At 32.3% G+C, this 57,671-nt stretch carries 47 protein-coding genes; 13 read left to right on the top strand and 34 right to left on the bottom strand.

Annotation, left to right across the window (positions count from 1 at the left end):
* Nucleotides 1-265 precede the first annotated feature (265 nt).
* The 3 genes from ACYSNW_RS12575 to ACYSNW_RS12565 are packed head-to-tail and all read left to right on the top strand — an operon-like array spanning nt 266 to nt 3,635.
* Nucleotides 266-901 carry a helix-turn-helix transcriptional regulator gene (locus ACYSNW_RS12575; protein WP_461744993.1) on the top strand — a complete coding sequence of 212 codons (636 nt, stop codon included), beginning with the start codon at nt 266-268 and terminating at the stop codon, nt 899-901.
* Between the two features lie 14 nt (nt 902-915).
* On the top strand, nt 916-1,725 hold the full coding sequence (locus ACYSNW_RS12570) for a pyruvate, water dikinase regulatory protein (RefSeq protein WP_461744991.1): 810 nt from the start codon (nt 916-918) through the stop codon (nt 1,723-1,725).
* A 17-nt stretch (nt 1,726-1,742) separates the two neighbouring features.
* Nucleotides 1,743-3,635 (top strand): fructose-1,6-bisphosphatase, encoded by a 1,893-nt coding sequence (locus ACYSNW_RS12565; protein ID WP_461744989.1) that lies wholly within the window; start codon nt 1,743-1,745, stop codon nt 3,633-3,635.
* A gap of 478 nt (nt 3,636-4,113) precedes the next feature.
* Here ACYSNW_RS12565 and ACYSNW_RS12560 read toward each other — a convergent pair whose 3' ends face one another.
* Nucleotides 4,114-5,463, bottom strand: coding sequence for a glucose-6-phosphate isomerase (locus tag ACYSNW_RS12560; protein ID WP_461744987.1), 1,350 nt, complete (start codon nt 5,461-5,463; stop codon nt 4,114-4,116).
* Nucleotides 5,464-5,739: 276 nt separating this feature from the next.
* On the bottom strand, nt 5,740-7,086 hold the full coding sequence (gene gdhA / locus ACYSNW_RS12555; RefSeq protein WP_461744985.1) for an NADP-specific glutamate dehydrogenase: 1,347 nt from the start codon (nt 7,084-7,086) through the stop codon (nt 5,740-5,742).
* A 133-nt stretch (nt 7,087-7,219) separates the two neighbouring features.
* Here gdhA and ACYSNW_RS12550 point away from each other — a divergent pair, with 133 nt between their 5' ends.
* Nucleotides 7,220-8,506, top strand: coding sequence for a BaiN/RdsA family NAD(P)/FAD-dependent oxidoreductase (locus ACYSNW_RS12550; RefSeq protein ID WP_461744983.1), 1,287 nt, complete (start codon nt 7,220-7,222; stop codon nt 8,504-8,506).
* A gap of 473 nt (nt 8,507-8,979) precedes the next feature.
* A complete protein-coding gene (locus ACYSNW_RS12545; RefSeq protein WP_461744981.1) occupies nt 8,980-9,915 on the top strand; it encodes a serine hydrolase domain-containing protein in 936 nt (311 codons plus the stop codon).
* A 211-nt stretch (nt 9,916-10,126) separates the two neighbouring features.
* Here ACYSNW_RS12545 and ACYSNW_RS12540 read toward each other — a convergent pair whose 3' ends face one another.
* The 14 genes from ACYSNW_RS12540 to ACYSNW_RS12475 form a co-directional block, all read right to left on the bottom strand.
* Nucleotides 10,127-12,253, bottom strand: a complete 2,127-nt coding sequence (locus tag ACYSNW_RS12540) for a hypothetical protein (protein ID WP_461744979.1) — start codon at nt 12,251-12,253, stop codon at nt 10,127-10,129.
* Between the two features lie 366 nt (nt 12,254-12,619).
* Nucleotides 12,620-13,195 (bottom strand): TetR/AcrR family transcriptional regulator, encoded by a 576-nt coding sequence (locus ACYSNW_RS12535; protein WP_461744977.1) that lies wholly within the window; start codon nt 13,193-13,195, stop codon nt 12,620-12,622.
* Nucleotides 13,196-13,298: 103 nt separating this feature from the next.
* Nucleotides 13,299-13,988, bottom strand: a complete 690-nt coding sequence (locus ACYSNW_RS12530; RefSeq protein WP_461744975.1) for an MgtC/SapB family protein — start codon at nt 13,986-13,988, stop codon at nt 13,299-13,301.
* Between the two features lie 253 nt (nt 13,989-14,241).
* The gene (locus tag ACYSNW_RS12525) at nt 14,242-14,892 is read right to left on the bottom strand and encodes a hypothetical protein (RefSeq protein WP_461744973.1); all 651 of its coding nucleotides are present in this window, start codon (nt 14,890-14,892) and stop codon (nt 14,242-14,244) included.
* 157 nt (nt 14,893-15,049) lie between these two features.
* Nucleotides 15,050-15,565, bottom strand: a complete 516-nt coding sequence (locus ACYSNW_RS12520) for a GNAT family N-acetyltransferase (protein WP_461744971.1) — start codon at nt 15,563-15,565, stop codon at nt 15,050-15,052.
* 52 nt (nt 15,566-15,617) lie between these two features.
* Nucleotides 15,618-16,898: an HdeD family acid-resistance protein gene (locus ACYSNW_RS12515; RefSeq protein WP_461744969.1), complete on the bottom strand. Its 1,281-nt coding sequence runs from the start codon at nt 16,896-16,898 to the stop codon at nt 15,618-15,620.
* A gap of 315 nt (nt 16,899-17,213) precedes the next feature.
* On the bottom strand, nt 17,214-17,969 hold the full coding sequence (locus ACYSNW_RS12510; RefSeq protein WP_461744967.1) for a DUF4396 domain-containing protein: 756 nt from the start codon (nt 17,967-17,969) through the stop codon (nt 17,214-17,216).
* Between the two features lie 277 nt (nt 17,970-18,246).
* A complete protein-coding gene (locus tag ACYSNW_RS12505) occupies nt 18,247-19,662 on the bottom strand; it encodes a hypothetical protein (protein ID WP_461744965.1) in 1,416 nt (471 codons plus the stop codon).
* Nucleotides 19,652-20,218: an RNA polymerase sigma factor gene (locus ACYSNW_RS12500; RefSeq protein ID WP_461744963.1), complete on the bottom strand. Its 567-nt coding sequence runs from the start codon at nt 20,216-20,218 to the stop codon at nt 19,652-19,654. Before ACYSNW_RS12500 ends, ACYSNW_RS12505 begins: the two co-directional genes overlap by 11 nt.
* Before the next feature lie 264 nt (nt 20,219-20,482).
* The gene (locus ACYSNW_RS12495) at nt 20,483-23,050 is read right to left on the bottom strand and encodes a cation-translocating P-type ATPase (RefSeq protein WP_461744961.1); all 2,568 of its coding nucleotides are present in this window, start codon (nt 23,048-23,050) and stop codon (nt 20,483-20,485) included.
* Nucleotides 23,051-24,185: 1,135 nt separating this feature from the next.
* Nucleotides 24,186-24,461 (bottom strand): hypothetical protein, encoded by a 276-nt coding sequence (locus tag ACYSNW_RS12490; protein ID WP_461744959.1) that lies wholly within the window; start codon nt 24,459-24,461, stop codon nt 24,186-24,188.
* A 238-nt stretch (nt 24,462-24,699) separates the two neighbouring features.
* Entirely contained in the window at nt 24,700-24,993 is a 294-nt protein-coding gene (locus ACYSNW_RS12485) for a hypothetical protein (protein ID WP_461744957.1), read from the bottom strand.
* 298 nt (nt 24,994-25,291) lie between these two features.
* Nucleotides 25,292-25,585, bottom strand: coding sequence for a hypothetical protein (locus tag ACYSNW_RS12480; RefSeq protein ID WP_461744955.1), 294 nt, complete (start codon nt 25,583-25,585; stop codon nt 25,292-25,294).
* 231 nt (nt 25,586-25,816) lie between these two features.
* Entirely contained in the window at nt 25,817-25,993 is a 177-nt protein-coding gene (locus tag ACYSNW_RS12475; protein WP_461744953.1) for a hypothetical protein, read from the bottom strand.
* A gap of 279 nt (nt 25,994-26,272) precedes the next feature.
* Here ACYSNW_RS12475 and ACYSNW_RS12470 point away from each other — a divergent pair, with 279 nt between their 5' ends.
* Both ACYSNW_RS12470 and ACYSNW_RS12465 read left to right on the top strand, forming a co-directional pair.
* The gene (locus ACYSNW_RS12470; protein ID WP_461744951.1) at nt 26,273-26,476 is read left to right on the top strand and encodes a DUF4177 domain-containing protein; all 204 of its coding nucleotides are present in this window, start codon (nt 26,273-26,275) and stop codon (nt 26,474-26,476) included.
* A 200-nt stretch (nt 26,477-26,676) separates the two neighbouring features.
* Nucleotides 26,677-27,123, top strand: coding sequence for a hypothetical protein (locus ACYSNW_RS12465; protein ID WP_461744949.1), 447 nt, complete (start codon nt 26,677-26,679; stop codon nt 27,121-27,123).
* Between the two features lie 28 nt (nt 27,124-27,151).
* Here the strand turns inward: ACYSNW_RS12465 and ACYSNW_RS12460 are convergent, their stop codons facing one another.
* A complete protein-coding gene (locus ACYSNW_RS12460; RefSeq protein WP_461744947.1) occupies nt 27,152-28,546 on the bottom strand; it encodes a 6-phospho-beta-glucosidase in 1,395 nt (464 codons plus the stop codon).
* 148 nt (nt 28,547-28,694) lie between these two features.
* On the opposite strand from ACYSNW_RS12460, the gene ACYSNW_RS12455 reads away from it, so the two are divergent.
* Nucleotides 28,695-29,687, top strand: coding sequence for a LacI family DNA-binding transcriptional regulator (locus tag ACYSNW_RS12455; RefSeq protein WP_461744945.1), 993 nt, complete (start codon nt 28,695-28,697; stop codon nt 29,685-29,687).
* A gap of 220 nt (nt 29,688-29,907) precedes the next feature.
* On the opposite strand, the gene ACYSNW_RS12450 is transcribed toward ACYSNW_RS12455, so the two are convergent.
* Both ACYSNW_RS12450 and ACYSNW_RS12445 read right to left on the bottom strand, forming a co-directional pair.
* Nucleotides 29,908-30,528 carry a response regulator gene (locus ACYSNW_RS12450; RefSeq protein WP_461744943.1) on the bottom strand — a complete coding sequence of 207 codons (621 nt, stop codon included), beginning with the start codon at nt 30,526-30,528 and terminating at the stop codon, nt 29,908-29,910.
* The gene (locus ACYSNW_RS12445; RefSeq protein ID WP_461744941.1) at nt 30,529-31,644 is read right to left on the bottom strand and encodes a sensor histidine kinase; all 1,116 of its coding nucleotides are present in this window, start codon (nt 31,642-31,644) and stop codon (nt 30,529-30,531) included.
* Nucleotides 31,645-31,789: 145 nt separating this feature from the next.
* Here ACYSNW_RS12445 and ACYSNW_RS12440 point away from each other — a divergent pair, with 145 nt between their 5' ends.
* From ACYSNW_RS12440 to ACYSNW_RS12430, 3 genes are read left to right on the top strand one after another with little or no spacing between them, the layout of a single operon-like run.
* Nucleotides 31,790-32,737: an ABC transporter ATP-binding protein gene (locus tag ACYSNW_RS12440; RefSeq protein ID WP_461744939.1), complete on the top strand. Its 948-nt coding sequence runs from the start codon at nt 31,790-31,792 to the stop codon at nt 32,735-32,737.
* A 21-nt stretch (nt 32,738-32,758) separates the two neighbouring features.
* A complete protein-coding gene (locus ACYSNW_RS12435) occupies nt 32,759-33,901 on the top strand; it encodes an ABC transporter permease (protein WP_461744937.1) in 1,143 nt (380 codons plus the stop codon).
* Nucleotides 33,888-35,078 (top strand): ABC transporter permease, encoded by a 1,191-nt coding sequence (locus ACYSNW_RS12430; protein ID WP_461744935.1) that lies wholly within the window; start codon nt 33,888-33,890, stop codon nt 35,076-35,078. The genes ACYSNW_RS12435 and ACYSNW_RS12430 overlap by 14 nt, the downstream gene beginning before the upstream one ends.
* A gap of 46 nt (nt 35,079-35,124) precedes the next feature.
* Here the strand turns inward: ACYSNW_RS12430 and ACYSNW_RS12425 are convergent, their stop codons facing one another.
* From ACYSNW_RS12425 to ACYSNW_RS12375, 11 genes are all read right to left on the bottom strand, one after another.
* Nucleotides 35,125-36,393: an ABC transporter permease gene (locus ACYSNW_RS12425; RefSeq protein WP_461744933.1), complete on the bottom strand. Its 1,269-nt coding sequence runs from the start codon at nt 36,391-36,393 to the stop codon at nt 35,125-35,127.
* Nucleotides 36,386-37,285, bottom strand: coding sequence for an ABC transporter ATP-binding protein (locus ACYSNW_RS12420; protein WP_461744931.1), 900 nt, complete (start codon nt 37,283-37,285; stop codon nt 36,386-36,388). Before ACYSNW_RS12420 ends, ACYSNW_RS12425 begins: the two co-directional genes overlap by 8 nt.
* A gap of 185 nt (nt 37,286-37,470) precedes the next feature.
* Nucleotides 37,471-39,258 carry an excinuclease ABC subunit UvrC gene (gene uvrC, locus ACYSNW_RS12415; RefSeq protein WP_461744929.1) on the bottom strand — a complete coding sequence of 596 codons (1,788 nt, stop codon included), beginning with the start codon at nt 39,256-39,258 and terminating at the stop codon, nt 37,471-37,473.
* Nucleotides 39,259-39,434: 176 nt separating this feature from the next.
* Nucleotides 39,435-40,205, bottom strand: coding sequence for a hypothetical protein (locus tag ACYSNW_RS12410; protein WP_461744927.1), 771 nt, complete (start codon nt 40,203-40,205; stop codon nt 39,435-39,437).
* Nucleotides 40,206-40,207: 2 nt separating this feature from the next.
* On the bottom strand, nt 40,208-40,522 hold the full coding sequence (locus tag ACYSNW_RS12405; protein WP_461744925.1) for a PadR family transcriptional regulator: 315 nt from the start codon (nt 40,520-40,522) through the stop codon (nt 40,208-40,210).
* Between the two features lie 351 nt (nt 40,523-40,873).
* The gene (locus tag ACYSNW_RS12400) at nt 40,874-42,460 is read right to left on the bottom strand and encodes a bifunctional aspartate transaminase/aspartate 4-decarboxylase (RefSeq protein ID WP_461744923.1); all 1,587 of its coding nucleotides are present in this window, start codon (nt 42,458-42,460) and stop codon (nt 40,874-40,876) included.
* 343 nt (nt 42,461-42,803) lie between these two features.
* Nucleotides 42,804-43,118, bottom strand: a complete 315-nt coding sequence (gene trxA / locus ACYSNW_RS12395; protein ID WP_461744921.1) for a thioredoxin — start codon at nt 43,116-43,118, stop codon at nt 42,804-42,806.
* A 90-nt stretch (nt 43,119-43,208) separates the two neighbouring features.
* On the bottom strand, nt 43,209-45,572 hold the full coding sequence (locus tag ACYSNW_RS12390) for an endonuclease MutS2 (RefSeq protein ID WP_461744919.1): 2,364 nt from the start codon (nt 45,570-45,572) through the stop codon (nt 43,209-43,211).
* Between the two features lie 212 nt (nt 45,573-45,784).
* Nucleotides 45,785-46,333, bottom strand: coding sequence for a CvpA family protein (locus ACYSNW_RS12385; protein ID WP_461744917.1), 549 nt, complete (start codon nt 46,331-46,333; stop codon nt 45,785-45,787).
* Between the two features lie 20 nt (nt 46,334-46,353).
* Entirely contained in the window at nt 46,354-46,794 is a 441-nt protein-coding gene (gene zapA / locus ACYSNW_RS12380) for a cell division protein ZapA (protein WP_461744915.1), read from the bottom strand.
* A gap of 481 nt (nt 46,795-47,275) precedes the next feature.
* Nucleotides 47,276-47,668 (bottom strand): DUF805 domain-containing protein, encoded by a 393-nt coding sequence (locus tag ACYSNW_RS12375; protein WP_461744913.1) that lies wholly within the window; start codon nt 47,666-47,668, stop codon nt 47,276-47,278.
* Nucleotides 47,669-47,974: 306 nt separating this feature from the next.
* Between ACYSNW_RS12375 and ACYSNW_RS12370 the strand changes: the two genes are divergently transcribed.
* Nucleotides 47,975-48,580: a LysE family translocator gene (locus tag ACYSNW_RS12370; RefSeq protein WP_461744911.1), complete on the top strand. Its 606-nt coding sequence runs from the start codon at nt 47,975-47,977 to the stop codon at nt 48,578-48,580.
* Between the two features lie 115 nt (nt 48,581-48,695).
* Nucleotides 48,696-48,965, top strand: coding sequence for a hypothetical protein (locus tag ACYSNW_RS12365; RefSeq protein WP_461744909.1), 270 nt, complete (start codon nt 48,696-48,698; stop codon nt 48,963-48,965).
* A gap of 245 nt (nt 48,966-49,210) precedes the next feature.
* On the opposite strand, the gene ACYSNW_RS12360 is transcribed toward ACYSNW_RS12365, so the two are convergent.
* The 4 genes from ACYSNW_RS12360 to ACYSNW_RS12345 form a co-directional block, all read right to left on the bottom strand.
* Nucleotides 49,211-50,002 (bottom strand): hypothetical protein, encoded by a 792-nt coding sequence (locus tag ACYSNW_RS12360; RefSeq protein WP_461744907.1) that lies wholly within the window; start codon nt 50,000-50,002, stop codon nt 49,211-49,213.
* 687 nt (nt 50,003-50,689) lie between these two features.
* Entirely contained in the window at nt 50,690-51,361 is a 672-nt protein-coding gene (locus ACYSNW_RS12355) for a hypothetical protein (protein ID WP_461744905.1), read from the bottom strand.
* Nucleotides 51,358-55,968: a SpaA isopeptide-forming pilin-related protein gene (locus tag ACYSNW_RS12350; protein WP_461744903.1), complete on the bottom strand. Its 4,611-nt coding sequence runs from the start codon at nt 55,966-55,968 to the stop codon at nt 51,358-51,360. The genes ACYSNW_RS12355 and ACYSNW_RS12350 overlap by 4 nt, the downstream gene beginning before the upstream one ends.
* A gap of 24 nt (nt 55,969-55,992) precedes the next feature.
* Nucleotides 55,993-57,671, bottom strand: a 1,679-nt coding sequence (locus ACYSNW_RS12345; protein ID WP_461744901.1) for a SpaA isopeptide-forming pilin-related protein, incomplete at its 5' end; no start/stop codon positions are given.

The raw sequence follows: 57,671 nt of genomic DNA, 5'->3' as shown, positions 1-57,671 counted from the left end.
ATTATAACATCAATAATTTGAGGATTAAAACAATTTACCTATCAAAAAAATTTCTTTTTCAAAAATAAAAACTACTTACCCAAACTATTTCTTTTAAAGAATTTCACGAACCAACTAGTGTAACTCATATTAGAGGAAAACTGTTTAAATAGTATGTCTCATTTTAAAATCCAAACAATCGATTAAATATTTTTTTGTTATTGCTTTATTTAGTGTATAACTATATAATCAATAGTATGTCACATTAAGAAAGTAGGTTGCATAATTGAAACTCACTTCAAGACAATTAGAAATAATTAAAATCGTAAAAGAAAATGAACCTATCAGCGGAGATAACATTGCAAAATTTCTTGGTTTAAGTAGAGCAACGCTTCGTAGTGATCTAGCCATTCTCACGATGACAGGATTATTAGATGCACGTCCTAAAGTTGGCTATTTTTATACAGGTCAAACGGTTGAACCTTTGCTCTATGAAAAACTGTATAAAAAACAAGTCAAAGAGTTAATGCTAACTCCGCTATTGATTCATCAAAGTGTAACTGTTTATGAAGCAGTCACTCATCTTTTTATGTACGATGTTGGTTCTTTATACGTGAAAGATGATCAAGATGAATTGATTGGTATTTTATCTCGTAAAGATTTGTTACGAGCTGCAATCAGTAACCAAAATACTGATAAGACACCCGTTGCAATGATTATGACTAGAATGCCTAATATTATTACAATCACTGAAGAACAAACGATTTTAGAGGCAGGCGCACTTTTGATGCAGCATAGCATCGATACCCTTCCTGTTGTCGAAAAAAACCAACCAAAAAAAGTGATTGGTAAATTAACAAAAACAAAATTAATGGAGTATTTCATTCGTTCAGGTAACGATATTGAAAAAGAAAATTATTAAGGAGTTTATTTCTGATGAAAAAAAATAAAATTAAAATTTACTTAGTGTCTGATTCTGTGGGAGAAACAGCACAAAAAATCATTTCGGCTGTTTCTGCTCAATATCCTGAGGTGGATATGACTGATATCCAACGTTTTCCTTTTATTACCGATGAGGAAGTATTGTTACCTATCTTGAAAGATGCCTTACATGATAAAGCCGTCGTAGTCACGACCCTTGTCAATAAATCTTTAGTTACTCTAGTAAAAGATTTTGCTAGAAGAACAGGTCTTCAATATGTTGATTACATGAGCCCTTTGAGTAATATTGTAGAGTCAACTTTTGGTGTTCAACCATTGCAAGAACCTGGAGCTTTACATAAATTAAATGAACAATACTTTAGTCGCGTTTCTGCTATCGAATTCGCTGTAAGATATGATGATGGAAAAGATCCTAAAGGCTTTTTGGAAGCTGACTACATTTTATTAGGTGTTTCAAGAACCTCTAAAACACCATTAAGTATGTACATGGCCAACCGCTCTCATAAAGTAGCTAATTTACCTTTAATTCCTGGCGTAGCATTACCAGAAGAATTAAAACAAGTTGATCCAAAAAAAATCATTGGTTTAACTACTGATATTGATAGCTTAATTGCGATTCGAAAATCACGTTTAAATTCGTTAGGACTAAAAGAAGATTCAGCTTATACAAATGAAGAACGAATCAAGGAAGAACTGACTTATGCTGAAGAAATATTTAAATCTTTTGATTCATTGGTCATTAATGTTAATACAAAATCAATTGAAGAAACGGCTTCGATTATCGAGGATTTAACGCCAAAATAAAAGCGAGGTAATAAACTATGGTAAATAAAATGCAGACAAATGAACTAATTGCTGAAATCATCAATTTAGAAGCAATCCTAAATTTACCAAAAGGTACTGAACATTTCGTTAGTGATCTGCATGGAGAATTTGATGCATTTGACCATATTTTGCGCACTGGATCTGGCAGTATTCGTACAAAAGTCCAGACTTTATTTGGTAAAGAACTTTCTAAAGCTCGAATTGACGAACTTTGTTTTCTGATTTATTATCCTGAGGACAAAATCAGTCTATTAAAGCAACAAAGTGACTTGACTGATAAATGGTGGTTTCAAACAATTGAACAGTTGATGAAAGTCGTTCGTTTTTCTTCTAGTAAATATACTCGTTCGAAAGTTCGTAAAGCATTACCTAAAACTTATGCTTATATCTTAGAAGAACTGATTTACCCTTATGATGAACAAACAGACAAAAAAAATTACTATCACCAGATCATCCGGAAAATCATAGAACTTGATGAAGCTGAACGATTTGTTAGTGACTTATCTTATTTGATTCGTAGATTCGTGATTGATCACTTACATGTAATTGGCGATATTTATGATCGTGGACCAAATCCAGATAAAATAATGGATGTTCTGATGGATTATCATTCTGTTGACATCCAATGGGGAAACCACGACATTATTTGGTTAGGTGCTGTTTCTGGCTCCAAAGTTTGTCTTGCAAATGTCCTACGTATTTGTTCCCGTTATGGAAATCTAGACCTTTTAGAAGAAGTTTATGACATTGATCTTACTGCACTCAAGGAGTTCAGCTTAAAAAATTATGCCTTTAACCCAGTATTCAAACCAAAAACTAATCCTTATCGCACTCTATCTGAAAAAGAAGTTATCGAATCTACCGTAATCCAACAATCGATGACTATCATACAAGAAAAATTAGCTGGGCAATTGATTCAGCGTAGACCTGAATTTAACTTATCTGACCGACTATTATTAGATAAAATCACTGATGATAAAATCACATTAGGTCAACAAAAGATAAGCTTGAGCAACCAATGTTTTCAGACAATCGATTTCACTGCCCCCTATCAATTAACGACCGATGAAGAAAGTCTGATAGAGGATTTATCTTATCAATTTCAACAATCTGAGCGATTGATGGAACATATGGATTTTTTATTTGAACAAGGTTCGCTTTACTTAGTTTATAATCAAAATTTACTCATACACGGATGCATCCCATTAACTGAGAGTGGTGAGTTCCAAGCAATTACCTTTGACAAAAACGTTTATTCAGGAAAAAAGTTAATTGATTTCTTTTACGAATCGATTAAACGTGCTTTTCAACATCCAGAATTAGTGGATGATTTCGATACAGATCTTTATTGGTATTTATGGTGTGGTGAGAATTCATCCCTTTTCGGTAAAAAAGCGATGAAAACTTTCGAGCGATATTTCATAGAGGATAAAACAACACACAAAGAAGTTAAAAATAGCTATTACAACATGCGCAATGATCCTATAATTTGCCAAAAAATTTTAATTGCTTTTGATTTATTAGATGAAACCAGTCATATTATTAATGGTCATACACCTGTTAAACAAATTAAAGGTGAATCTCCTATAAAAGCGGAAGGTAAAATGATTGTGATTGACGGAGGTTTTTCAAAAACTTATCAACCCATCACTGGTATCGGTGGCTATACATTACTGTATAATTCATTTGGTATGCAATTGGCAACACATAAACCATTTAAAAATAAGCTCATTGCTATCGAAAATAATGAAGATATTTTATCGACAAAACGCTTAGTCGATCGTCAAGCGATAAGATTAAGTGTCAAAAAAACGACAATTGGAAAACAGCTGATTTCAGAATCAAATAAATTAAGCCGCAAACTTGCTAGAAAGTCTCTCCTTCCTTAGATCATGATTAAAAACTATGAAAAAATCAAAATTTTTCTTTTTTGATTTTTATAAAATACTTGCTATTCCTTTCTAAAAGTGAAAAAGAAGGAATAAATCATGCCATCGCCAATTTATCTGTTTTATTTTTATTCATTTAAAATAAAACAAAAAGCCCGCTTCATCAGAAGCGGGTAAAAGGAGTTTTACTCCGGGGAGTAAAATGAAAAAATAAAAAGGGTTGTTGTTGGTATAAAAGTATAATACTATGCTTTTTTGTTTTTATCAATAAATATGCTCATTATAAAAAAGCTAATTCAAAAATTAAAATCTAAAAATAAACATATATAAATATTCTATATTTAATTACTTTTAGATATAAATAACTTTTTAATCAAAAAAAGTATAGATGACTTCAATGAAAATAGCGAAAAAGCATGGGAATTCAATTGAATTCCCATGCTTTTTCGCTATTTTTTAGATTTTATCGCGCTGAATTTTATAGACGTTCGTTTAATTCTTTTGCTAATTCTTCAAAGCCTGGTTTACCAAGTAAAGCAAACATATTGCGTTTATATGCTTCTACACCTTCTTGGTCAAATGGATTCACACCATTTAAGTACCCAGAAATACCGACAGCAATTTCGAAGAAGTACATTACATAACCTAGTGAATAAGCATCCATCGTTGGAACTTTAACGATCATATTTGGAACACCGCCATCTGTATGCGCAAGTAACGTTCCTTCGAATGCTTTTGTATTTACATAGTCAATTTCTTTTCCTTGTAAATAACCTAAGCCATCCAAATCTTCATTTTGCTCAGGAATAGCCACTGCATGACGAGGGTTTTCAACCTTAACAACCGTTTCGAAAAGATTACGCATACCATCTTGAACATACTGTCCCATAGAATGTAAGTCAGTTGAAAAATCGGCTGCTGCTGGGAAGATTCCTTTTTGGTCTTTCCCTTCAGATTCACCAAATAATTGTTTCCACCATTCAGAAAAATAATGCATACCTGGTTCGTAATTGATCAACATTTCTGTTGTCTTACCTTTACGGTATAAAATATTTCTTAACGCTGCATATTGGTATGCTTGGTTTTTAGTTAAATCTGTTGTAGAAGCGTATTCTTTACGTGCATCATTCGCACCTGTCATCAAGGAATCAATATCTGCACCACTAACAGCAATCGGTAAAAGACCAACTGGTGTTAAAACAGTAAAGCGGCCACCTACATCATCAGGAATAACAAATGTTTCCCAATTTTCAGCATCGGCTTCTACTTTAACAGCCCCTTTAGCACGGTCTGTCGTTGCATAAATGCGTTTATTCGCTTCTTCTTTACCATATTTTTTAATCAATAATTCTTTGAATACTCTGAATGCGATTGCAGGTTCAGTTGTTGTTCCTGATTTAGAAATAACGTTTACTGAGAAATCACGATCTCCAATCACATTAATCAAATCAGCTAAATAAGTAGAACTGATGCTATTTCCAGCAAAGAAGATTTGTGGCGCGTTACGTTCTTCTTTAGACAACATATTTGTAAATGAATGATTTAAAAATTCAATTGCAGCACGAGCACCTAAATAAGACCCACCAATTCCGATTACTACTAATACGTCTGAATCTGACTTGATTTTTTCAGCTGCTTTTTTGATGCGAGCAAATTCTTCTTTATCATAATTTTCTGGTAAATCAATCCAGCCAGTAAAATCACTACCTGCTCCTGTACCTTCTCTTAACGCTTTGTCTACTGCTGTCACTTGTGTTTGCATATATTCCAATTCATGTTGAGCAACAAATGGAGCTAATTTGGAATAATCAAATTTAATGTGAGACATCTTTTCTCCTCCTTGAAATAAACTTAATACAGTACTTACTTTACGTTTTTTTTCAACTTTTTTCAAGTATATTCTAATGTTTTATCATTTTTCACAAAGATTACCCTGTTTTTATTTTTATTAAATAACACTAATCAGTTTATCATGAAAAAGGCAAGAAAAAGTTATGCATCGAATTTTTTATTGTAATCCATCAGATAAATGCTACTTGATGGATTTTTCCATTAAAATTCAAATGCGATAACTTTTATCTTCCCTTACATAATAATTAGAATTCTATACTAAACCTTGGCTCAGCATTGCTTTGGCAACTTTCTCAAAACCAGCTACATTTGCACCTAAAACAAAATTGTTTTCTGAACCATATTTTTTAGATGTGTCTCGACATGTTTCATAAATATTTTTCATGATTTCATTCAATTGATTATCTACTTTTTCAAATGACCATGATAGTCTTTCTGAGTTTTGGCTCATTTCAAGCGCTGAAACAGCAACTCCACCCGCATTCGCTGCTTTTCCTGGACAATATAGAACGCCAGCTTTTTCAAAAACATGGACAGCTGGTAATGTACATGGCATATTCGCGCCTTCAGCAACAATTTTACCACCATTTTTAACTAAGATTTCCGCTTGCTTTTCGTTTATTTCATTTTGAGTCGCACATGGTAAGGCAATATCATAGGCAATTTCAAAATCCCAAACAGACTGTTGATCATAGTAAGTGGCATCTGCATGTGTTTCGATATATTTAGAAATACGTTCTCTATTTTGTTCTTTTAATTCCTTAACTAATTCTACATCAATTCCTTTTGGATCATAAATGAATCCACTAGAATCCGAACAAGTTAAAACAGTCGCACCTAATTCTTTCGCTTTTTCCATCGCATAAATTGCAACATTTCCGCTACCAGAAACAACTACGTTTTTCCCTTCAAATGAATCGTTTGAATCAGCTAACAGATGTTTTACAAAATAAACACAACCATAACCAGTGGCTTCTGTTCTAGCTTGACTTCCCCAATAACCTAATGGTTTACCAGTAAGAACGCCTGCATCATAATTTCTTAAACGCTTATAAGTTCCAAATAAATAACCAATTTCTCTAGCACCAACACCAATATCTCCTGCTGGCACATCAAGACTAGGACCAATATGTTTTTGTAATTCAGTCATGAAACTTTGACAAAAACGCATGACTTCAGCATCTGACTTTCCTTTAGGATCAAAATCGCTACCGCCTTTTCCTCCGCCAATCGGCAAGCCAGTTAAACTATTTTTAAAGATTTGCTCAAACGCTAAAAATTTTAATACACTTAAATTAACGCTCGGGTGGAAACGCAATCCACCTTTATATGGACCAAGAGCAGAATTATACTGGATACGGTATCCACGATTGATTTGCCATTTTCCTTGATCATCTTGCCACGGAACTCTAAACTGTAAAATACGTTCTGGCTCAATCAATAAACCTAAAATATTAGAGTCTACAAACGCTGAGTTCTCTTTTAAAAATACTTCTGCCGAAGGTAAAAACTCATCAACTGCTTGTAAGTATTCTGCCTGACCTTGATCTTTTTCGTGGATCTTCGCTTGAATTTCTTGTACATAATTCTTTGCTTCCATCTAATCATCCTCTCATAGTTGTAATCCTATTTTAACCTAATTCTGAAAAATTTCCACAAAAAAATTGAAATTATTCAGAAAATCGTAAATTTAATTCTTTTATGGTACACTACGAATGGATTGGAGGAGGATTATGAAACAATTTGATGTAATCGTAATAGGTGCTGGTACAAGTGGAATGATGGCAGCTATTGCGGCGGCCGAAACTGGTAGCCAGACCCTATTATTAGAAAAAAATAAAAAGGTTGGAAAAAAATTATTATTAACTGGTGGTGGACGTTGCAATGTAACAAATAACCGCCCTGCTGAAGATATTATTGCGCACATCCCTGGAAATGGGAAATTTCTATATAGTGCTTTTTCTCAATATGATAATTACGATATCATGAATTTTTTTGAATCTAACGGAACTCACTTAAAAGAAGAGGATCACGGCAGAATGTTCCCCATAAGTAATCGCTCAAAAACTATAGTCGAAACAATATATAACAAATTACTGGAATTAGGTGTTACGATTTATACCGAAGCAAAGGTTGAGAAAATTTTGTCCAAAGATAAACAAATCATTGGCGTTGAATTAGCTAGCGGAAAAATCTATGCGCCTTGTGTAATTGTAAGTACCGGTGGACGCACCTACCCTTCTACGGGAGCTACAGGTGATGGCTATAAATTAGCTAAAAAGCTGGGACATACAATCACGCCTTTGTATGCCACCGAATCGCCAATTATTTGTAATGACCAATTTATTTTGACTAAAGTTTTACAAGGCCTATCTTTACAAAACGTTTCATTAGCTGTTCTGAATACAAAAGGTAAAACAATTATTTCTCATCAAATGGATTTGCTCTTTACACATTTCGGATTATCTGGTCCCGCCGCATTACGTTGCTCTAGCTTTATAAATCAGGAATTAACTAAAAACGAAAACCAACCAGTCTCACTAGCGCTCGATGCATTTCCTGAAACTAGTCCGACAGAATTAAAACAACTATTACAAAATAAACTACAGGAACAACCTGAAAAATCATTGAAGAATGCATTGAAAAATATTTTACCAGAACGATTATTGCAGTTCTACTTAAATGAGTTAAATATCGCTGAGGTCCCAGCGAAAAATATCGATGAACAACAGTTGACTTCACTGGTTTCAATGCTAAAATCATTTAAGTTGCATGCAACCAAAACGTTACCACTTGAAAAATCATTTGTAACTGGTGGCGGGGTTTCTCTGAAAGAAATCAATCCCAAATCGATGGAAAGTAAACGAGTAAACGGGCTTTTTTTTACTGGAGAATTACTTGACATCAATGGATATACTGGTGGATATAACGTTACGGCAGCATTTGTGACGGGTCATGTAGCAGGCCATCATGCAGCTGAAATCGCTGAATATACGTACTTCCCCGAAGATATTTCGTAGCGATAATTTTTCATCTTACAAACGGATTCTAAACAATTGATAAGAGCATTTCGAAATTGAACACTCGTTTTTTCACATTACTCGATTCTGCTCTTTTCGATTAGACTCTTAATCCACTTCTTTTCATCAACCTCTTTTTGTCCAATATACCAAATAGGAATGTAACAACAAATTTTCAATAGAATTCATTTCCAATTTTTATTCCTAAAAATTTCCCAACCTATAAAAATAAACTAGTAGTTTGTGAGTATTATGATTGTCATTACCTTTTTATCACTCTTTTCGCTACCAATTTCAGTTCGCTTAACTTATTATAAAAACTAATTATTGAGAATTTTAGTTCATGCAAAATTTAATAGCGACTATCTAAAAACAATTGGCGTTTTCGAATTGGTTCATAATTTTAATTGAACCTATAGTAAAAAAACCAAACATTGCGAGTAAAAGCAACTTTTGCAGAAATGAGGAGAAAAATGACCTTAGAAAAAATACAAAAAGACTTTTCTGTACCAGATTATTTTGTTGGAACATTTGGAAACAACGAAGAAAATTATTATGGTAATGTAAATCATTCATTCAATTTATGCTCAATCAGTAAGTTAGTCACTACACTACTTTGCTTAAAATTAATTGCGCAAAAAAAAATCTTATTAACCGATAAGCTCAACCAAGAACTCGATTTATCAATTGATTCCATCACAGTTGAGGATATTTTACGACACTTAAGTGGCATTCAAGATAAAGAAACAGATTTTCTTCCAAACGTTTTTCCAGAATCACGAACTTTCTTAAAAGAGATTACGAAAACAGCGGTAGGTGAATTTGCGTATTCAGATCAAGGATTTATGTTATTACAATATTGGTTAGAAGAAAAAATGAATTTGCCTTTTCAAGAAATCATGCAACAAGAGATTTTTTTACCATTAAATTGTCACTCATTCAACTACTTTCAGCAATTAACCGAAATCAATTCTGCCGATCTATTATTGCCTGGATATAATCAAAATAATCAGATTATTTCCAATAACTATTCATGTTATCCTTATCCAGCCGCATGTGGTCTTTGGGGAAATGGCAAAGATGTATTAACCTTAATGAAAGAAATCACTAAAGGACTTAATAGTGATTCTCATTTGGGCATCCCTCAAGATATTTACCGTTTTTTGATTACTCCTAAAACAGAATCATGGATTGGCTTAGGGTGTTTTTTAGATGATACTAAACTAGGAATCGAACTTTCATCTCTCGGCTGGGGAGTAGGTTATCAAGCAATGGTCATTAGTTTACCCAATCAACAAGAAGCCCTAGTTACTCTAACTAATAAAGACTCTGGAAAAAATCAAATGGAAAGTTTTTGCGGAGCAACTTATCGAACATGGCACTCAGAGCCTATTTTTTCTCAAGCCTAATGTACTATTGTGAAATGAATATACAAGTTACTCCTGCTAAAGATAAAATGGCATAATATTGCAAATACTAATTATGAATAAAATAAAACACTTAGCTGCGAAAACAAGCTACTAACTAGAGATTCATAGCTAAGTACTTTTTATTAAACGCTCATTTACTTTATTACCTATTACCAAAGCTGCTCTCAAGTCTTCATTTAGTACTATTCAATTAAGTAAGCTCTTTTTTATTGAACGAAAGATTATACTGTACATCCTTTGGCCCAATTAATGGACCTGAATAATTCCCTTCGAAATAAAGAATGGCTTCGTTATTTCCCCAATAAGGCTCGATATTTAATGGCGTACTTTTAGGTGTAACAGATTTTTCTAGAGGTCCCCACCTTACTATTTGATTCGCTCCTTCATTTTTTCCTACTAATGTCAAAATCAATTCTTGATTTCTAGAAATAAATTCAGAAACAAGTTTCATTTCAGGTGAACTTGATGGCGTTTCTTTTAGTTCTGTTAAATCAATACTCATCGGAATATTTCCTGAGTTAATAATTCTTGAATTCTCTTCACTTTTAAAAATACCAGAGATTGGACTAGAAAAAGCCATCCCTTGCGCTGGAAATGAAAGTTCGATATACGGAGCTATTTCAGTTACTTCCTCAACCCAAGGACTGTACAACCGGTATCCAGGTATATGATGATCATCAATTTTAGCATAGGCATAGTATGTTGCAGGACTTAAATCCGTAAATTCAAATTTCCCGATTTCGCTATTAATCACTTGATTTTTCAATCCAGTTTGATTTTCAATACTTTGCTGAGCGGATTGTGAAGTGCTGTCATTCCCTTTGTAAAGAGCATCTTTTGAAAGCTTGAATTGTATTTCTTGTTTTTCATCTTGTTGCGGGGACCATTGACTTACCTGAGTGATTAAGCTACTGACATTTGAACCCACATTCGATAAAACAGAAAAAACTATAATGGTTGGACAACGTCCGTACATGATCGATGAACCATTTTTTATAGTCGATGTGCTTATTACTTCTGATTTATTAGGTAATAAATTATTTGCTACTTCCGTTTGACTCGTTCCCAATAAATAATTGGTTGAATAATTATATTGATCATTATCCTTTCTATTAATTGTTAACGTCATCGTACCAAGTACAGTTTTTGACTGATCACTATGATCAAACAACAAATAGTCAGGCGATGTAACATTAATCACTGGATTAATTCCTGAAAAAGCATTGACCGAGGTTCTAAAATGACCAATTGCATCTTGAGAAACGTTTATGATTACACTACCAGAGTTAGATAAAGCGGCTGTATTTTGAGAGGTAGTGTTGTAGATTCCTTTCGTACTCGTGTAAAGAAATTGCGCGTTTTCTTTCATATTGATTGTTCCGCCAGTCCAAAATAAATAAGCTTTGCTTGCTTCAATCGAGACACATGCTCCTTGCTCTACATTTATGACTTGATTAGTACTCCAAAATAACGCATAAACACCACTAGAATCATTATAAATAGTCGTATTACTTCCTGTTGCAAAATTAACGGTAGGAATCCCTTCAATAAATTCTCCTCCATAACTACTGCCCATTGAAGTAAAAGTATTATTGCCCTTAAAAGTAATACTATTTCCAGCGTTATTGTTTCCATAGAATGGTTGACTTCCATTTTGAATATTATAAGAAATATCTTCTACAGTAAACGCAATATTATTATAAGCATTGTATAAAATACCATAATAATTACTATTTGGATAACTAGCATTTCCAAATTGAAGATTTTTATATGTAATATTTAAATTGTTTGCTCCAGTTTGAAAATGAGCTGTACCATAGTTTGTACCATTATACAAAAGCGCATGTCCATCTCCATCCAAAACTGTATTTTTATTAATTGTGAAGCGAGTATCACTGTCTTTATAAATGATATCATTTAATAATTTTATGTAATGAAGCGTTTGACCATTTACGAAAGAAGTATTAATTGCTTGTTTTAATTCTTGAGCATTAGAAACTAAGAATGGACTTTCCAGCGTGCCATTTCCTAGCGCTCGTTCTGAAATAAAAGGTTCCTCTGCTTCAGAATTTTCTATTTCTAAGTTTCCAATTTTTTCTTCACTACTTGAAAAAGTGATTTCCTTCTGATTCGTTGTCATCTGCGTTGGACCACTACTTTCTGATAAGCTTTCCGTTGAAGAAGATACTTGGCACTCAAACTCAATACTGTAAACATCACTGACTTCAGCAGTTGTTTCTATTGCTTCACTAAAAAAACTACACAGGTTAAAAATAACAAAACTATCAATAAAACACTTAGGATTCGTTTCATTCAAACACTCCTTCATAATAATCTAGAGATGACAAGCAAAAATATAAAATAAAAACTATTTTAAAAATAAAAAAAACGATAGCATAATTCTATACTATCAATTTTTCTTAATATTTGTCTATAATTAACTGCTTTTCTCATCTTATACTAATTATTACAGCTGATATTTTATTATTTTAATAATTTCTATTTTTCTCTTTTTTAAAATGAAGTATGCTTAATCGAAAAACTGAAAATATATTTCATTACTTCTATCCTACTATAAGATTAATAATCTATTGGTTTCCCAAAGCTTTATCCATACTAATAAATAACAATTGAAATTAAATTCACTTTCATAAACATAACATTTTCCCTTAATCAATCCCCCTTAAAAACTACTTAATAAATATTCTATATCTGCCACAACTAACTCCATTAATTTATATTGACCACTAAATAGACACCAATGACGAACATGGCTAGAAAAAATACTTGAAATAATTCTTGTTACTATCTCTACATTCAGCTCATCAGAAAACTCACCAGATTCAATTCCCGTCTCAAGATATTTTTGAACCATTCCTTCTTCAAATAAGCGCGTTTTTGAAGAAAAAGAATTATGATCAATCAAGGATTCTCCTAAATACTGCGATGTCGCATCTGCGCCTAAATACAAGCATTGATTGACATGCTCGATTGCAATCAATAAAATACCTTCTCGACTTGTTTTTGGTGCTAACTCAATTACTTTTGTTCTAATGTCTCGATCAAATCTATTATACATATAGGCTAAAATATCTGCTTTTGATTTGAAATGGTGATAAAATGCACCTACTGAATAACCTGATTCTTCACATAGATCTTTAATCGTGGTTTCTTTGTAACCTCTTTTAGCAAATAAAACAATTGCTGCTGAAATGATTGCTCGCTTCGCTTCTTTAGATTTGTTCTCTTGTTTACTCATTTTCTTCCTTCTCTCTTTTTGAGGTTGAGATAAATGTGATTTTTACTTTTGTCTTATCCACATAAAATAAGGATGAACATGCAGTTTGTTATCTTCTCTTTCATTATACATCTAACATTTCAATCCCCATTACACAATCAATTTCAGCAATTTCCTGAACAATTAAATGTTCTTCGAATGGACTGTGTGGTTTTATGGTATAAATATTAATATATTGTCTGATGCCATTCGAAATTTTAAATTGAGCTTCTATATGTCTAATATCAATACTATGCTTCTTAAAATATTCTTTTATTGACTCGTCCGTATTTTTATCGGTAAAAATGATTGCTATTTTTTTTACTGTATTAAACGGGATAATTTTATTGAAAGTCGCTAAAATAATTACAACCAAAATCGAACTCAATGAAGCCAATAAAAAATAACCCATCCCGACTGCTATACCGATTGCTGAAGTTGCCCATAGAGAAGAAGCGGTTGACAATCCTTTAATTCTTTTTTGAGTGACAATGATTGTTCCTGCACCTAAAAAACCAATCCCACTGATTATTTGCGCAATAATTTTTGTAGAATCTGCTGTTAAAACCCCTTTAAGTTGCTCATTATTTAATACAGCCGCAACGTTTTCAGCTGCTAATTCTTGTGCAACCATCGTTAAAATCACCGATCCTAAACAAACGAGATTATAGGTTCTTAAACCAGCGGGGCTACTTTTAGTTTCACGATTATAACCAATTATTGATGAAACTAACACACCAAAAAGTAATTTTTGTATAATACTAATCCAAGTCATAAGTATCGAATCCAATCTATATTTTAATTAGAAATTATCGTTCCCAGAGCTAAATAAAGATTAGCTCGATTTCATTTAACCAGCTAATCCAATTATACAAAAAAATCGACTTAAAATCATCCCTCCTTCGCCACTTTTAAGAAGGTAGGAAATTCATTATAAGTCGATTTGTTTTATTGTAATCAAAATTCCCAAGTAATTTTAACTTAATTGATTATTAAACAGAATAAATAATGTTGGTAAATTTTTTCTATTAATCAAGTTTATCAAAATCAATTAATTTTTGATCTATTTTTTCCATATCTTCATCTGAAATTTCATATTCTTTATCTGTATTTTCTTTAAGAACAACTGTTATTGATTCTTTTTTTCCATATTCAGGTTTATCAGCTTTTTCATTTAAAATATCGTAAATTTTTGAGAATACTTGATTTAAGATGTCTTCTTCAGTTGGAATATCACCATCATTGAGAATACTTTCTTCAAGTTCCTTCATTAATTCCCCTTGATATTTTTCAAGATCTTCATCAAAAGTTTCAAAAATGAGCAATGGCTCTATATCGATAGTCACTTCATACTCTTTATCTTTATTAAGTTTTCCTTCATTGACTGTATATTTAGTTTTTTTATACATCTTCATGAATAAATCGCGGTATTTGTCTTGTAAGTCAGACGACATTCCTTCTTCATCAAAAAGTTCCATCGTTTCATCTAGATTCTTACTATATAATTCTTCACATTCTTCTTTTGTTGCATTAGTATATTTTACGTATTCTTTAAATTCCCCTTTTGTTGCTGCATCTAACACACCATTAACATACCCTTTTGCATTAAATGAATTCCCACAACTTGCTAATAACATTATAGTAATTACTGATAAAAAAATTGTCGTTATTTTTTTCATTTTATTCTCCTTTGCTACTTATTTTACCAACATTTCTGATTGTTACATAAGTAGCATTACTTTTCAATATTTATTTCAAGAATAGACTAAGAAACCCTGGAATAATAGGAACTTGCTCTTGTTTATTGTTCCTTCTCCCATTAAGCGCTATATTTAATTACCTAGTTTTTCTTGCTATAAATAAATAGTGAGGCATGTCTATCCCACGATAATGTTTAATAAATCTTTTTAATACAATCATCCCATTACGAATTGCAACATTCATTGATGCAATATTTGTATCTCTTATAATCGAAACTACTTCGTTTGTTTTGAGAACAGTAAATGCATATGCTTTCACTGCGTTAGCCGCTTCAATCATATAACCGTTTTTCCAAAATTCACTATTAAGATGATAACCTATTTCTACATAATCTTGTCCAGCTACATTTTGATCAATCAAGCCGCATTCTCCTATAATTGCACCATCAGATTTTCTTTCAATCGCCCAAAGACCATATCCTTTTTCTTCATATAGTTGTAAGTTCCATTTTAACCATGCTTTGATTTGTTTATCATCAAAAGCGCCTTCGTACGCGTACATAACCTTATCACTACCAAGAAACCGCTGTAACTGTTTTTCTTCTCCCAATCTCCATTCTCTTAAAATCAATCGTTCTGTTTCTAAAATCATTCTCTATCTCCTCTTTACAAACTTCATTTTTTCTGTCATAAAAACTACCCAATTACGCTTTATTATAAATATGCAGTGTTTCTACGATACTCGTTGGTTTTTGAAATTCATTTAATAGAAAATCTAAATACGTTCCTGGTGTCAAAATCCCATTAATCGTCAATAAATTGATTCCAGTTGGACCTAAAATTGTATCTGCCAATAAAACACAATTCGTTGTTAAAACAAAATACGTTTTAAACATCCCATGATGAAATTTATGTAATTGACAATCCGTTTTACGTGTCAAACAGCTTGCATAGTCGCTATATACCTCATCAGGATTTCTTTGCGCATGAGATTGCCAAACAAATGATGTCTCGCATAAACTAGCTATTTTTTTCCGAATCCCATCACGTTGTTCAACTGTCAATTTGATTCCAAAACAAAACAATGTCTTTTTGTCATGCGCAATACAAAATGGAATATACTGATCTCTTTTAGCTCCTGTTGTTAATACACCATCACCAACCATTTCAAACAAAAGAGATGAATCGGCATCATAGTTACCATAGGAAACAACTTTTCCTTCAAAAGATAAATCCATATGACCAATCGAACCGAAACTTTTTTCTGTCACATGAATCAAGATTTCTAATTCTGGAATTTCCTTTTCTTTTGTTTCTTCGATTCGTTTTTCAATTTTTAAAGTCAGCCCTTTTGTTTGACTACCATTGGAAGATAAATACTCATTCGTTTTTTTCAATACAAAACGAGGAAGCAATGCCTCCACTAAGACAGGAGGTGTAAGTCGGATTTTCCTTTTAACATTAGTAAAAATATCGTTTGCAGCAAAAAAACGAAACCCTGTTAAAATATTAGTCATTCCCGCTAATATCATATATGTACTTAAAAATAACAGTATTTGACGTTGAGACAAAAAAAACGAGAAAAGCAAACTGAGTCCAATTACACTCTGACAAATCCCATTTACAAGTAAACCCATTCGACCAGAAGTATGATTGCTACGAAAATCCCAATATTTTTCTAATAATGCAACACTTTTCACTAAAATATAAACACCGAAAAAAAACATTAAAAAAACAAATGAAACATCAGAGAAGAAACAAAGCAGAGCTAATGAAAACTCTACTAGACTTTTTAATAACCAATTTTTTTTATGTTTTGAAAATTGGAAGAAATGGGAAATACCATTCATAATTAAGATGATTGGTAAAATCAAATTAAAGACTGAAAAAATCAAGCTCGATTCATCAATAATTAAAAAACCACAAATAATTAAAATGATTCCTGTAAATAGCAAATAAAGTTGATTAAAACGAACAGCATTCATACTTCTTCCTCCAATCTATTGTTACAAGTTTATGATAGCAAATTCAAAAATAAATAGCTATTTCAAATCAACCAAAAAAGTAACAAATTTTTTAATATAAGATTATACCTATTTTGTATTAAAATTAAACAGAAAAAGTGGGTAAGACAAAAGCAGCTCCGAGAAACAAGAAGGAATTTCCGAAAATGACAAGAAACACGAATGGTTTCCTTTCGATGTCGAATGATTCCTACTTGGCTCTAGGAGCTAACCACGTTTGTCCTTACCTGCTTTTTACACTTATATTATTCCATTCAAGAGTGCTTATTTTAGCTCCTACATTCTTTCCTTGATTCCTATTTTTATCAAAAACCAATTCATCGGATAGGCTGTGCAAAAACCTACTAACATAGCCAATTGCATCATAAACCAAAAAACTGGAGAATTTGCTTCGATTCTTCCACCAAACCAATGAGGAAATAACCATAATTGGCTAAAAGCAACTGTCGCATACATTCCAACTTGCCAAGCAGTTAGTGACAGCGTATCTGCTTTAATTGCTGCTAAAATTCCAGCCTTTTCCCCTAGATGTTTCATTGGTACAATAGCAAAATATTGAAAACTGACACCAATTATATAGGCTATTATAAAGGCCAAAACAAATCCTGCATATAAATTATTCCCAAAAATCCAATGGTATCCACCAACTACATATAAACTTGGGAAAAAGAACAACAACCATTCAATAATCAAATCTGCTAATGTACAACCTGCTCCGCAATGACACGTCCCAATAAAAACTGAAACTGGCATAGGCTTCGTTGGCATTTGACTCATATCCATATTAGTCATATCCATTTTCATCGTTTTCTCTTTATCATCGGATTTTGATCGCCCCCACTTGTTATAAGCTAAGACCCAAATTAGGGAACCAAATAATGTCGTTAATGGCCAAACAAGATTCATGATTTTCATTTTTTGCGGATTTTTTTTGACAGTAAATGCAACATAAATAAACGATCCTATTGATAATACTAAACTAATCCAAGAAATGACTACAAGCCATTCTGGAATTACAAGTCCATTTTCCAATTATTCCACTTCTTTCTATTGTCATTCAAATTTCCTGCAGATAAAATAACACACGAAATTTAATTTTTCATCGCTAATCATCCCATAAGCAGTCTACATCTAGCGATAAAAAAATGCAATTAATAACTTATCGCCTTTTTTTAAAATTTTATTTAATCAATTCAATTATCATTCATTAAAAGTGGAGCATTTTACTTTTATAAAAAAATCATCCAAACCAAAACTAGTAATCAGTTTTAGCTTGAACGATTCAACATTTATTGTTCTTATTTCATTTCTAAACGAATGAAAAATTCACTCCATTAATTTCAAGTTCAGCAACTTTTTCGATATCTAAGTAGTCATTTGTAATTTGTACTTTATTCTCTGAAATACTTTCATTATTTTCAAGAGATAGATGCTGACCATAATCAATGGTTTCGCCATTTTTCATTTTTACTTTTATACTCAAAGCTTCCTTTGTCTGAGTCTTTCCTTTGTAAGTAAAACTTAAACTAAGTGGAGACAAACGAACATCGTTCAATTTCAGTGTTTCATCACCACTAACTATTTCTTGATCCTCAAACTTTAACGTTGGTAAAGGTTGTGGTTCTTTTAATTTAATTGCCCAAAAGCCATTTTGAATCGTTTCATATTCTCTACTGACAATCTTTAGCTTATAATCGCCCAATTTTTCTTTAGAAATATCAAAAATCATTTCATCGTAATCACTACGACCGGTTTCATTACTATGTGTTCCTTCGTCTACACTAAAACTTGCCATCGGCTGAATCTCTTCTTCTGTTTTAGTGTCAATTAATGTCACAAAGGTAAAAAAACGTTCAATCGTATTAGGCGATTTTATTTGTAGATGTAAAAAATCATCTTTATACGTACTATTACTTAAAATAACTTGTTGTTTCTCTGATAAAACGTGATTTATTTCTAGTGGTTTCAGGCCTGTTTGGTTCAATTCCTCCCATTTTAACCCGTATTTTTTTAATTGTTCTTCATCCGCTCCACCACCACTTGCTTCTTGTTTAGAAAGGTCTAGCCATGTTGCTTTTTCATTTAACGTAGAAACAAAATCAAATATTTTTACTTCTTCCTCGTCCTTTTTTCCAGTAAAAAATGATTTTAAAAGATAACCTGGTGTTACTTTTTCATTCTCTAAAGGCGCAATGGCAGTTGTTAAAATAGTTGCTGTTTTCGTTTTTTCATCATAACTCATCACGTGACTATTACCACCGCCATTCATTTGCCAGTTATCAATAATCGTCCCACTAGCTAAACGATTCTCGGTCAAATCGGTTAATTCCGATAAGAAATACGTTGTATCGCCATCTTTAAACGTGGCTAAAGCTTTTAATCTTAACCCCTGATCTTCAACTGATTCTGTTAATTTGTCACTGTTCATTAAAACTTTTTCAGCATGAGTTCCAAATAATTGATAATAAGCCTTTTTTAGATTATCTTTTTGAGAGAAGCCAACCGTCACTAATAAGGTAGCTGAAGCGGCTAATATAATCAGTTTCTTTCCAATTTTTTTAGGTTTTTTTCGACCTGTTTTGTGTGTTGAGGTTTGTTCAGTAAATCGTGCTTGAATATTTTTTAAATTTTCTTCTGTGAATGGCTGACTGTATTTTAATAAATCGTCTAATTGCTCGTCGGATAAATGCTCAATTGGTAAGTTATTTTTTTTGTTATTCTCCATGATCTAAAATCCCCTCCACAAAATTCTGATAGTCTAACGTTTCTTGTAACTTCTTTTTCCCACGATACAAAAAATTATCGACCTGTTTTGATGATAAATTCATTTTTTGATGAATTGTGCTTGGTTTTTCATTGTAGAAAAATCGCCGAATAAATATTTCTCTGGTTGGTTCTTTTAAAGTTGCGATTGCATCATATAAGGCTTGCCACTCTTGTTCTTCAATAGGCAGTTGGATTGTTTCAATTACTTCATCATCAAATAATGAAACAATATTCCGTTGATTTTTTTTAATTTTGTTGATAGCTAAACTTCGAGTCATAACTGCTAAATAGTTTTTCAATGATCCTTTTTCTGGTTTAAATTTTTCTGGATTTTGCCAAAATCGAACAAAAGTATCACTAACTACCTCTTCAATGTCCATAACAGCAGTTTGTGTCTTACTCGTTATAATTGTTCCAGCAACTGCCCAAAGTAATTTTGAATAGTCTTTAATGATTTGTTGAAAAGTATCTTCATCTCTATCCAACAACTTTGCATAAGCTAATTCATTTTCCATTTCTCCACCTCAATTTCATCTTTCACTAATAATACAAACAAAAAAATGAAATTCCTCACTTTTTCTAAAACTTTTTTCAGTCATACTCTAAATCACTTAGTTTTATAGTATAATCAAGCATTTTTTTATTCATCACGTCAAAATAAGCAAAAACTCATAAAAATTCCAAAAACAATTTTCATGAATCTTCGCTTATTTTCAATTTTTTCTATTATTAATAAATGATATTCTTACTTATCTACTGACATGAGTAGTTTGTTCTTATCAATGTTTTTTGCACATTTCATTATTCATCCGTTTAACTGAAGTTAACTGGCTATTTTTTATTAATTTGACTATATCATACCAAATAACCGAAACAAAAGCGAAACTAATTGTAAAAAGTAGCTCAGAAATAGATAGTGGCGATAAATCTAATATTCCGCTGATTGGTGAGTAAATCAAGGCAAGCAAAATCCCAATCGTTCCACCCATGATTCCCCAGATTACTTTATCTTTACTCATTGCTAAAAAGGTTTTAAAGGCAGACTCTGTATCTGAACTATTGACTTGAACCAAAAAAACATTTGCAAAAATCAATACACTTAAACCGATTGTTCTAGCCAATTCGTCATTTTGCGGATTTTGAAGTAACGTATAATAATAACTACCAAAAGAAGCCAGAAAAATGACCAATCCTTGAATCATACTTTTCGTAAATAGACTGAAAGAGAGGATATTTTCTTTTGGATTTCTCGGTGGTCGTGACATAATGTTCTTCTCACTCGGTTGTCTCTCTAATACAATAGAACAAGTTGGATCAATAACCAACTCTAATAAAACCACGTGGATTGGTAGTAAAAACAAAGCGGCTTGAGGAACTCCGAGTAGTGGAGCGGCCAATGCACTTAATGCAATAGGAACATGAATCACAAAGATATACCCAATGGCTTTTTTAATATTATCATAAATACGACGGCCGTCTTTGATTGTATTGACAATTGTTGAAAAGTTATCATCTAATAGAATCAAATCAGCAGCTTCTCTAGAAACTTCAGAACCTCTTTTTCCCATAGCAATTCCAATATCAGCGTACTTTAAAGCAGGTGCATCATTAACTCCGTCACCAGTCATAGCGACAACTTCATCATTTGCCTTAAACGCTTTTACGATTCGCATTTTATGTTCAGGTGTTACACGAGAGAATATATTTACTTCTTTTACGATTTCTTGCAATTCTAGATCACTTAATGTATCCAATTCTTTCCCAGTTACTACTTTATCTAAATGATCAATACCAACTTTCTTAGCAATTGCACTAGCAGTAATTCCATTGTCACCAGTAATCATTACTACACGAATCCCAGCTTGATGGCATCGTTGAATATCTTCTTTCACACCAAGTCTTGGTGGATCCGCCAAACCAACCAAGCCACAAAAATTTAGCTCGCACTCTTCGATTCTTTCAGGAATATCGTATTCATTAGCTACTACTGCGGAAGCAACTGCAATGACTCTAAGCCCTTGCGCCGACATCTTTTCGATTTTTTGATTGATTATTGCTTCTTCAGGTAATGATAAACGACAACTTGAAAGAATGCTTTCAGGCGACCCTTTGGCAGCAATGACAATCTGTTCATTTTTTTGCCAAACATGCCCCATCATTTTTAATTCATCTGTGAACGAATACTCTGTAATCAACTTTCCATTGAATAACTCATTTTTTGTGATATTATGCTGTTCACAATAATCTAACATGGCTATTTCCATTGGATCATAAGGTTCTACCTCACAAGCTAAACCCATTAATTCAATCATTTCTTTTTTATCTTGTGTTACTAATTCAGTGACCGTCATTTGATTCATCGTAATCGTTCCTGTCTTGTCAACACATAAAACCGAAACAGCGCCCATTGTTTCAATAGCAGGCAGTTTCCTAACCAATGAATTCTTTTTAGCTAAACGCCAAGCTCCCATTGATAAAAAAACAGTCAAAACCACTGGGAATTCTTCTGGAATCAATGCCATAGCTAGTGTAATACCAGATAAAACACTTTGAATCAAACGGCTTTTTAATGATAAATCAGAAGCATCGATAAACGTGAAAAGAGCTACGAGAAAAAATAAAACGAACGCAATAGTCGAACTAACCTTTACTAGTTTGTTGGTTTGCTTTTCCAACGGTGATGGGCTTGTTTCTGCTTCTACTAGATGCTTGCCAATCTTACCGTACTCAGTCTCTGTACCAATTTTATCAACTAAAACAATAGCACTACCAAAAGTAACTAGGGTACCGGTATAACAATAATCATCCCGCCAATAACTTTGTTCTTGAGTTAAAAATTGTTCTGTTTCTGCAATTTTTTTCCAAACCGCTTCTGCTTCACCAGTCAAAGATGATTCATCGACTTTCAAATCATTTGCCTTTACAACAAATCCATCGGCAGGTATTTTACTCCCCTCTTCAATGAACATCAAATCTCCTGGAACAAGTAATTCGCTTAAAATTTCTATTTTCTCACCATTTCTGATTACAGTAATATGGGGAGCAGATAAATTTTTTAAAGCATGTAGCGTTTTGTCTGTTTTCCATTCTTGAACGACTTCAATACTGATGATTACGATAACAAAAATAAGCATAATGCTTCCATCTAAAGGCTCACCTAAAACAAAATAAACAATCGATGCAACAATTAACAGTAAAAACATTGGTTCAGTTAAAATATGCCCGATTTTACTCAAGAATGACTGTTTCTTTTCATCCATAATTTTATTTTTACCATATTTATTTTGATTGACTTCAACCTCAGGATTAGTCAATCCATTCCAGTTAATTTCTTTTAATTTTACCACCGATTTTTCCTCCTAAGAATATATACTTTTTACTTATATTCTTAAAGAATCTGGAATGATTGCTTTGATCATGATTGGTCTTCCATTTTGATAGACAAGAATCACGGCTGTTCTCTCCCTTAAAAAAGTAATTGAGTATTTACAATACTATTCAGGGATTCGTTTAGTCAATAATTAGTTTTTTTTAAAGGGGCTATGCAAATGGTTATTTGATTTTCTGTAAAATGAATTAGTTATACCTAAAAATTTTCTGAAAATATACCTTAGAAGAAAAAAAGCAGTTTAATTTGGTAAAAAATGACGTATAAAAATTTATTTTTCTTGAATAAATCGATTAAATAGTGCTATATTATTAACAAGAAAATCAATTAATAGAATTTTAAAGAATAGATAGGGGAAATCCTTTATGACGAGGTTTACTAGTTTTTTAGTCTTACTTTTATTTGTTTTTATTGGCTACTCACTTTCGCTATTGCCTAATACTCATTTTTTGTTATTTTTTAGTGTACTAGTTATTATGTTATGTGTCATAGTATCTAAATATATTCAGAAAAAATAGCTTTTTCTGGTGAATCGTCTGGAACAAAATACTGATTTTTCATCTTATTTATTTTTAAATTAATAGTTAAGATTAAATTAGTTTGACAAGACTATTCATGTTCTTAGTATTATGTTGTTCAGTAAAGTTTTTTCTTCAAATTCATCCGATTTACCAAATATAAGCAGCTTCCTCATTTTGAATCATTGCATCGATAAGTTCTTTACATGTAACTATTTATAATCCACCTAGAGTACCATGTTGTGTTTTCGGATATGGATTAATAATATAATAGATTGCTGTTTTTTCGCTCTCTTTATGAGTCGCATAACCAACTACTAAAACCATGTGATTTGCTTTAGGCATATTTGAATACAAATGATAAAGGTCAACAGCAACAAAAGATGGATAACCAGTATCAATGTTCGTTCTTATTCTTTTTTCAAATAATTCTGCTATTTCTTGCCCTTGCTCCTCATTTATTATCTGTACATGATACCCTGATTCATCTTCTGATACTAACTCTTTGTTAAATAGATATGAATTAACTGTTTTAGCTAAATCCTCATATTCTGTTCCAGTTTTCCATACGGGTATTCATCTGACTCGCAAGCATTTCTTGTGAAACGTAAAAGCATAATGATCTAGAAGCATTTGAACTGTTGCAGGAACGCAATAGTAATTGGTTTCTTGAAATTGCTGTTTAATAGTTATCATTTGTTTTTTTTCTATCTCAATCCCCAAAACACTTTCTTTTACTTCTTCTAAAGAAATTTTTTTTACGTCTCCTTCACTTGTCGATATTTCTGGTTCATTAGTACTTGTCCATTTTTCCTCTTCAAAATCATCAAATAGTAGCGTTACTTTTTTCATGTAAATTAACTAAGTCAACTTGACTTGGTATATTACTTTTTTTAAACAAAAAAATAGTGGTGAATAAGAGAACTAATACACCGAAAAAAACTATACTTATTTTTTTATTTACCATTGTATTCCCTCCATAATTAAGCGTTATCATTTTTTTAGTATTCAAGAATTATTTGACTAAGAAAAGGCTTAAACTCGCTTTATATCTTGCTTATTTACTTGTTGAATCATAACTTTTGTAATTTTAATTATTAAAATAATAGCCGGCAACATAATAATTTAAACGTGTTTTCGACACTTCATATTCATCAAATATCGTATTAGTCGATTCTTCATAAGAAGGAGGAGTAACTTTATAAATTTTCTTTCCCTCACTTGTGTCTAATTGGTCAATTTTACAAGAAAAAGCTCTCGAAAAATCTCCTTTTGAAAAGATTGACATTCGTATCGCTTTTTCTGGCGTTTGGTGACAATAAAAAAACAAAACAATCAACAAAAATAGACCTATTAGTGTCCAAACAACTCTTTTTATTTTCATTTCCCTTCATCCTAACTTTTTTTCAAACTTATTTTTATTTTATTAAGGATTAACTAAATCTTTACTATCATTTTTATCCGATTGAACTAAAAAAATTTAAAGAAACAATACATTATCTAATCACTAAATGTTCATGATTTATTCAAGTAAAAAGGCATAACACTTGGTTAATTACCGAAATTATAAGTGCTTTAGAGCTCATAGTTCTACTATTAGTAATTTTGTTGTCTCTCTAATACGCATCTTATGCAAATTTTTTTACGAGATATTTTCCTTGAAAATTTATTCACTCTGACACTTATACTCTTCGATGACGAAAGGTAAAATGAATAACAAAAAAAGCAGGTAATAAGATAAAAATAAAGATTCCCCATAAATATATATTCCCTAGAGTAATTAATATCGAAATGACCACGCCAAAATTAATAATACTAAAATAGAACCCTTCTTTTTGATTTTCCGATTCAGAATTATATCTATATGAAAGATAGATTGAAAAGACTACGCCAAATATAACTAAAAATATAGCAGATAAATAATATAGCTTTCCCATTTTATTTAAATAAGTCAGCATTGCTGCTGCTTTTTCCAAATCGTCAGAACCACCTATAGAATTGAATTTACGGGATAGCTCCTTATTCATTAAACGAATATTCCATAAAAATATTACTGATAAAAAAGATAGCTATATTCAACTATTCTATATTTGGGTTTATAATCTATCCAAAATTTACTTTTCACGATTCACCTCTTATTTTGTCATAAAAAAATACTTCCCATTTATTTTACTTTGCTACTCATCTCAACTTAATACTATCTATAATCATTTATTTTTTTTATTATATTCTAAGAAATAAAAATAAATTCCTATTCCTAAAAATAAAAATGATGCAGCAACTAATGGTAAATAAAGAGAATAATTGAAGTAATCCCAAATTAAAGCTGCAACAAATGTTAGTATTCCTGCAATAATGTATAAAGTGCCTGAGATTAAATACATAGAAACGCTCCTCTGTTTTTCTTCTATTATATCATTATTAACCACTGCTTGATGCTTAAGTAAAAAAATATTCGTTAGACCTAAAAGATAAATCGTTACTTTTGAAATAGGCAAACATAAATGATTTATATAATCCAGAAAAAAATAAAAAGGTTACTTATCCTTTTTTTATTCTAATTGACTATTCAGGGGTAAAAAAAGGCTGTTCAGGAAAAAAATGCCTTTTTCGGCTATGATTACGTATACTTATAGTAATGAATAAAGAGGAGGAATTATTTTATGTACACTTATAAAAATGAAATTTTAACTACTTCAAGAAAAATGGGATTTAAAGATACTATCAATGCATCAGATCTAGCAAAATTAGATGAATTAATGAATGAACGAGCAAAAGACGGTTGGCAACTTACCACGCATTCGTACATCTCAGATTTTTCCCGCACGCAAAGTGCCTTTTTGATTAGTTTTAAAAAGAAGCAATAAGCGGCACATGCTTGGGACAAAAATAGCCACTGCACTCGACTTCGACCAACCCCTCCATACTGAAGTAAAATATGTTAGTACTATTGATGAAAGAAAATCATCTACGACTTTAGAATGAAAAAAATGAATAGATAAATCAGTCTTTCGCTCGATTTCGATGAAACGATTTTATGAGAAGATAGATACAAGAGGTGATATTAATGAAAATCAAATTGAAAAGACAAACAACTTGGGGATCTGTTCGTTACTTTACGATTTATAAAAATGGTGTTAAACAAGGAAAACTATTTAATAGTCTCTCAACAGATTTAGAGGTTGAAGTCGGGGATGTTTTAGAATTTAGAGAAGGTTTATTTAAATTTTGTAAAAAAGTAGTGATTACAAATGAAACGAAAGAAGTAATTATTAGCACAACTGAAAGTATCCAGCAATTATTCTTAACTTTTACCCTTTCTTTCTTAGCTCTGTCTTTCCTTTGTTATTCAATTGATTCGTTAAAAATATTTTTATTCGCAGAAGTTTCGATTTTTCTACTACTGAATCACTTATTTAGACATCTTTCCTATCGCTTTATTATCTTACCAACACCTTTGAAAGAGTCTAAATCGATTCATACTATACATTTAAACAACGCGCACTCCCATTAAAAGGAATGCGCGTTGTTTTTTGTTTAATTTAGTTTGTTTTCATTAATTCAGTTACATAAGCAACTGTTTCGGGTTGCTCTTTTTCGATTAATTCGATTGCTTCAGCAAAATTAGGTAGATATTCTTTATGAGCGATTAATAATTCGTCTAATAAAGTTCTTGCCATAGAGCCACCTGGAACTAATGGATTGATCGTGAATGCATGTAAAGCAGCGCCGTAATCACCATCAATTGCCGCACGAATAACTGTTTCTTCCATGCCTTTCATTACTTGGATAATTCCTCTTGCAGCTGGTGGGAATGCACCCCAATTGTAAGGTTCATGTCCATGTGCAGTCACAGGCCCTGACACCTCTACCACACAATCATAAGGCAAATCTGTAATTGTCCCATTATTTTCTGTCGAAACAACCATATCTGTACGCTTATCATTATAAATTGAAGCAATCAATTCGCATGCAGCATCACTATAATGAGTTCCGCCACGTTGTTCTAATTCTTTTGGTTTATAATCTAAATTAGGATCTTTATACAATTCGAATAAACGTGCTTCTGTTTCTTTTACTACTTGAGCGCGTGTTTCGCCTTTTTCAAATTCTTCAATCGAGTGAGCTAACATCTCATCTTCAATATAGTAGTATCTGTGGTACCCACAAGGTAACATTCCTAAATCTTTAATTTGTTCATAGTGGAACGGTGCATTATGAATATTCTTCAAATGACTTTCAGAATCTTCTTGTGGTCCATAAATCAAATCAATTAATTCTTGTGTTCGTTCATTTCCTTGTTTATCCCATACACGATGCCAATGGAAGTGATTAATCCCAGCAAATTTAAAGAATAAATCATCTTCAGGGATTCCTAGTTTTTCTGCTGCTTGTTTTCTATGGCCAATTGGTACGTTACATAGACCAGCTGTCTTCTTCCATCCGCCATGTTTGATTGCAGCTTCTGTTACCATCCCAGCTGGATTTGTAAAGTTGACTAGCCAAGCATCTGGACAAAGTTCTTTCATATCTTCAATAATACCTAAAATGACTGGAATTGTACGGAAGGCTTTAAACATTCCTCCAGCACCGTTTGTTTCTTGTCCTAATACACCATGAGATAACGGAATACGCTCATCTTTGATTCGAGCATCAAGTAAACCCACACGGAATTGAGTTGAAACAAAATCTGCATCTTTTAAAGCAGCACGACGATCTAAAGTTAAATGAACTTCCCAATCTAAACCAGCAGCTTCAACCATTCGTTTAGCCATTGCACCTACGATTTCTAACTTTTCTTTTCCTTTTTCAATATCTACTAACCAAATTTCCTTAATTGGTAATTCATCTTTTCGTTTGATGTAGCCTTCGATTAGTTCTGGAGTGTAACTTGATCCTCCACCAATTGTTGCAATTTTCAATGCGTCTCTTGTCATGGGTTTCCCTCCTGATTTTTGTTCAGATTCCTCTGATATCGTTTACATTCTTATCATAAATTGTGGGAATGTTCCCATGTCAAGCCTTATTTTCATTTTTTTTATGTTATACTGAAAAAAAGTTTATTTTTTTAAAGGAGTATCGAAAATGACTACGATTATAGATGTTGCTAAGGAAGCAAACGTTTCAAAATCCACTGTTTCTCGCGTTTTATCTGGAAATGGCTACGTTAGTTCAGAAAGTCGCAAAAAAGTTATGGCTGCAGTTGAATTACTAGGTTATACACCAAATCTTATCGCTCGTAATTTACAAAGTGGCGAAACAAAAACAATTGGCTTTTTGGTTCATAGTTTTATTGGACCTTTAACAATTTTTTTAGAATCATTTATTTCAATTGCAAAAAATCATAATTATTATGTCACGCTATTTTTTACCGACGGAGATAAGAAAAAGGAAATCGAGGCGCTCAATCAAATGAAATACAAACAATTAGATGCTGTTTTTATTTTAACTCGAGCAAATGAATGGGAAGTTATTGAACCCTATAGCAAATATGGTCCTTTAGCTACTTGGCATCGAATTGACTCTAACAATATTTATTCTTCTTATGTTGATCATTATACTGGTTATCTATCTTCTTTAAATTATTTATGGCGCAGAGGATATCGTGAAATTGGTCATGTTTTGAGTAACCCAAAAAATTTGAATACCAAAGCACGTTTAAAAGCAATCGCCGAATTTGAACAAGAACACAAAATAGAATCGCCAAAAGAATGGCTTTTCAACGATCAAGTTCGCTTAGACTATGGTCGCCAGATTGCTCATATTTGGCATAAAATGAAAAAAAGACCTCAAGCGATGGCCTTTTATACCGATTCTGCCGCTGCAGAGTTTATCTCCGAATTACAAATTCTTGGCTACTCAATCCCAGGAGAAGTTGCTGTAATTGGTTTTGACAATAGTGAAATCAGTAAATTAATGCATATTACTACTGTCGATTATTCACTAAAATATCAAGCTGAAAATTCTTTTATTTATCTTTATAATCAATTGAATAACGATTGTCTTAAAGAACGAAAAATGGCAATTAAACTAATTGAACGTGATACCGTTCCTGATAATTCTGCAAAAAGCGAGTGATAAAAGTAAATAGAACTTTTATCACATGTGCTAAAACCAAAAAATGCAAGAGCTAAAGCAACGTCTACAGAAATAAACGACAAACGACAACAATTAAAGCTAAATCCAGTCATTTGTCGTTTATTATCTTAAAATCTGTCATTCTGTCCAAACTCATTTAATGAACTAAGACCTTACTAAATTTTTTTACTTTGTTAATCTTTCAATTAGATTTTTAAGTTTATTTAGTTTTATAATAAAAAATCGCTAACTGCGTTCGATCTCTTAGTTCTAATTTTTCCAACATCGAACTTACGTAATTTCTTACCGTCCCTTCACTAAGGCAAAGATTTTGAGCAATTTCTTTATTGTTGTATCCTTCTGCTATCTCACATAAAATTTCCTGCTCTCTTTCATTCAGATTCCCTTCAAAATTATTTTCATTATTCTTTCGATTCAATAAATTTGGCATTAAACTAACAATCTGATCACCAAAGACTGATTGTCCAACAAGAACTGCTTTAAGAGAAGGAATAATCGAATCAAAATTTTGTTTTAAAATATAACCTTTTGCACCTATTTTTAGCGACTGAATCACATATTCGTTATCCAAAAAAGTCGTTAGAAAGATGATTAACGCTTTGGGATTGTTTTTAAGAATGATTTCAGCAGCATCCAGTCCTGTCATTTCCCCCATTCGAATATCCATCAATAAAATATCTGGTTGTTCTTGTTGATAAAGAGTAATGGCTTCCTGACCAGATTTTCCTATTCCCACAACATCAATATCTTTTTGAGCACTTAAAATCGTTTTTAAAGATAGGCTAACCAATTGATCATCATCTACTAATAATACACGCATTTATCTTTCTCCCTTTTTCGTTTTTGGAACAATTGCTAACACTTGAAACCCATCACTCAGTCTTTCAACCGTTAAATGTCCCCCTTGTTTATTGATTCGTTCTTTCATACTAGCAAGCCCCATTCCCGTTTCAATGGGACTTTTAGATGAACCAATACTATTGGTGCCATTATCCTTAATTCGTACACGATAAAACGCTGGCTGTTCTACTACTTCCAAAATGACCTTGGTACTTTGGGCATGCTTCATTACATTTGCTAATGACTCTCTAATGATCATCAAAAAGTCCATTTTCAATGACGAGCTTAATTGACTAGTAATCTTATAGGTCAATTCTATAGAACTATCTTGAAAGTTATCGACAATGTGAACTAAAGACTGTTCTAAATTTAACGAATCATCATGAAGATCATGTACACTCTCTCGAATATTATCCATTCCTTCTTGAACAGTAGCATTTAATAAAGCCAAGGGTTCTTTTAAATTTTCATCTTGATTTAGGACTCTCAACGCACCAATTTGAATCAGCGAACTAGATAATAGATGACCCACATTGTCATGGATATCTCGAGCAATTCGATTTCTTTCCTCAGAAATGCCCAAATTAAGGTTTAAATTTTGTTCTTTAATCAAGTTTAGATTTTGTTGATTTAGTAAAAATTGTTGTTCTTTGCTTGATAAGTCAAGTTGATCAAATTCTTGTAATAACCGACTAATTTTTTCAGCTTGGGTTTTTAAATATAATGCTGTGACTAGTAAAAAGAAGTAACTAATAATAATTGCCATATTATTGATATCACTTACCAGAATCAACATACCACCAAGCGCAGAAAAAAGTAAATAGGTATAAGATTTTTCCTCATCAATTAAGTCATACAATAATACAGGGAAAAAAAGCACATACTTTGAAAAGTAAATAACTAAAAGAATTGTCCCAAATAAAACAAGGATATTAATCAATTGCTTTTTCATATAAAAAAGCAACAGACTACTAGCGATAATCAATAATACAAAAATAACATCTTTTTCTACAAAACGCATTTGATTAATATTTAGCAAACATCCAATCAATAAAAACAATTTATTACGTACATTATTTCTCAAATCAATCGACATTTCTTAAAACGCTCCTTAACAATGTGACATTTGTCACTTAAAGTTTGGACAATCGTCACTACATAAATAACAATAAATAATTTATAGTATTAGTATACCTGATAAACAATAAAAACACAGATTTTTTTATGAAGGAGTTTTTTTTATGATAAACAATCAACCAATTATTCAAGTAACTGACTTAGTTAAAAAATACGATAAATTGACTGCATTAGATCATTTCAATTTGACCGTCGAAAAAGGCGAAGTTCTAGGTCTCCTTGGACCTAACGGTAGCGGTAAATCAACCTCAATTAACTGTATCTTGTCTCTTTTGACCTATGATGCTGGTGAAATCAAACTATTTGGTGAAAAAATGGCACCAGATAAACAAAACCTTAAAAGAAAAATCGGTGTTGTTCCTCAAGATGTTGCTGTGTTTGAAGAATTGACTGTTTATGAAAATATTGATTATTTTTGTGGACTATATGTTTCTGATAAGGCAAAAAGAGCTGCTTGTGTTGCAGAAGCCCTTCGAATTGTTCAACTGGACGAATTCAAAACTTTCTATCCGTCAAAACTAAGTGGTGGACTAAAAAGACGATTAAACATTGCTTGTGGCATCGCACATGAACCAGAACTAATATTCTTTGATGAACCAACCGTTGCTGTTGATCCTCAAAGCCGAAACAAAATTTTAGAAAGTATTCAAGAGTTGAACAGTAAAGGTGCAACGATTGTTTATACGTCACACTATATGGAAGAGATTGAACAAATTTGTACTAAGATTGTTATTATGGACAAAGGTTTTACTCTAGCAATCGGAACAAAAGAAGAACTTAAGCGCATGATTCAAACGAGTGAAAAATTACAATTGGATCTTCCAACTTGTACAGATGAACTAATTCAAGAAATAAAAAGTTGGCCTGGTGTATTACAGGTTCATTATGATGGTACAACGCTTAAACTAGACACATTAAAAGAAGAAAAAATATTATTAAAATTACTTCATCATTTAGAAACAACGAATCTATTATTTGGTGATTTTTATAGTTTACAACCAACTTTAAATGATGTCTTTTTAGAAATCACTGGAAAACAATTAAGAGATTAACGATTATTTGGGAGGAAAACTATGTTCAATCACCTATTACACTACCGCATAAAACAATTACTTAAAAGCAAAAGTATCTTTTTTTGGAGTCTATTCTTTCCTATTATTTTAGCTTGTTTTTTTAAAATGGCTTTTAGTAATTTAGATGATGAATTCAATTTTAATACAATTCCTGTTGCAGTTGTTGAAACTACTACAACAGAAGAAAACAGTCGCTTTTCAGAAACAATAAAAGCAGCGGAAAATAATGATAAAAAAATCTTCAACGTTCAATCATTGAATGAAAAAGAAGCACAAAAAGCGCTTAAAGAAAATAACATAAGTGGTTTTTACTTATTAACAGAAGATGAACCTACCTTAATTCTTAATAAAAATGGCTTCAATCAAACATTTTTAAAGGATTTTTTACAGCAATTTGTTTATGTTAATGCTTCAATGAAAGATATTATTAAAGAAAAACCTGAACAATTTTCTGATGAAATCATCAAAGAGCTTATAACAACAAAAACATATACTGATAAAGTAAAATACAGTGAAAACGAACCAAAATCAACCTCACTTTACTTTTTCACAGTCATTGCCATGGCTTGTATGTTTGGAATGAATTGGGGAATCAAAAATAGTGATGAAATTCAAGCAAATCAAAGTCCAACCGGCATTCGTATGGGCATGTGCCCAGTTAATAAATCAAGTTTAATTTTAACTAATTTATTAGCTGCCTTTCTAATTTTCTTTACTGAAATGATGATTATTTTAAGCTTTATTCATTTTATCTTACAAGTTGATTTCGGCAATCGTTGGTCATTGATTTTACTGACTTGTTTTGTTTCCTGCTTATTAAGCATCTCCTTAGGTTCTTTGGTAGGAAGTGCAATTAAAGGAAATTACAATTTAAAGTCAAGCATCGTCACTGCTGTGTCTGTATTTGGCGGTTTTCTGTCTGGAATGATGTTCCCTGACATGAAATATTGGATTGATAAGTATGCTCCTTTCATTGCTTGGATCAATCCAACCAGTTTAATTACCGATGGACTTTATAAACTATTTTACTATACAGACTTAACTAGCTTTTATATGACTATTATTACCATGGTGATTTTGACAATAATAATCAATGTTGCCAATTATCTAATTATGAGGAGACAAGCGTATGCCAGTATTTAAAACATTTTTTACAATTGTAAAAAAAAATAAAACGAGTTTCATCTTAGCCATTGCAATCAATCTGGGAATTACTTTTGCTTACGTAATGACAAATCAGTCTGAAAATAATAATAATTTTAAAGCTGAAAAAAGTAAAATTGCTGTTATAAACAAAGATACAGGTGCTGTTGGAAAACAATTAGAAGATTATTTAAAAGAGCAAACAACTATCGTGTCAATCGATACTTCAGAAAAAGGTCAGCAAGATGCCCTTTTTTTCAAAGAAGTAATGTATATTTTAACAATCCCAGCTGATTTTTCAGAAAAATTAGCAAATGATGAAGTACCCAAATTGCCAACAAAATCTGTTCCAAATTCTCAAGCTGACTTTCAAGCTTCAGCGTTAACCAATCAGTATATTAATAAAGTTGCTTTTTATACAAAGAATTTCCCTGAGAAAAATGAAAAAGAAATTTTAGCAATGGTTGCCACAAATTTAGCTAATAAAGCAGAAATCACTTTTAAAGCAAATCAAACCACAGCAGATACAAAAGATATGTCCGCAAGAATTTTCAACTTACTTGCTTATGGATTATTTATGACTATTTTATCTTCAATTGGTTTAGTGAGTATCTCAATGAATCGAAAGGATATTAAAGACCGCAATAACTGTTCGCCGTTATCTGAACGCAAAAGAAGCTATTTCTTTTCCTTAGCCGTAGTTATTTTTTCTATCCTAAGTTGGATTATATTTGTTGGAATTAGCTTAGTCCTATCAAAATCAAGTCTGAGTGCTCCAATGACTCAACTAATGCTTTTGAACTCTCTCGCATTTCTATTGACAATGGTCAGTTTATCAGTTGTCGTTTCTTATTTTGTTACTACAACAGAAATGATTGCTGGATTGAATAATATCCTAATTTTAGGAACTTGTTTTATTAGTGGTGCATTTGTTCCCCAAGAATTTTTAAGTGAACCCGTTCTTAAAATTGCTTCCTTTTTTCCAACGTATTGGTTTATTACTAATAACAATTTATTAGCAAGTGTAGAAGTTTATTCAAGTAAAACGTTAAAAGAATTCTATTTTAACATCGGAATTTTAGTATTGTTTTCATTAGTCTTTACTTTGATTAGTTTTATTATTCGGAGAGAATCTGGTGGTTTGAAGAAGAAAAAATTAATACTGAAAAATGCGTGAATAAAAAAACATCCTAGGAACGATCCTAGAGATGTTTTTTCATTTTTTATTTTGCTGTTTGTTTCCGTTCGTTTTTCAAAATAGAAATTGATTGTTTTAATGATTTCAATACGCCACCATCACTGTAGACTAGTACATTTGATTTATAAAGTTTGGCTGAAAACATCGTTAATAAAAGACAGAAAACTAATAATATCCCAGCTGAAATCGTTGCGCCAACAATTGAAACGGTATCACTTGCCAAGCGGATAGGCATAGTAAATGACGAAATCAACGGAATATATGAAGTGACTTTAATGACAATATTTTGTGGATCTGCCGAACCGATAGAAACCCCAATGATATAACCAATCATCGCTAAATACATGATTGGTTGAACTGCTTTTGCTGTATCTTCTGGTTTCGATACTAAGGAACCACATAAAGCTGCCAAGACAGAGTATGATAATATTCCTAAAATAAAGAAAATCAATGTGAAAACTAAGAAGCTGCCCCAAATATTTGCAGCAGACATTCCACTTAAAATATTTTTAACAAAATCGATATTTTTTAATTGAGTAAATCCAATGGCAAAAGAAGCACCATAAACTACAAGTTGTGTTAGCACAACTAAAATGACCCCTGTTAATTTACCATAAAAATGAGTTTGCGCTTTAGTACTTGATAAGATCACTTCCATGATCCTAGAACCTTTTTCAGAAGCAATTTCCTGCGCAATGATCGAAGAGTATAGAGCAATGATCATAAATAGAAAAACAGTTGCAATAAATGATACCGCAGTTTGAATAGTAGAATTGTCTTCTCCCGTCGTCATCTTTCCATCATCTTTAAAGTTTACTTTTACTTTTTTGAAATTAGCTGTTTCACTTAAACTCGCAACTTGTTCTTGCGTCAATCCCAGTTTAGATGCATTTAGCGAAGATTGTAGGCCATTGAGCATTTGTTCCATCATTAATTCTGTCGTCGTACCTAAAGAAGTTTCTGCAAATAATTCTCCTTTGATTTTCTCACCGGACGTATCTAACACTAAAAAACCATCAATATCGCTATCTTTCAATTTCTCTTCTGCTTCTTTTTCAGAAGAAACGACTTTGAATGAATAATCAGCTGATTTAGCTTGCGCTAATTGTTCAGACAATTCTTTGTTATCTGATACTAAGCCAATGGTTGTATCTTCCGAAAAACCCCCTGCTAGAGTTCCAGCAAGATAAATAACGCCCATCACAATAAACGGAACTAAAATCATAATAATAAAAGCTGCTGATTTAACATTCTTTTTATATACATCTTTCGCTATAATCCAAAATTTACTCATTTGGCTCACCTGCTTTCATCTTAAATATTTCTTCCAGTGTTGGTGGCTGTTGATTAAACATTGAAATATAGCCGTATTCTGTAGCACGAGCAAAAATTTCTTCACCCGCTTTAGGATCTGTTAAAGTAACTTCCAATACTTTATCTGGTCTAAGATTAGCTGCCTTAACCCCATCTATAGACAACACGTCTTCTTCAGTCAATGGCGATTCTAAAAAGACTTTTGTACGACCAAAACTTTCTCGTATCTCATGAACCTGACCATCCAAGACCATTTCACCACTTTTTAACATAATTAAATGATCACAAATTTTTTCAACATTATCCATATTATGACTAGAAAAAATAACACAAGAACCATTTTTCTTCAATTCAATAATGCCATCCTTCAATAATTCCGCATTGACTGGATCTAACCCACTAAAAGGTTCATCTAGAATAATCAATTTAGGTTCGTGGATTAACGTCGCGATTAATTGAACTTTTTGTTGATTCCCTTTTGATAAAGCTTTGACCTTATCCGTTTTTTTTCCTTTTACTTTGAATTTTTCCATCCATTCATCAATTTTAGGTTCAATTTCTTTTTTTGTTTTCCCTCTTAGTTCAGCAAAATAAATCAATTGATCTTGAATACTTACTTTGGGATATAGACCACGTTCTTCTGGCAAATAACCAACTGTATTATAATCTTTATCTGTTAATTGATGCCCATTCCATAACACCGTCCCACTATCAGGTGTTAAAAAATCTAAGATAAGTCGAAAGGTCGTTGTTTTCCCAGCTCCATTTTGACCAATCAATCCTAGTATTTTGCCATCTGGTATTTCAAATGAAATATTATCTACTGCTGTGTAGTTCCCAAATGTCTTTACTAAGTTTTTAACTTCTAACATTTTCCTATTCCCTCCTATATTAACCCACCATTAAAAAAACACAGATTTATCTTCAATTTTTTCTTAGAATTTTTTAATCTGATAGTATTAGATTAACTTTTTTTGGTTTGAGTGTCAAACAATTCTTCAAAAATAATAAAGAGTAAGAAACGTTAATAGAACGCTAACTACTCTTTATTTCCAAGTTATTTTTCTTCCGTTTCTTCATGTAAATGCTGGTAGACATTTTCAGCAACATTTTTCGGCAAACCAATTTCTTTCAATTCTTCAATTGAAGCCGCTGTAATGTTTTTTAAAGACTTAAATTGTTTCAATAATTCTTTTTTCCGCTTTGGACCTAAACCTTCAATCGCATCCAATTTTGAAGAAAAGCTATTTTTACTTCGTAATTGTCGATGGAACGTAATCGCAAAACGATGGACTTCATCTTGAATCCTTTGTAGTAGGAAAAATTCTTGAGAATTCCTCTCCAAAGGAACAATCGTTAGTTCAGGTCCGAATAATAATTCACTTGTTTTATGTTTATCATTTTTCGCCAGACCTGCAATTGGGATATCCAATCCTAATTGATTATCTAAAACTTCTTTCGCAGCATCCACTTGACCTTTTCCTCCATCTATAACAATTAGATCAGGAAATGGCAAATTTTCTTTTAGAACTCTTGAATATCTGCGATAAATGACCTCTCGCATTGAAGCATAATCATCAGGCCCTTTGACCGTTTTTATTTTATATTTACGATATTCTTTCTTATCAGGACGTCCATCAATAAAAACAACCATGGCAGAAACTGGATCTGTTCCCATGATATTGGAATTATCAAACGCTTCGATACGAATAGGCGTCGGGATATTCATTGCATTGCCTAATTTTTCAACCGCTCCGATTGTTCGTTCTTGTTTACGAACAATCAAATCAAATTTCTCTTGTAGCGCGACGATCGCATTTTTCCCAGCTAATTTAACTAATTTTTTCTTTTCGCCTCTTTGAGGTTGTAATACTTTAGTCGAAAGCATTGCCTCAACACTCTCTTTATCTATATTATCTGGAATCAGTACTTCTTTCGGGATAAAATGTTGATTTTCCTGATAAAATTGACCAATATACGTTAAAAAGTCTTCCTCTTCTTCATTATAAAACGGAAAAATCGAAACATCCCGTTCAATCAATTTTCCTTGTCGAACAAAAAATACTTGGACACACATCCAGCCTTTATCCACCGCATAGCCAAAAATATCTCGATCGACTAAATCAGCATTTGTCATTTTTTGACGCGTCATAACTGTTTCGATTGCTTTAATTTGATCACGGTATTCAGCCGCTTTCTCAAATTCCATATTTTCAGCAGCTGTTTCCATTTTAGTTTGAATAGCTTCTTGAATGACTGTATGACCACCATTTAAAAAACTTTTGATTTCCGCTACCATTTCTTTATAGGTTTTCTGAGGAATATCAAAAACACAAGGCGCTAAACATTGTCCCATATGATAATATAAACAAACTTCCTTCGGTAAAACACGACATTTTCTTAACGGAAATAAGCGATCCAACAACCTTTTCGTTTCATTTGCTGCACCAACATCTGGATAAGGGCCAAAATAAAGCGCCTTATCCTTAAGTACTTTACGCGTAATCAATAATCTCGGATAATCTTCATTTGTAATTTTAATAAAAGGATAACTTTTGTCGTCCTTTAACATAATATTATATTTTGGATCATTTTTATGGATTAAATTTATTTCTAACAATAAAGCTTCAATATTTGATTCGGTTACTATATATTCAAAGTCTTCGATTTCACTGACTAATCGCTCCGTTTTAGTATCATGGCTGCCAGTAAAATAAGAGCGTACGCGATTTTTTAGTATTTTTGCTTTTCCTACATAAATGATTGTTCCATTTTTGTCTTTCATTAAGTAGCAACCTGGTTGATCAGGAAGTAAAGCTAATTTGTGTTTGATTCGTTCGTTCATTGTTTATCCTTTCTTCACCAGTATAAAGATATTATATCATTTTAAGCAAAAAGTTCTATTCTAGCCGCCTTAAAATAAGAAAACAGTCAATAAAATAAGGGGATTTGAACAATTTTCAACTCATTACCAAAAATATTTTATTATTGGAACAAAAAACTTTAGTAAGTTTTTGCAGTTTAAAACATTACGTATAACTCACCAATATTGAATAAGGTGCATTGAGTCTGATTAATATTTAGAGCAGCTAACACCCCTTCGTAGAGGTCTTCTTTCTTCAAAGGACTTTTGATTCGATACATTTCATCATTGACTTTTCGAACATAACCAAATACAGTCATTTTTTCTTTTGCTGCTTGCAAATCACTTGGAGCTAGATTTTTAAGGGTTAAAATATATTCAGCTTCAAATCCAGTCAAACGACCGTTTAAATAATCGATTTGGGCAATTTCCTTAGAACAATAATCAGATTGTATCAACTTAGATATAGCAAAAGCTACAGCAGGGATTGTCAAGAAAAAAATTAACATAGGAATTTGAATATTTGCTGCTAATAATACAAAAGTTAAAGGAAAAGGTAATCCAAAAACGATGCCAAAAATCGATAGCTGATTGCTTAGTGTCTGATAATAGTGCAGGTCCGTTTCTTCATCTCGCAACCAACGAAACTCATTGGTATCACAAAGGTAGTAATTAAGGGAAAATTTCGTAAATTTCATTTTCTTACTAACTACTTTAGTCATTTTTCCTACTAAAGATGGTATCTCACATTCAAGATTATCTGTTAGTAAAATTTTATAGCTTTTAAAATGATGATTTGTTTTTTGTGAAAATTGATAAAAGAACCACCCTTTCTTTTTCAGAATCAAGTTTTTTTTCAACATATCTGTAAGATATTTTTCCTCATTGTCGATTAAACTATTTTTTAATGGGATTAACCTAATTGCCATTTTTATCGCTCCTTTATGTTTAAGTTTTTGAAATTAGCAACCAATCGATTTAACCTTCCTAATTCAAGCTCTAATACTTTCTTTCCCTCATCAGTGATATAATATGTTTTTTTATCATCCAATTCACTCGTCTCAATAATGCCATCTTCTGTCATTCGCTTTAAAATTCCGTACAATGTACCATTACCCATTGATAAGCTACCATTCGTTAGTTTTTTGATATCTTGAATAATCGCATAGCCATGTTTAGCGCTTTCAAATAGCGATAATAAGATATAACAGCTGGGCTCGTTTAACGGGATATACTTTTCCACCATAGCTATCAACCTCTCAATTTTAGTAATAAATAAATCAATAGATATAGGTCGTGGAACGACCTATATCTATTGTAACTCTTTTCTATAAAAAAGCAATAGACTATTTTTATTTATAACTAATTCAAATAGAAAGGATATACTTCAAAAAAATCTAGCAGGAATCATTTGACGTTGAATGATCCTTGCTAGATTTTTTTCTATTCTATATTTTGTGGCCTATTTCATAAGTAAAAGAACCATTTACTTTTCTCATTGGATTACTTTTCTTCAATTGAATAATCTAAATCTTTAGATAAAGTATCTCTATTCTTATCACTTCACAAAAAATATAGAATTAATGAAACGCTCTTACTAACTATTTTGATATTCTTTATAATAATCAGCAAGCAATTCTAGTATTTGTTTCCCAATTATTGGATAATCCTTTGTAGGAAGATTCGCACTAGAAACTCTTATCTCTCCTGGATTCGTTCCAAAACCAACACCATCCATCAAAACAACGCCATTTTTCTTAGCCAAATTCAATAAAAAATCGACTTCTTCAAATTGACTACTCAAATGGTTTTTAAACGCTGTCCCGTATAATTGTTCTGCCAAATCATAAATATTGATTAACGAATAGTATTTAGCATTTAATCGACTACTGTCCTTAGGATAGTTTAATGCCTCATGCAGTAAATCATAACGAGTACTAATTAATTTTTTCGATTCAGTAATATAATGATCCTGCTCTTTTTTGCTAATTAAATGAGTTAAACTAAAAAGAACTTCCATGATTTGTTGGGGTGTGGATAAGCCAGATGTATGATATAAACCAATAGAACGACTATCCGCAACTAAGCGATCCACAAATTTCATCTCGCTAGGTTCTAAAACAACAGATTCATACCTTTTTTTCAACTCATCCTTCTTTCCTTCAGATAACTGTTGAATCAATTGATCAAAAACATTCTCTTTATTTAAGGCGATTAAACCAATACGCCAACCTGTTGCACCAAATAATTTTGAATAGGAATAAACTAAAAGCGTATTTTGTGGAACGACTGAATACACAGATTGAAAATCCTTAACAAATGAACCATAAACATCATCAGTTATAATCATAAGCTCTGGGCGTTCGTCTACGATTGCTTTAATTTTTTGTAATTCTTTTTCTCCAAGTGCTTTTGATCCCGGGTTACTTGGATTAACTAAAAATAGTGCTTTGATTGTTGGATCTTTAAGCTTATCAAATTCATCAGTTGGGACTTCCCAATTAGTTTTTTCTGTAGCACGTAAATCGATTTCTACCATTTCATAATCATTTAATTCGGGAATTTGAATGTACGGGGTGAAAATTGGACTGCTAATGGCAATTTTATCGCCTAATTGAATCAATTTATTTTCTTTTAAGGAATTAAAAATGTAAACCATGGCTGCGGATCCGCCTTCAGTGGGGAATACTTGTGTTTGTTCAGCTAAATTAGTTTTAGCAAAAAGAATTGTTTCTAAATAGTGAGTTAAAATGGTTTCAGTATTCGTTAAAACACGATTAGGTGTAGGGTAGTTATTCCCAATAGCTCCATCTACCCATTCAGCGACAACGGAATCTAAGTTTAAGTGTAATTCATTCTTGAGATAATTTAGACTAGTTTCGAAAAATACTTTCATTTCATTAGTAGTATCTTGTAAGTAATTGATAAAACGTTCATAAATTCCAACTGTTTCAATGCTTCCAGCTAAATCTCCATGGCACAATGTTCTTTCCGACTCTTGAACGCCAAACTCTACTAGCTTACAAAAAGCTAACCTAGCTTTTGTATTAATCCAGTTGGGATTTCCTTTTCCAGCATTCAAAAAAAAGCCATTTTTTTCGTCTTTTTGAGCTAACGAAAGCATCAGTTCATTTACTTCAAAAGCGCCTAGGGTTTCGATTTTTTTTTCGTCTTTTGTATCCATATGTCTTCCTCCTTGATTTACCAATACTAATAATTCATTTCTCTATACGATAGATACTCGTATTTAATTTTCGAATAATTAGCTAGTTTTTATCATTGCAAAGTAAAAATACTCTTCAGCACAAAAAATTTTAAATAAATTACTTGTAATTATCATAATCAGCAACCATATTCTACCTCCATTTTTCTTAAAATTCCAATCACAACAAAATGAACATCCTTAAAATGAAATAGTTTTCATTTTAATTCGTATTTTTCTCTACAAATACACATAATACTCATAATAAAAAAAGAAACCATGTGAAAATGAAAATTTCACATGGTTTTCTAAATCATTTTATAGTTTACTTGTATTGATCAATCATTGCCTTTAGTTGCTCTTTTGAATGAACGCCAACCGCTTTTTCGACTACTTCGCCATCTTTTTTCAATAAAAGCGTCGGAATACTCATAATACCAAATGATGCTGGTGTTTCAGGATTTTCATCCACATCCATTTTAACTATTTTCACTTCAGATTCATCATATTCTTCAGATAACTGGTCTAAGATAGGTGATTGCATACGACAAGGACCACACCATGTTGCCCAAAAATCAATCAAAACTAGTCCGTTATCTGTTTCTTCTACAAAATCTTTATCTGTAATTGCTTGTGTCATCTTATAGGCCTCCCAATATTTATACTATAGATTTAGTATAGCACTAGATACTATATTCGACTACTTTCGTGCTTACAATAAGTAAGACAATTAGCTGAATTTTACAATTGTCGCACCATTTCCGCCTTGATTTCCTGGCGCAAATTCATAGCTTTTTACACTACGGTGATTTTTTAAATATTCAGTAATTCCTGTTCTTAAAGCACCAGTTCCTTTACCATGAACTATTGTCACTTGCGCATAACCAGCTAAAATTGCGGCATCCAAATATTGATCGACTTCCGCCAAAGCATCTTCATAGCGTTGCCCACGTAAATCTAATTGACTAGGTACATGACTTGCTTGACTCGAGCGAACAGCGGTCACACGTTGAGGAGCTTCTTTTTCAGGAGCAACTGGCGTCATATCATTTTCATTGACGGTCATTTTTAAAATCCCCAGCTGAACTTGCCATTCCTGATTTCCAACATTTCTTAATAAAGTCCCTCGTTGCCCATAAGTAGTCACAAGTACTTCATCGCCAACCTTAAGTTTCTTTTGTTCCTTCGCTTTTTTCAATACTTTATTCTTTTCTAAATGTGTTTCATCTTGATGTAATTGAGATAATTTCGATTTTGCATCAATCAGTTGATGCTCCTTGATTCCATGATTCCCTCCAGACAATTGCATTGCGCGAATATCTGAAATCACTTTTTCTGCTTCTTCTTGTGCTTGTGAGACTAACTCATTTGCTTTTTTCTTTGCTTTTGTCATTTCTTTTTCACGTTCATCAAAAAAGAATGTATATGCTTCTTTTAATTCTCTATGCAATCGTTCTGCTTCATCAACATAATGGCGTACTTCTAAGTATTCTGTTTCAGCCATTTTTCGTCTGTTTTCTAAATCAGCAATCATTTCATTCAAATCTTGACTTTCTCCATCCATGATTTGTTTTGCCTCATCAATGATCGAGCTATCTAAGCCAAGTCTTTTCGAAATTTCAAAAGCATTACTACGACCTGGTACACCTATCAACAAGCGATAGGTTGGACTTAACGTATCTACATTGAATTCCATACTAGCATTGATTGTCCCTGAACGATTGTAACCATAAACTTTCAGCTCTGGATAATGGGTTGTCGCCATCACATAAGCACTTTTACTTCCCAAAGCATCTAAAATTGAAATTGCTAAAGCAGCCCCTTCTTGAGGATCTGTCCCAGCACCTAATTCATCAAATAAAACTAAGCTTCGATTATTCACCTTTTTTAACACATCAACAATCGTTGTCATATGTGAAGAAAAAGTACTTAAACTTTGCTCAATCGACTGTTCATCACCAATATCAGCAAAAATTTCTTCAAAAATCCCCATTTGACTCTCTTCTGCAACAGGTAGTGGTAATCCTGCTTGTCCCATTAATTGCAAAAGTCCTAATGTTTTTAAGGTAATTGTTTTACCACCTGTATTAGGTCCAGTGATTACAACTGCCTGATACTCTTCCCCAATTTTAATATCATTAGGAACAGCTTTTTCTTGATCTAAAAGTGGATGTCTAGCCTGTTTAAAATCAATATGATTTTCTTGACTGATTGCTGGCACGATTGCTTTTATTTCTTTCCCAAAACGAGCCTTTGCATTTATAAAATCAAGTTTACCTAAAACATACGCATTGTGCAAAATTTCATTTCGATAAGGAGCTAATTCAGCTGAAAGCTCAGCTAAAATACGTTCAATTTCGCTTCTTTCTGCAATTTGATGCTGACGAAGACGATTGTTCATTTCAACAATTTGTTTTGGTTCAATAAATAATGTTTGTCCAGAAGCACTTTGGTCATGGACTACACCACCAAAAACACTTTTATACTCTTGCTTTACTGGAATAACATATCGTTCATTCCTCATTGTAACGATGGCATCACTTAAATATTTTGCGCTCTTTCCACGAACGATTCCATCTAGTTGCTCGCGAATCGACTGTTCACTCCGTTTAATACTCGTACGAATATTTTTCAATTCTGGAGAAGCTTCATCTGTCACTCGTCCATCCTCATCAATAGCTTCTCTCAAGCGACGACTAACATCAGGTAATGTTACTAATTGCTCAATCCAAGAATAAATACGTAATAACTCGATTTCATTCTCTTTTAACTCATTAAAAAATTTCAACATTTCATTCGTTGTGGACAAAACACGACCAATTTGAGCTAATTCTAGACCATTTAAATCAGCCCCAATTTCAATTCGTTTCATACTAGGACGAATATTTTCTAGCTTAGGTATTGGAATTCCTCCACGTAAACGATGGATCTTCAAACCATCTTCTGTTTCACTTAACCACGATTGAATGACTTCAAAATCATTGACTGGTATCAACTGTTCAATTTGTTCAGCTCCTTGATCAGTCACTAGATATTGAACAATCATTCGTTTTACTTCATTAAATTCTAACGTTTTTAAAATACGGGTATTCATTGATTCACCTTCTGTTCTTTGATTCACTAAAATAAGTCGTTATAAAAATAAACGATGATTAAGTAATTGGACTAAAACTCGTACTTTGCAACAAAAGCAACGTACGAGTTTTAAAGAATTAGCAAAATCACTGACTTTTTTTTAACGATTGATTGTCAATCTATTATAAAATTTTGCTGCAGTATTTCAAATACCACTTTCAAGAATTTTTACTATTTTATCATTTGCTCAACCCATAAATGATAAATTTGTTTTGAAAAAACCGGGGTATCTTGAACAATAAAACGTGCAAATCCATTACTTTTAAATTGACTTTGAATAAAATCAACAGGAATCATTGCAACTGTGCTTAAAACTAAAAAAAGTCCTACATAAACGACTAAAAAGTTCATCACGCCTCCTGCAATCCAGTTTGCTTCTTTTAAAACAGGAACAAAAACTAATCCATGGGCAAAAATAGCCAGAAAGCGAATGACTAACCATCCAGCAAATAAAATCAGTAAAAAAGCGACCGCTCCATAAAAAGCTTGATCTAATTCTAGTGTAATCTCTTGATTAAAAAAAACTAATTTAGTATTTGGTGTTGCTGAAGGATAAGGTACATACAATTCAAGGTGAGCAGCCAAATTTTTATATTGACTTTTAGCAATAAAATAAGCAATTAAATAGCCAAATGTATATAAAACCTGTAAGATCAAACCTCGCTTTGCTCCTGTATAAAATCCGATACCTAATACAAGAATAATCAATAATGTTAACATCCTGTCATCCTCTCAGCCTATTACTCTTGACCACTTTTACTTTGAATTTGTTTTTTTCGATTTTCATTTAAAATTTGTTGTGCTTCCATATGATTATGGATTTCTACATCCTCATTACCGTTCTTCTTTAAAACTCCTCGTGCTTCTTCTTCAATTGCTTCAATACGTTTAATTCGATTTTCTAATTCTGCTAAACGAATCGTTTTCTTTTTCATTTCAGCCAATTCATTTTCTAAATTTAGCACTTGTTCTTGTTTTTTCAACTGATCCGAAATCGCATTAATCGCTAACAATACAGATGCCTGTTCATCATCAGTTTGCGGCGAAATATGTTTGATTTCAGCTAATTGTTCATTTACTAGTTTTGTAACTAAATCCATGTGTTGTTTACTTTCTTGTCCGATAATTGTGTATGTATGTTCAGCAATCACGGCTTTGTATCTTGATTTAGCTTTTGCCATGTTGTATCCCCTCCAGTAATGTTCCCTTAAATAAATAGTATATCATGAATTTTTCTCTTTATATAGCTTGTTATTCTTTCTTATTATATGCTACTCATCAAAAAAATTAAAGGTTTAGTCAAATTATCTTTCATTCCAGCAAAATTTGTCTTTTTTTGAAAAACGCTTTTATAAGGAAACAAATCTTATGTTTTTAATTGAAATTGTCAAAATTCCAGATAAAATAGCTACCAATAAACAAAAAGGTTTAGAATTGGTAGCTTTTATCCTATTATTTACAATTAATAAGTGCCTAAAAACTAGTCAAAACTTTTAGTTGTTTCTTAAAGTAGTTTCAAACATTGCTAGAATAATGTGTAACATGGGTGAGACAAAAGTAAAAATCACTTTTGTTTTATCTTTTAAAACCGAACAAACGACATAAAATCTATTCAGTGGTCAGTTTGAATGGCTTTTTCCAAATCTCACAACAGTAAATTAATTAAAAATTATTTCTCCAACGCGAATAAGGAGTACTAGGCAAAATAAGAAAAATAAATAGAATTAATGGGCCAAAAAAAGGAAACATATAAAGTAAAATCCACCAATTACTTTTGTCTATATCATGTAATCTTCTTGCACGCACAGTAAAATTCGCAAGCCAAATACAAAATGATAAAATAATAACTAGATAACCCCAAAAGCTAAATGATAAAAATCGAATACTTGAATAATCAAACATTTCTACCGTTAGAGATTCGCTAAGCCCGGCAATAAGACTAAATACAAATATAGCCAAATAATTGACTACTTGCGGCCACCAATATTGCGCCCTTGTGGCTGTGCCACTAATATTTAACATGTTTTCCCAATATGATTTGTAAGCTTTTACCATTTTATACACCTCATAACTATTAGTTTACGAGATAAAAAGTTAACTCAATTTATGTAATAACATAGTCAATTAACTGATTTACAAATCGATTTATGTCAAGCTTTTAAGACTGCTCTTCCTTGGGTCCTAAAAAATATATTTTGAGTTCTCTAATCTCCATTCGCCATACTAACACTATTTGAATCTGATGACAATTGTTAAGGTCTACGCAAGTAAAATTAGCTAACTTACCTAACTATTTCTTAAAACAAATTTATTTTTTTAAATTAGTATGTTATTATTGACTCAAAAAAAGGAGGAATTATTTTGAGTGACTATCTTAACTTTTTATTTTTGGTTATATTACTAATCCTTGTCCCAGGTCCGGACTATATTTTGATTACAAAAAATACTTTAAGCAGCAAAAAAAAGGCAGGCTTTCAAACAATTTTTGGAACTTGTACAGCTTTGATTATCCATACTCTTTTTGCTACGATTGGTCTATCAGCTTTACTTGTGAAATCGGCAGTTTTATTTTCAATCGTAAAATATTTAGGCGCTATTTATTTGATTTATTTAGGTATCAAATCCTTATTGACCAAAAATACTGATACAAAAAACACTAAAAATAATGAACTTGCTAATCCCTTCCTTCAAGGATTATTAACGAATTTACTAAATCCCAAAGTCGCGATTTTCTTTTTAACTTTTTTACCACAATTCGTGGCACAGTCTGATACAAGTTGGTTTTATTTCGCTTTACTCGGAGCAACCTATGCTGTAGCAACTTTTATCTTATTTGGCTTATATGTACTTTTTCTTGATAAAATCAGAGGCATCATGGAGTCTGATCGAACGAAAAAAATCATTAACAACGTTTCAGGTGTCGTCCTCTTACTTTTTGGACTTAAACTATTTTTAGAAAAAAATTAACGTTTTGGTCTAACATACAATTTATCAAATCTGTTTAAATTATTTAGCCAAAACACACTTAACTTTTGTTATATTTTTATTCACTTGCTATAATCACTATTAAGAGGTGAAAGTCATGAATAACTATTTAGTATCTTTTCCAGTGAATGAGAAACATAATCAAGAAACTGTTACAAATTTAAGAAAGAAATTAGAAAAACATTCTCCTAACAACTGGATTGAAATTCTACCAAATCAAATGGCCATCAAATCTACGTTGTCTATCAAAGAATTAGCTGAGTTTTTACAACCAGAAAGCGATGATATTCGAACAACCATTGTCAATTTTGATGAATGGCATGTTTATCAGGCAATCGAGCCTGAGATGAAAGCACGAGACTACTAAACGACCAAAATATCTGAAGAGGTGATTGAAAGCTCTACTCTCTCTTCATTTTTAGACAAAAAAAGTCAAAATTCCTAAGAATTTCCTTGGAATTTCGACTTTTTTTGTTGTCTTCCTTGATTAAACACTATGCAATGAATAAAAGTTAATAATTTGTCGAGATTATGATTGTTTATATGATCCATCAACCATTAATTTATAAAAAAAGTTATTTAGTCTTATTTCACTCACTTAATCCTTTTGTCTCAATTTTCATTCTCACTCTGAGAGGCAATTTCTTCATTAGAAGGATTGATACTAAGTTCTTGTTCAATAAATTTTCCTTCTGTGTTCTTAATATATATTTTTTCTTCTGAATCTTTATCAAACCACGATTCATTAAGCATATATTGATCAACAGAATTGAATTCAGCTAATTCTACTTTAAATCTCTCAAGTAACTCTTTTCTATTCTGTCGGTCTAATTCTATTTGCGCCTTACTTTCTTTTAAATTGAGGGTTAGTCTTTTTAACTCTGAATTTAGTTCTATCGTAATTTTACAGTTTGGAAATAAGGTTGCTAACTCTTTACTTAAATTCTCGATGAAGGCTTGTTTCCCTGAATCCTGCCATATATCATCACTATTTATTTTAAATGACGATAGCCCCTCTTCAGGATAGATTGTTAAATGAATAAGTTTATCTAACATTTGATCCTGCTTTTTGATTTTCTTTTCTAATTTTTTTTGCTCATTCAATACATTGTAATTTGACTGCAACAGTTGATTAGAATGTGATTCAACTTTTAAAATAATAAACGTAATTAACAATAACAAAAACAGTGTCAATCCGATGATTAGTTGGGATCCTCTTAATATTTTTTCTGTTCTCGCTCGATACTGCTTGAATTGCCTTTTTTTGACTAATCTTTTTTTATTTTTTATTGGATACTTTACTTTCTCTAAATAGAATATATTAAATGAAAAATAGAGTAAATAAATAAACAATCCCATTATTAATATCATTACTCCAGTAATCAAATAATTGATATTTAGCATAAGCTGCTTCCTTTCAGTTATTTTTTGCTAATAAAATTACGATAATTTCTTTTTGATAGATACTAAATAAACGTAGAGGTTGGGACAAAGGCGGTTAGCTCTGAGAACCAAGTAGGTACGATGCATCATCGAATCACTACGTTCTTCGTGATTTATCGCAATAAGAAGGAATTTCCGTAAATGACAAGAAACACGAAAGGTTTCCTTTCGATGTTGAATGATTCCTACTTGGTGTTTTTCAAATTTTTGGTAACCGAGTAGGTATTGTGCAACATCAGCTTATTTCATTCGCTGTGTTTTACAACAATTTCGGCTTATTTTATAAGAAAGTGAGCGATTCACTTTCTTAGTTGGAATTGCCAGTTGTATAACTTGGCTGATTGTTTCCGTAGAAGCACTTTTGCACCACCGTTTATCAGGCCAGAAAACAATCGCTTAGAATTGAGCGATTGGACGAAACAGCAGTTATTGCGTTCTTTGCAATGAATGATGGTTAGGAAATTGCCGAGATTCTGATTGTTTTGTGCCGTTTGTTCGGTTTTAAAAGATAAAACAAAAGTGGTTTTTACTTTTGTCTCACCCACAACCTCAAATAATATGTAATAGTAACTACTTTTATTTAAGAAAGGAACCCTTGACAAAACTAAAAATTTTGCATTGGGTTCCTTTTAAATAAAAGATATTTTTTTAATTATGAATTTGTTTATTTACACGATATATGCTAAAGAAACCTAGTCCAATACTCATAATCAACATCAAAATAAGTTGCAAATTCGACCCCAAATTACCACTAGTTTCAGGAAGTTTAGTTGGACCTGAACGAACGACATTAATATCGTTCGACACAACACTTGATTTTGGATAAATATAAACATGATTTAATTGTTTACTTTCGGTAATCAATGGTAGTTTAACTAAGCTCGGTTCCATAACTTTTTTGATTTCCTTGTGTGGCAGTTCTGTTACTTGATAAACGCCCGTTGTAAGACCATTTATAACAGCTTCGCCTTCTTCATTTGTTACTATATCCATATTGAATGCTTCATTTCCTGTTGCGACTTCATATGACGAGAGACTATTTCCGTCAGTTTCATCTGTCTTCAATTTCATCCTTGTGATGTTATAGGAAATTCCACTCATCTTTTTCAATTGATTCCCTGATTCATCTACTAATTCATTCATTTGAGTTCCATTACTTGGAAATTTATTTTGTACGTTTTCGTGATCCTCGAGACGATATTTAATAACATGAATGCTATAAACATCCGTTGATTCTGCCGCATAACTACTAAAATTACTTGAATAAACAAATAGTAATATCAAAAATGTAATGACCAAAAAATTTAAGATTTTTTTCATGATAATCGCCTCCTTTTTTGTGAGTTATTCTTAAGAATAACTATCACTAAGCCAAAAACAATAAAACTACTTGAAGCAATAACTAACAGTATGAATGTTTTACCACTTCCAGTAAATGGCAATTTGGTTGAGGCACTGTCATCTTGGTACAACTTAATTGTTTGATTTCCTTTTGTAATTTCAAACGGTATTTTCTTTTTAACCAATTCATATCCCTCAGGTGATTTTGTTTCAACTAAATAGTATTTTCCAGGGAATAAACCATCAAAAATCACGAATCCTGTCGCTTCTGTCGTTGCTTTACCGATTTTTTTATCTGAATCAGTCTCATACAATTCAAATTCAGCGTCCTTAAGTGGCGTTCCTTTTGCCTTTTCTTCATCACTTAATTTACCATCACCATTCGTATCTTTTGCAGTCCCAGCCACGTATTTAAATAATGTAACTTTGCTAGGTCGAATCAACCCAAGATTTATATGTGGTATTTTATAGAGACTTTGTTCATTAACCAAATCAGGTAATTCGGAAAGAAGCGGTTGAACATACTCGTCTGTCTTCGCTGTATCGCTATTCGCTTTGGAGTTAATGCTTGAATCATCACCAACCATTTTCTTCGTGATTAAGACTTTCTTTTGTTGAAGTTGATCAGCAATAACAAATTCTACAATGTATTCTCCTTCAGGTAAATTTTCAAAAAGATATTCTCCTTGATTATTAGTTTTAACCAAAGAATTATTGGCTTTATCAATAAATAATTCACCTGTCAAACTTTCTTTTACTAGTTCTTGTTTATATTTATTGTTAATTTGACTCGTTCGATAAAGTTTGACTGGAATATTAGCTACCTTTTCCTCTGTTTTTCCAATCAGCCCGTCTAAATCGTCATCATACCAAGCGATACCTGATAATTCCCGTCCTAAGACAGAAGAATTAGAAACGACTCCGTTAACCAATTGATTTAAATTAGAATTTAGAGTAGGACTATTTGCAAAACGATCTCCTGCTTTTTGATTTTTTGGTCTCAATGTCACAGAATAACTAAAATCTTCTCCTGGAGGCAACGCTGAATAGACTGCCATAATCGCTTTGGCACTGCTTAATACACTTTGATCATTCCCTAATTTCTTCCATTTCCCATCAGATAAATTTACAGAATTGGGATCCAGTTCAACAGAAACACTCATATTCGTATACCAAAGATCTCCTTTACCAACTAATGTTGTCGCATTGATTACATTGTAACTTCCCGAGTATTGTGTTCCTCGACCGTCTCCATTATAAGGAAGAACATCTAAGGCTCGAACATTTCCTAGGCTACCAGTTGAATGATTTTTATAGGAAATCGTAAATGAGATATCCGTCGGATTTTTCTCGTCTTGATTGGCCGGATCCATTGCATTTCCAGATTCAATAAAAGGAGCATCGGTAACTTTATCAATTACAATTACACCTGCATTACTGACCGTAACCGAAGTGTTACTAGTTCGTTGGGCAACTGAAGATGTATCTGTTACAGAAGAATCATTTTCTAACCAAACTTGCGAAACCACTTTAGCTGAAAGAGTTGCTTGGTTATTGGTAAAATTTAAAGCAGACGAAATAATGGATGTCTTAAAATTCACTGTTGGATTGTAATTTCCAGCTACAAGATAATCTTGAATAAAGCGCAGTGTTTTTGTTCCATCACTATTTTCCGTAATCGTCGGATTGGGAAGTGATTCGCCTTTATGATTCGTCGCAGAACCAAATTCATAGGTTGTTTCTTTAGGAATTGTCACATCCAGTTGAACTTTATGATTTTGATCAGAACCACTGGTCACACTTCCTTTGGCTGTCCACGTGATTTTTTCTGTTGGGTTGTAGTTGGTTTTGTCAGCTGCAATCGTTGGGCAGATAAGTATCCCCCTAATATAAAGCGTATCTCCCCAACGACCAGAAGGGCTATGTGTTATTGTTTTTATCCCATCTTTGTATTGGGTCGCCACATAATTACTCTCTCCTTTTACAGGTGATTGACGAGAGGCAGATTCACCATTTTTATATGAAAAACCGTTACAAACTGCAATATTTGGATTCGCTTTAGAATCTTTTACACCCTCAGAACCAGTAACTATTAATGGTATATAGCTGTTGACTACAAGATATCCATCAACTATAGTATCTGGAACTGTAGCTATAGCCTTTACTGCACTAATTACTCCATTTTTGACAGCTTCACTCGCAGTAGGATACCAAGTGTACGCTTTTTCTATTTCCTCTTGTGTACGTAATTTAACATCTGGAATTCCTGCTGAATTAACACCATATCCTACTACTTTTGTTCGAGTTTCTCTTATACTTCTTGAAAAATCATATGAAAAACTATTTGCATTCCAACGACCATAATGAAGAACAGTCTTTGCTTCTGGATCGGTCATTGATACGGTAAAATTAACTAATATCTTATTTCCTATGGTAACAGAACCATCACCAACACTGCTCCAATTATTGGTCCTATCTGAAATGGTGCTCAATGGTTGTATTTTTTCATTTAGAAAAGTGGTATACGCCGTCATTCCACCTGGCCATTGACGATCCCAAACAACTGATACTTTAGCAGTTTGAGATTGCTCAACTCCTTCATATTTAATACTTGAAATCGATAAATCATAAGTTAATGATCCATTGACTCCAACTTGTTTTTCTAAATATTCATATGGAAATCTCATTTGCATTGCCGTAACAGAAAAGGGCTCTGATTTTCCTTTCATCTCGCCTCCACTAAAAAACCATTTTCTCTCACCTACGCTAATAGGTGTATAATCAGTATTCTTTATTTCAATATTATAATCAGTCGAATTATTATTGACCACTGGATTTCCTGTATCATAAATACCGATTAAATTACTGTATGCTTGATTAGGAGGATAAACTGCTTTTGTGTAGCCATAAGGAGCTTCTGTTCCTTGTAGTGAGAGCGGTTTGTAATTCTTTGAATACGCACTATATTCTTTTGTAAATTTTCTCTTAGGCATTTCCGTGCCACTAAATCCATCATAAATAATAACTTCAACAGGTTCCGTGTCTTTTCCGATTTTTAAGTCTACTCCAGTATCATTAATTTCTTTTTTATAAATAATATTTTGATTAATTTTATAAGATATCCCACCTACTGGATAAGTTGTTCCCTTAAGTTGAGTTAAACCAGCTCGCCCAGGAAGTGGTTTCAACTGTACATAAGCTGCTACTGGGGTAATTAAAGAGAATGGTTTATCATTTGTACCAGTCACTTTTTCAAAACTTGAATTTTTATTAGTATTTCGAGTTAATTTCACGTCCACATAAGGTTTTGCGCTTAAGTAGACTTTATCACTCATATTAGGTGAGACACTTTTATCAATCACTTGATTGATTGAAACAGTCGAACCAGTATTAGTTACTGCACTTTCAATAGTCAACACAAATTCTGGATTAAGCTCATCATTATTTACTCCACCGTACGTATTCAATGTTTCAGTAACAAAGATTTGTCCAGAAGTAGCCTCTACATTTACCCAAGTTGAATGTGTGGAATTTTTGGTTCCATTGCTCGCAGCGTTTACTAATGTTCCATTCAACAACTCTGCTGTCTGTCTTACTTTTCCAGCACTATCTAACCGCCAAGCGCCATTCACTTTTGTATCCACTCTAACTCTTAAGGATTTATAAGTAGAAGTATTGATGGAAATTCCTGCTCTAAGGGTATAATTAACTGAATCAAAGGTTCGAACTCGATCATTGTTTGGAGAGCTGTCGTAACCTGGTTCATCTGTCGTATCAAACGGGGCGACACCTGACAATCGATCAATATCAACACTTACTTTAAATGGATTGGAAACACTAATTGCACGAGAATCTACTTCAAAACTATCTGGTACCAACTCATCAGAGATTTCATCTGTGGTAAGCTCCTCTAGTTGATCATTAGCTGTTTCTTCCTCTGATAATGGAGTAATTGGCTCTAAAAATTGTTCATCATAAGCCAATTTAAGAATTGTATCTGATGAATATTTCCCATCTAAATAAACTAACTTCACAGTACTTTCACTTGAATCTTTCCGATTAACTTTTAATTTTAAGGGTTGTCCTGTAATTAAGCGAATATAGACAACCTCTTTATTTTTTTCTATTGTCTGAAAAGCAATGCTAGTAAAATCATTAGAAGAATCCACTTTATTAATTTCGGATTTATTCTGATCGATTGTATCCGATTTTTGCTCACTGTTCTCTAGCTTCTCTACTTCATCCTTTATATTAAAATCATCTGAAGCTAGTTCCAACAGACTTGATTCTTGTCCATTTTCTAATACTTGTGATATTGAAAATCCTTTTTCCAAAGGAATTTTTACCCAATTACTTTTTTTAGTTGATAATTCAACGTCGGCCTGATTTTCATCTATTTCAAGAATTTCTTCAGTAATGGGGATATCATTTACTTTAATCATGATCTTTTCCTGATTTTGTTCTTTTGCATCTAATCTGTTGGTTTTCTTCAATAAAAAACCAAATAGTATTAAAAGAATGATTGATAGTAATAAAATGATTAAAAGACTTGCGTTATTTTTTTTTGAATTCATTACTCTTCGCATATCAGTCTTTCCACCTCCACCATTTTAAGTTTTACGTCTTTTGGTTTCACTCTTTTTCCAACCTTTTTTTAAAACAACCATAATCAATCCAACAATGATTAGACTAGTTGAAGTAATAATTAATAAGACAACTGTCTCATCACTTCCAGTAAATGGCAATTTGGTTGAGGCACTGTCATCTTGGTACAACTTAATTGTTTGATTTCCTTTTGTAATTTCAAACGGTATTTTCTTTTTAACTAATTCATATCCCTCAGGTGATTTTGTTTCAACTAAATAGTATTTTCCAGGGAATAAACCATCAAAAGTCACAACTCCTGTCGCTTCTGTCGTTGCTTTACCGATTTTTTTATCTGAATCAGTCTCATACAATTCAAACTCAGCGTTCTTAAGAGGCGTTCCTTTTGCTTTTTCTTCATCACTTAATTTACCATCACCATTGGTATCTACTGCTGTTCCAGCAATGTATTTGAATAAAGAAACCTTGCTAGGTCGAATCAAACCAAGATTTACATGGGGGATTTGATAGAGACTCTGTTCATTAACCAAGTCTGGTAATTCGGAAAGAAGCGGTTGAACATACTCGTCTGTCTTTGCCGTATCAATAGCTGCCTTTGAATTGATACTTGAATCATCACCAACCATTTTCTTTGTAATCAAGACTTTCTTTTGTTGAAGTTGATTGGCAATAACAAATTCTACAATGTATTCTCCTTCAGGTAAATTTTCAAAAAGATATTCTCCTTGATTATTAGTTTTAACCAAAGAATTATTGGCTTTATCAATAAATAATTTACCTGTCAAACTTTCTTTTACTAGTTCTTGTTTATATTTATTGTTAATTTGACTCGTTCGATAAAGTTTGACTGGAATATTAGCTACCTTTTCCTCTGTTTTTCCAATCAGCCCGTCTAAATCGTCATCATACCAAGCGATACCTGATAATTCCCGTCCTAAGACAGAAGAATTAGAAACGACTCCGTTAACCAATTGATTTAAATTAGAATTTAGAGTAGGACTATTTGCAAAACGATCTCCTGCTTTTTGATTTTTTGGTCTCAATGTCACAGAATAACTAAAATCTTCTCCTGGAGGCAACGCTGAATAGACTGCCATAATCGCTTTGGCACTGCTTAATACACTTTGATCATTCCCTAATTTCTTCCATTTCCCATCAGATAAATTTACAGAATTGGGATCCAGTTCAACAGAAACACTCATATTCGTATACCAAAGATCTCCTTTACCAACTAATGTTGTCGCATTGATTACATTGTAACTTCCCGAGTATTGTGTTCCTCGACCGTCTCCATTATAAGGAAGAACATCTAAGGCTCGAACATTTCCTAGGCTACCAGTTGAATGATTTTTATAGGAAATCGTAAATGAGATATCCGTCGGATTTTTCTCGTCTTGATTGGCCGGATCCATTGCATTTCCAGATTCAATAAAAGGAGCATCGGTAACTTTATCAATTACAATTACACCTGCATTACTGACCGTAACCGAAGTGTTACTAGTTCGTTGGGCAACTGAAGATGTATCTGTTACAGAAGAATCATTTTCTAACCAAACTTGCGAAACCACTTTAGCTGAAAGAGTTGCTTGGTTATTGGTAAAATTTAAAGCAGACGAAATAATGGATGTCTTAAAATTCACTGTTGGATTGTAATTTCCAGCTACAAGATAATCTTGAATAAAGC

It is taken from the genome of Enterococcus sp. LJL99, assembly GCF_054871725.1.
Note: the sequence above shows the minus strand (reverse complement) of the source record. Positions and strands in the feature narration are given on the sequence as shown.

Bases quoted from the DNA above. Each gene is read 5' to 3' on its own strand.
- ACYSNW_RS12570 (WP_461744991.1), top strand. From the start codon at position 916: ATGAAAAAAAATAAAATTAAAATTTACTTAGTGTCTGATTCTGTGGGA.
- ACYSNW_RS12565 (WP_461744989.1), top strand. From the start codon at position 1,743: ATGGTAAATAAAATGCAGACAAATGAACTAATTGCTGAAATCATCAAT.
- ACYSNW_RS12560 (WP_461744987.1), bottom strand. From the start codon at position 5,463: ATGTCTCACATTAAATTTGATTATTCCAAATTAGCTCCATTTGTTGCT.
- gdhA (WP_461744985.1), bottom strand. From the start codon at position 7,086: ATGGAAGCAAAGAATTATGTACAAGAAATTCAAGCGAAGATCCACGAA.
- ACYSNW_RS12550 (WP_461744983.1), top strand. From the start codon at position 7,220: ATGAAACAATTTGATGTAATCGTAATAGGTGCTGGTACAAGTGGAATG.
- ACYSNW_RS12545 (WP_461744981.1), top strand. From the start codon at position 8,980: ATGACCTTAGAAAAAATACAAAAAGACTTTTCTGTACCAGATTATTTT.
- ACYSNW_RS12535 (WP_461744977.1), bottom strand. From the start codon at position 13,195: ATGAGTAAACAAGAGAACAAATCTAAAGAAGCGAAGCGAGCAATCATT.
- ACYSNW_RS12530 (WP_461744975.1), bottom strand. From the start codon at position 13,988: ATGACTTGGATTAGTATTATACAAAAATTACTTTTTGGTGTGTTAGTT.
- ACYSNW_RS12525 (WP_461744973.1), bottom strand. From the start codon at position 14,892: ATGAAAAAAATAACGACAATTTTTTTATCAGTAATTACTATAATGTTA.
- ACYSNW_RS12520 (WP_461744971.1), bottom strand. From the start codon at position 15,565: ATGATTTTAGAAACAGAACGATTGATTTTAAGAGAATGGAGATTGGGA.
- ACYSNW_RS12515 (WP_461744969.1), bottom strand. From the start codon at position 16,898: ATGAATGCTGTTCGTTTTAATCAACTTTATTTGCTATTTACAGGAATC.
- ACYSNW_RS12505 (WP_461744965.1), bottom strand. From the start codon at position 19,662: ATGGAGAATAACAAAAAAAATAACTTACCAATTGAGCATTTATCCGAC.
- ACYSNW_RS12500 (WP_461744963.1), bottom strand. From the start codon at position 20,218: ATGGAAAATGAATTAGCTTATGCAAAGTTGTTGGATAGAGATGAAGAT.
- ACYSNW_RS12490 (WP_461744959.1), bottom strand. From the start codon at position 24,461: ATGAAAAAAGTAACGCTACTATTTGATGATTTTGAAGAGGAAAAATGG.
- ACYSNW_RS12485 (WP_461744957.1), bottom strand. From the start codon at position 24,993: ATGAAAATAAAAAGAGTTGTTTGGACACTAATAGGTCTATTTTTGTTG.
- ACYSNW_RS12475 (WP_461744953.1), bottom strand. From the start codon at position 25,993: ATGTATTTAATCTCAGGCACTTTATACATTATTGCAGGAATACTAACA.
- ACYSNW_RS12470 (WP_461744951.1), top strand. From the start codon at position 26,273: ATGTACACTTATAAAAATGAAATTTTAACTACTTCAAGAAAAATGGGA.
- ACYSNW_RS12465 (WP_461744949.1), top strand. From the start codon at position 26,677: ATGAAAATCAAATTGAAAAGACAAACAACTTGGGGATCTGTTCGTTAC.
- ACYSNW_RS12460 (WP_461744947.1), bottom strand. From the start codon at position 28,546: ATGACAAGAGACGCATTGAAAATTGCAACAATTGGTGGAGGATCAAGT.
- ACYSNW_RS12455 (WP_461744945.1), top strand. From the start codon at position 28,695: ATGACTACGATTATAGATGTTGCTAAGGAAGCAAACGTTTCAAAATCC.
- ACYSNW_RS12450 (WP_461744943.1), bottom strand. From the start codon at position 30,528: ATGCGTGTATTATTAGTAGATGATGATCAATTGGTTAGCCTATCTTTA.
- ACYSNW_RS12445 (WP_461744941.1), bottom strand. From the start codon at position 31,644: ATGTCGATTGATTTGAGAAATAATGTACGTAATAAATTGTTTTTATTG.
- ACYSNW_RS12440 (WP_461744939.1), top strand. From the start codon at position 31,790: ATGATAAACAATCAACCAATTATTCAAGTAACTGACTTAGTTAAAAAA.
- ACYSNW_RS12435 (WP_461744937.1), top strand. From the start codon at position 32,759: ATGTTCAATCACCTATTACACTACCGCATAAAACAATTACTTAAAAGC.
- ACYSNW_RS12430 (WP_461744935.1), top strand. From the start codon at position 33,888: ATGCCAGTATTTAAAACATTTTTTACAATTGTAAAAAAAAATAAAACG.
- ACYSNW_RS12425 (WP_461744933.1), bottom strand. From the start codon at position 36,393: ATGAGTAAATTTTGGATTATAGCGAAAGATGTATATAAAAAGAATGTT.
- ACYSNW_RS12420 (WP_461744931.1), bottom strand. From the start codon at position 37,285: ATGTTAGAAGTTAAAAACTTAGTAAAGACATTTGGGAACTACACAGCA.
- uvrC (WP_461744929.1), bottom strand. From the start codon at position 39,258: ATGAACGAACGAATCAAACACAAATTAGCTTTACTTCCTGATCAACCA.
- ACYSNW_RS12410 (WP_461744927.1), bottom strand. From the start codon at position 40,205: ATGGCAATTAGGTTAATCCCATTAAAAAATAGTTTAATCGACAATGAG.
- ACYSNW_RS12405 (WP_461744925.1), bottom strand. From the start codon at position 40,522: ATGGTGGAAAAGTATATCCCGTTAAACGAGCCCAGCTGTTATATCTTA.
- ACYSNW_RS12400 (WP_461744923.1), bottom strand. From the start codon at position 42,460: ATGGATACAAAAGACGAAAAAAAAATCGAAACCCTAGGCGCTTTTGAA.
- trxA (WP_461744921.1), bottom strand. From the start codon at position 43,118: ATGACACAAGCAATTACAGATAAAGATTTTGTAGAAGAAACAGATAAC.
- ACYSNW_RS12390 (WP_461744919.1), bottom strand. From the start codon at position 45,572: ATGAATACCCGTATTTTAAAAACGTTAGAATTTAATGAAGTAAAACGA.
- ACYSNW_RS12385 (WP_461744917.1), bottom strand. From the start codon at position 46,333: ATGTTAACATTATTGATTATTCTTGTATTAGGTATCGGATTTTATACA.
- zapA (WP_461744915.1), bottom strand. From the start codon at position 46,794: ATGGCAAAAGCTAAATCAAGATACAAAGCCGTGATTGCTGAACATACA.
- ACYSNW_RS12375 (WP_461744913.1), bottom strand. From the start codon at position 47,668: ATGGTAAAAGCTTACAAATCATATTGGGAAAACATGTTAAATATTAGT.
- ACYSNW_RS12365 (WP_461744909.1), top strand. From the start codon at position 48,696: ATGAATAACTATTTAGTATCTTTTCCAGTGAATGAGAAACATAATCAA.
- ACYSNW_RS12360 (WP_461744907.1), bottom strand. From the start codon at position 50,002: ATGCTAAATATCAATTATTTGATTACTGGAGTAATGATATTAATAATG.
- ACYSNW_RS12355 (WP_461744905.1), bottom strand. From the start codon at position 51,361: ATGAAAAAAATCTTAAATTTTTTGGTCATTACATTTTTGATATTACTA.
- ACYSNW_RS12350 (WP_461744903.1), bottom strand. From the start codon at position 55,968: ATGCGAAGAGTAATGAATTCAAAAAAAAATAACGCAAGTCTTTTAATC.